Genomic DNA, 57,671 nt, shown 5'->3' with positions numbered 1-57,671 from the left:
CTGCAGCCCAATTAGCGGATGAGGCCGGGCTGGACGTATTCGGCGTCGGTGAGCACCACAGGTTGGACTTCGCTGTCTCTTCGCCGGCGGTGGTCATGGCTGCAATCGCGCAAGTAACGCGGCGAATTCGTTTGTTTAGCGCGACCACGGTACTGAGCACAGCTGATCCGGTCCAGGTATTCGAAGACTTTGCCACATTGGATTTGCTTTCCAGCGGCCGTGCCGAGATCATTGCCGGTCGAGGTGCGTTCGTCGAGTCTTTTCCGTTATTCGGGTATGATCTGAATGACTATGAAGGCCTGTTCAGCGAAAAGATCGGGCTGCTTCTGAAACTGGGAGCAGAAGAGCGGGTTAACTGGAACGGGCATCATCGATCGGCTCTGTCAAATGCGGAGATTGCGCCTCGCCCTTTGCAGCAGCGGATGCCTGTTTGGATCGGGGTCGGAGGAACGCCGGAAAGCGCTGCACGCGCCGGGACATTGGGAACGGGAATGACAATAGCGATGCTCGGCGGCGATCCGGCCCGGTTCAAGCCGCTCGTCGACATATACAAGAAGGCGGGCGCTGAAGCGGGGCATAGCCCTGCGGAACTCAAAATTGCAGTCGCCAGCCACGGATATTTGGCGAGTACCACCGAGCAGGCTGCCGCCGAATTCTATCCTTATTACATGAACTACTTCGGCAAACTCATGCGCGAACGGGGACGCGAATTCCAGCTTTCCCGCAATGATCTGCTGCAAATGGCGGGCCCGAATCACGCTTTAGCGGTGGGCAGTCCGCAGCAGATCATCGAAAAGATCCTTTACCAGCATGAGCTATTCGGACATCACCGGTTCACCGCCCAGATTGATATCGGCGGGCAGCCGCTCTCCAAGGTGGCGGCGGCGATTGATCTGCTGGCAGCCGAGGTAGCGCCGGTGGTCCGACGCGAGATCCGAAAGGGACGATCACACGGTTAATAGAGCAAATTACTATGAAAGAAGCCAACCGTTATAGAAACGGATTAGGCTTCTTTTTTATCATGTCGAAGTTTGCCGACAAAAGATGAAATTGCTGTTGACAATTGAAAGCGCTCCCCATAAGATAGATATCAAATAGATCTATCATAGATCTAAGATAGATCTAACAGTAATGGAGTTCCTCCCGATTGTCATAAATCGCAATGCTACAGCAATGCGAAAGGGGATGTCTTAACGATGACAGACCAGCGAGTATATGCGACTTATCTTATTGAGACGCCATACCCTTTGGAAAAGGCCGCTGAAGTGATGGCCGGCGAGCAATCGACCGGCACCTTTATCGCAGTTCCCGGGGAAACGCCGGAGCTGAAAGCGCGCCATGCCGCGCAAGTTGTCAGTATAGAAGAATTGGACGCTGTGGATTCACCCTCGCTGCCGGGCGTTTACCTAGCGCCTGGGATGGTCAAGCCGGTGTATCGCAGAGCACGCGTAAAGCTCTCTTTTCCGCTCCATAACTTCGGTCCTTCGCTGCCGAATCTACTGTCCACAGTTGCAGGCAATTTATATGAGCTGCGAGAGTTTTCCGGACTGCGGCTCGTGGACCTTGAACTGCCTGAGGCTTTTGCCGCCCGCTATAAGGGTCCCAAGTTCGGCATTGAAGGCACACGCAAACTGGCAGGCGTCTATAACCGGCCGCTGATCGGCACAATCGTCAAACCGAGCATCGGATTGCCGCCGGCCGACTACGGTCCTCTGGTAAGAGATCTGGCGGACGCCGGTCTCGACTTCATCAAGGACGACGAGCTGTGCGCCAACCCGCCGGCCGCGCCTTTCGAGCAGCGTGTGCGGGTTGTGATGGAAGAGATTGAAAGAGCGGCGGACCGCTCAGGCAAGAAGTTGATGTATGCGTTTAACATTACCGGCGAGATCGATGAAATGAAACGAAATCACGATACCGTGCTGAACGCAGGCGGAACTTGTGTGATGGTCAGCGTAAACAGTATCGGATTGCCCGGAGTCGCTTATCTTCGCGAGTATACTGAATTGCCGATTCATGGACACCGCAATCAATGGGGAGCTATGACCCGGTCTCCGCTGCTTGGTATGAGCTTCACCGCTTACCAGAAGCTGTATCGCATGGCCGGGGTAGACCATCTGCACACCAACGGACTGGACAGCAAATTTACGGAAAGCAATGAATCCGTAACGCAATCCATTAAGGATTGCCTCACTCCTATGTTAGGCGGATATACCGTTATGCCGGTCATTTCCTCGGCGCAATGGGCAGGAAGCGCCATTCCTACGTACAAGGCGGTTCGTTCCCTGGATGTGATCCATTTAGCCGGCGGAGGCATTTTGGCCCATCCGGGCGGCAGCGCTCAAGGCGTTCGCAGTATGCAGCAAGGCTGGGAAGCTGCGGTGCAAGGCATCGATTTGAACAGTTATGCCGAGTCACGCCCGGAGCTTCAAGAAGCGATTCGCGTTTTCGGCAACAAGTAATCTAGGCGGGAGGACACCACAGAATGGAAGATAATCAGCTTCTTCTCGCCTTTTACGGCGATGACTTTACAGGATCGACCGATGCGATGGAAGCATTGACCCTCAGCGGTTATCGAACGGTGCTGTTCCTGGAAGCGCCTACGCCGGACATGCTGCAGCGGTTTGACGGGATTCGGTGCGTCGGTGTCGCCGGCACCAGCCGGGCCAAAGCGCCTGCCGAGCTGCGAAAGGAGCTGGCTCCGGTGATGGAACGCCTATCAAGCATCGGAGCGCCGATTGTCCACTACAAAGTATGTTCGACGTTCGATTCTTCGCCTGAATTCGGCAGCATCGGCGAAGCCATCCGGGTATCCCGCCCCTTCTTTAAGGGCCAGGAGACGGTGCCGCTTCTTGTCGGAGCTCCTGCACTGGGAAGATACACTGTGTTCGGCCAGCATTTCGCCCGTATGGATGGGCAGGTCTATCGCTTGGACCGTCACCCGGTGATGTCCCGTCATCCGGTTACACCGATGGCCGAAGCGGATCTGCGGCTGCATCTGAACAAGCAGCTGGGTGAAGAGGTTGCCTTAATGAGTATTATTGAGCTCGAAGGTAAACCGGAGTCGGTGGCCGATCGTTTCCGGCAGAAGCTGAATGACAAGCCATCGGTGCTCCTGTTCGATGTGCTGGATCAAGATAGACTTGCGGTTAGCGGCCAATTAATCTGGGAAACTGCAGCTGAATGCCCTCAATTTGTTGTGGGCTCGTCCGGTGTGGAATATGCGTTAACGGCATTTTGGGAAAAGGCAGAGACTTCTCCGGTACAAATTGCGCGTACAACGGGCATCGAGCCGGCCAACCGCATCTTAGCCGTATCCGGCAGCGCGTCACCGGTGAGCCAGCGGCAAATCGAAACGGCGATTGCACAGGGATTCCATGGCATCCGCATTCCGGTCGAGTCTCTTGTGAATGCAGACTGCCTGCCCGAACAGATGCTGGAGCAAGCCATCCGCTTACTGAATGAAGGCGAAAGCGTCGTTCTCTATACGGCGTTGGGACCTGACGACGAAGCGATTGCGGCGACAAGGTCGGCATTTGCAGCCAAAGGCTTTGACGGCTCCCGGTCCGGTGAATTTATCGGCCGGCAGCTGGGACGCTGGACGAAGTACATCATGCGGGAAGCGGATCTGCGAAGAGTGGTGATCGCGGGCGGGGATACCTCGGGGTTCGTGACCAGCGAAATGGGCATTTACGGGTTGGAAATGCTTCTGCCCATTTCGCCTGGCGCACCTCTATGCAAGGTATACTCCGACGAAAGAAGCATGGATGGCATCGAGCTTGCCTTAAAGGGCGGACAATTCGGCAGTCCCGATTATTTCGCCAGAGTACGGGACGCTGCATCGGAATGATGTGCAATCGAGAGAGAAGGGGATTGGAACGTGAACGAATCTAAAGTTTCGGGGTCGGCGCCTTTGCTGAAAGATATTGCCTACGAGCAGATAAAGGAACGGATTCTCGACGAGAGGTTCGAGCCGGGGCGATTCTTATCGGAACGCGAACTGATCGAGCTGCTGGACATGAGCAAAACCCCGATCAAATCAGCGCTTACCCGTCTTGAAGCCGAAGGATTCGTTACGGTCTTCTCCAAGCAAGGGATCATCATCAACGATCTGGCGATCAATCGCATCATTGACATCTACGACCTCAGGACCGCGCTTGAAACGTTTAATGTCGGGCAAGTGCTCGGCCGGTTAACGGAGGAACAAACGGCACTGCTTCAAGAAAATCTTGATGAAACGGCCGAGGTCGTGAAGCGGCTGGATGTGAAGGCTTTCGCGAAAGCGGATCATGCTTTTCATTTATTGATCTGCAAGTTCACCGGCAACCAGGAAATCTATCGCGTTCTGCTGAACTACCAGGATCATTTGCTGCGAATTACCCTGAGACACCTGCGGAAAGACCCTCGCAGAATGCAAGTATTCCTGCAGGATCACATCGAGTTTTTTAATCTTTTGAAGCAAGGCAGCAAGGAATGCATTGAGAGGATGCGGCAGCATCTTCAACAGGCGAAGACCAAGCTCTTTATATAGAGACTCAGCTTGAAAAGACAGATGGGAGAGGAACAACAAGTGAAAGCCGTTTATGTAGAGGATGCCTACAAAGTCATCGTCAAGGATGTAGAGATACCGGAACTGAAAGCGAATGACGTGTTGATCAAGGTCAAAATTGCCGGTATTTGCGGATCGGATCTCCATACTTACAAAGGACTCCATCCTTTCCGGAAGCCGCCGGTCATTATCGGCCATGAGATTTCCGGTGAAGTCGTTAAAGTGGGGCAATCCGTCACCCGGTTTCAGCCTGGCGATCGGGTAACCGTAGAACCGCAAACCGGATGCGGCAGCTGCGAATACTGCTTGTCCGGAAAGGTCAATTACTGTGAAAAACGCGGTGCTCCCGGTATCGGCGGGTGGTTCGGCACAATGGCCGAGTATTTCGCCACGCCCGAACAAACGGTATTCAAATTACCGGACGGAATGGACTTCGAGCAGGGAGCTTTGGTTGAGCCTTTTGCGGTCGGCGTTCATGCTGTACGCAAAGCCGGCATTCAAGTCGGGGACAAAGTCGCAATTCTAGGCGCCGGACCAATCGGCCTGCTTGCGATGGCGGCGGCTAAAGCAGCGGGCGCAACGACTCTGCTGGTTACTGATGTAATGGATTATGCGCTGGAAAGCGCCCTGAAGATGGGTGCGACTCACACCCTGAACATCATGAACAAGCCGGATTGGACAGAGGAAGCCAATGCGCTGATCGGCGGAACATTCGATAAGGTGCTCGTAGCTGCGGGGGTTCCCGGCATTATCGATCAATCTCTTAAACTGCTGCGTAAGGGCGGACGTATTGTTACAATCGCTATGTTCCACGGCGATCAGACATTCGATATTCACAACCTGCAAAATCAGGAGAAAGAGATTGTAGGCTGCATGACCTATAACCGCGAAGACACAATCACCGCCATTGATCTGATTGCTGCGGGAGCAGTGAAAGAAGACATCATCATTACCCATAGACTTCCGTACGAGCAAGCGGCTGAAGGCTTCCGGCTCGTAGACAAGAAAGAAGATTCTTCGCTTAAGGTCCTCGTCACGTTTGAATAACCTGTCCACTGAGGATGGTTCCGGCTTCAAGCCGCTGCGCTGAGAAGCCGGCCAGGCCTTTGGGAGATAAATGAGCACACAACCAATTAGGAGGCTTTATCTATGTTTAAGAAAATTACCGGTGTAGTCATGACTGCATTGCTTGCTGTAAGCGTTGCCGCGTGTGGAAGCAGTAAACCAGACAACGGTTCTTCCGCAGCACCTGGCGGTTCCGCTGCGTCCGGCGGAACGGGCAAGAACGTAACTTTGCGTCTCGGCCATATTACAGGCGAATCCGATGCTTGGCACAAAGGCGCATTGAAATTCGCTGAATTAGTGAAAGAGAAGTCCAACGGCAGCGTTACGGTTGAAGTGTATCCGAGTTCCACGCTTGGTAACGACCGCGACATGATTGAAGGCATGCAGATGGGTTCCGTTGATTTTGCACTCGTAGCCGGCGTTCTATCCAACTTCTATGAGCCTTACTCGATTCTGGAGCTCCCTTACTTGTTCCGTGACAAAGACCATCTGGAAAAAGTGCTCTACGGTGATGTAGGTACGAAGTTGAAAAAAGATCTGCTGGATAACGCACAGGTTCGCGGCCTTGAGTTCTGGGTCAGAGGTCCTCGCGAATTGACGGCTAACAAAAAAATCGAAAAAGTCGAAGACCTGAAAGGTTTAAAAATCCGTGTACCTGAAATTCCCGCTTCCATTGCCGCATGGAAAGCGATGGGCGCTTCCCCGACGCCGATGGCGTTCGGCGAAGTTTATTCATCCCTGCAAACCGGCGTAATCGACGCACAAGAAAATCCATTTGCTCTAATCGCCAGCAATAAAATCCAAGAAGTTCAATCACACCTGATGCTTACCAATCATGTATACGGTTACGTGTTGTTGACGATGAGCGATATGACGTATCAAAAGCTCTCCCCGGATCAACAGAAGGCGGTAGAGGAAGCAGCTAAAGAGGCAACTCAATTCGAAAATGATCTGGTAGCTAAAAACGAAGAAGAATTGCTGAAGACGCTTAAGGATTCCGGCATGGAAGTTGTAGAACTGGATACTGCGCCATTTGCCGAGAAAGCAAAAACGGTTCATGCCGAATTTGCCAAGAAATACGGCCAGGAGCTGTATGACAGCATCATAAATACAAAATAAGCAAAGAATGTAATGGAAGGCCGGTGCTCGCGGGACTGTCTTCATGCGGACACCGGCCTTCCTGTTTTACCAACCGGGACGTAATTTACGTCGCCAGAGGAGGATAACCGGCATGCAGCCAGTTATGAAAGGAATAGACTTCTTGAACAAGTTGGTGGGCATCTTGGTAGGCCTGATGTTAGGCGCGATGTCTATTCTGATTGTCGTTCAAGTAATCTGCAGATTCGTACTAGAGAACCCGCTGACTTGGTCTGAGGAAGCTGCAAGATATTTGATGGTATACACAGTGTTTCTGGGCGCTCCTCTAGCTCTGCGCAATCACAGAATGATCGCAATCGAGGTCCTGCTTGAGACAGTGAAACCGAAGGTGCGCAAGTTTCTGAGAGTTTTGGTTATGCTGATCTCCATTGTATTTTTCATTCTTTTACTCGTAAAAGGTATGGATATGCTTGAAATCGTAAAAAGGCAGCATTCGCCGAGTCTCGGCCTTGAAATGGATTATGCCTATATGGCCATTCCAATCGGCGCCGCACTGATGATTGTCAACGCTATCGCCGTCATTATTGACTTTCTGACTAAAGATGATATTGAAACATCTGAAGTTGCGGAAGCACTGAAAGCGGGGGAACAGCTGTAATGGGTATCATACTTTTCGGAGTTCTCCTATTGTTGTTTGCACTTGGGGTGCCTATTGCAATCTCGATGGGCCTCGCAGCAGCTGTTGCGATTTGGTGGGATGGCGGAACACCGCTCATCGTATTAGTGCAGCGTTCTTTCACTTCGCTCGATTCATTCCCGCTTATGTCGATTCCGTTCTTCGTCCTGGCAGGTATACTCATGGAGTACGGCGGCATTTCCAAGAGACTCGTTGCATTTGCCAATGCGCTGACCGGTCACTTTTCCGGCGGATTGGCAATCGTTACGGTCGTTACATCGATGTTCTTCGCGGCGATCTCGGGATCCAGCGCAGCAACGACTGCAGCCTTGGGCAGTATCTTGATTCCGGCCATGATCGCCCGCGGCTATCATCGCAATTTTGCCGGTGCGGTTCAATCAGCTTCCGGCGAACTCGGTGTTATCATTCCGCCTAGTATTCCGCTCATCCTGTACGGGATATCAACGGAAACGTCGATCGGCGATCTGTTTATGGCGGGCTTCATACCTGGCGTATTAATCGGATTATCTTTGATCATTACGGTGTTTATCATCGCTAAGAAGCGCGGCTATGCCAAAGAAACACGCAAATCCGGAGCAGAATTGTGGAAGACATTCAAGGACTCTTTCTTTGCACTGCTTATGCCGATTATCATTCTAGGCGGGATCTACGGAGGTTTCTTCACACCTACTGAAGCAGCCGGAGTAGCGGTGGCTTACGCCATTATCGTCGGCATGCTGATCTATCGGGAAATCAAAATTACGCAAATCATGAATATTTTGACCTCATCCGTTGTCACAACCTCGGCCATCATGTTCATCCTTGCCAGTGCCGGTTTGTTCGGTTGGATCTTAACGCGTGAAGGCATCCCGCAGGATGTTGCAAACTTCTTCATGGGCATATCCGACAACCCGATGGTGTTCCTGCTTCTCGTCAATTTGTTCTTGCTGGTTGTAGGGATGTTCATGGAAACCAATGCTTCGATCATTATTTTGGCGCCGCTGCTTGTGCCTGTTGCGGTAGCTCTAGGAATCGATCCGGTTCACTTCGGGATCATTATGATCGTCAACCTGGCGCTGGGTATGTGTACGCCGCCGCTCGGGATCAATTTGTTCATCTCGTCTTCACTTGCGAAAATCAACCTGCTGCAGATCACAAGAGGGATGTTACCTTTTTATCTGGTACTCCTGCTTACCTTATTGCTCATCACTTATATCCCGCAAATCACTATGTTTCTTCCGAACCTTCTAAAATAAGAGACTTTGTTCTGCTACGGATGGCCGCGATGCGGCCTTTCCGTTTGTCGGGGCCCATCACAGAACGGAGGAAAAATAAAATATGCCTAATATAGAGACCGTTCGGAAAGAGCTGCAGCATACCGGAAAGTATATGATGGAATACGAGCTTGCTTGGGGAAATGCCGGAAATATCAGCGCCCGCACGGAAGGGGATCGCTATCTTATTACCGCAAGCGGCACATTTCTAGGTGAACTGGACGATGAAGATCTGATTGAATGCGATCTGGACGGCAAGTCGTATGGCTCGGCAGCTCGGAAACCTTCCAAGGAAACGCCGATGCATAAAGCTGTTTACGAGAACCGGCCGGAAATCGGTGCCGTTTTGCATGCATCCCCGTTTTACAGCACGTTGGTTGCCAGCTCCAAGATCGAAATCCCAACGAACTGGTTCGTTGAGACGATGTATTATCTCGAAAAGGTAGAACGAGTGCCGTACTATCATCCGGGCAGCGAGGCGCTTGGCGAAGGTGTGCGCGAGAAAGCGAAATCGGCAAACATCCTGCTGCTTGAAAATCACGGCGTTCTCGTATACGATACTTCCATCAAAGAAGCGCGTATGGCACTGCAAACATTAGAAATGGCCTGTAAAATGCTAATCGTATCGAAGTCTGCCAATATCCCTATTTCTGGTCTATCCGTGGAAAAGGAACGTGATTTTCTTGATAGAGCCGGCTACAAACCGAGAAGAAATTGGAACATATAAGTTATACTTCTTATAAGAGAGACAAATCCTGATAGCACGCTTTACGCGAGGAGGACCTATGGAACAGCAGGCTTGGTTGGCGTTGGCCGTCTTTTTGTTCACCTACGGAATGATTATTGCGGAAAAGGTTCACCGTACGATCTTGGCGATGCTGGGCGCGCTGTTGGTCGTTATATTGGGTATTGTTGATGTGGAATCGGCCGTCGAGCATCATATCGATTTCAACACGCTGGGACTGTTGATCGGGATGATGATCATCGTGAATGTCATCGCGAAAACAGGCCTTTTCAGTTACATAGCCGTTGCAGCTGCCAAAAGAGCCAAAGGCGAGCCGGTGAGGATCATGGTTTCATTGGCGGTCATCACTGCAGTCGTCTCGGCATTCCTGGACAATGTGACCACGGTGCTGCTAATCGTTCCCATAACGTTCAGCCTTGCCCGTCAGTTAAAGGTACAGCCTTTTCCCTTTTTATTTACGCAAATTGTGGCTTCCAACATAGGCGGAACAGCGACACTCATCGGAGATCCGCCGAACATTATGATCGGCAGCGCAGTGAAAGAGCTGACGTTTATGGCTTTCATCAACAATTTGACTCCCATTGTAATTGTGGTCATGGCTGCCCATATTCCGTTTTTCATTTTGCTGTTTCGCAAAAAGCTGCAAACAAACGAGGAAAATAAGCGGGGCATCATGGAAATGGAGCAGAGCGGTTTAATTACCGACCGTCCGCTGCTTATCCGCTGCTTGGTTATTTTGGCATTGACCATCGCAGGCTTTTTCCTGCATCAGGTGCTGCATGTCGAGTCCTCTGTCGTTGCTCTTACAGGCGCGTTCCTGCTCTTGCTGCTCTCAGGCGAGCATACAATGGAGGAAGCGTTGACCCGAGTAGAGTGGACCACCATTTTCTTCTTCATAGGTCTGTTTACACTTGTGGGAGCATTGGTGGATACCGGTATTATCCGAGATTTAGCGGTCCAAGCGATCGATCTGACAGGCGGAAACCTTGTCGCAACTTCGATGCTTATTCTCTGGATGAGCGCTATCGCCTCCGCATTCATGGACAACATCCCTTTTGTGGCGACGATGATTCCTCTGATTCAGGAAATGGGCAACATGGGCGTGAGCAACCTGGAGCCGCTATGGTGGAGTCTCGCTCTCGGAGCTTGTCTGGGAGGCAACGGAACGCTGATCGGCGCGAGTGCGAATCTGGTCACAGCCGGCCTGTCCGCCAAAGAGGGATACCCGATTACGTTCGTTAAGTTCCTCAAGTACGGGTTTCCGTTAATGCTCATATCCATCGTCCTGTCGAGCATCTATATCTATTTAAGGTATCTGATGTGATTAATTGTTAATGTATTTGGTTAAGTCGGTCTGATAGACCGGCTTTTTTCTTTATAAGCATAATGCAATACCGAAGAGGGAAAAATGTTCGAAGCGAATGCCAATTATCGGAAAGTGGTGTGAATATGAGCAAGATGTACGCAAAAGAAACCCGGTGTTTTAAAATATTGCGAGTTTTCCCGACAGATGTGAATAATCATGAAACGTTGTTCGGCGGTAAACTCATGTCTGATATCGACAATATCGCTTCCATATCGGCTACCAAACTATGCCGCGTAACCGCGGTTACGGCTTCTACGGACTCCGTGGATTTCCTGCAGCCGATCAGGCCCACCGATGCCGTAGCATTGGAATCCTATGTGACGAGAACGGGTACGACTTCCATGGAGGTCTTCGTCAAAGTGATCAAGGAAGATTTATTAAGCGGGGAACGGAAAATCGCAGCAACCTCCTTTCTTACCTTTGTCGGGCTGGATGAACAAAATAAGCCGGTCCCCGTGCCCGAAATCGTGCCAGAGAGCGAAGAGGAGAAGGTATTATACGAAACCGCTGAATATCGTAAGCAATTGAGAAAAAGCCGCAGGGAAGAAAGCAAGAAATTTGCCGATCATCTGGTAAAGAGCTATCCTTGGGAGTAAGACGCAGGTTCGAAAATCTTAGAAGAATGCGAATGTGCATTCTTCTTTTTTGTGCATAAAAATTCGCAAAAATGAAAGTCTCTCAGTATCCATTTTTTCTGCATTTTTTATAGAAATAGAGTGTACATATATTATGAAGTCTATTTTGAGGAGGCTGGCGGTATATGATCTATGCTCAACCCGGGCAAGACGGATCAAAAGTCACATTCAAGAAGAGGTATGAGAACTTCATCGGAGGCGAGTGGGTTGCACCCGTTAAGGGCGAGTATTTTGAAAACGTTTCACCGGTAAACAATCGTATTTTTTGCGAGATCCCCCGGTCTACGGCCGAAGATATCGAGCGGGCTCTAGATGCGGCTCATGCTGCCAAAGACGCCTGGGGACGCACCTCACCCGCTGAACGCGCAGTCATACTGAACAAAATCGCCGATCGCATGGAAGCGAATTTGGAAATGCTTGCGGTTGCCGAAACTTGGGACAACGGGAAGCCGGTTCGAGAGACGATGGCTGCAGACCTTCCGCTTGCGATCGACCACTTCCGTTACTTTGCCGGCACGGTGCGCGCGCAAGAGGGATCGCTCAGCCAGATAGACGACAATACGGTCGCCTATCATTTTCACGAGCCGCTCGGTGTGGTAGGACAGATCATACCTTGGAATTTCCCATTGCTTATGGCCACTTGGAAGCTCGCCCCGGCGTTGGCCGCAGGCAATGCGGTTGTGCTGAAACCGGCTGAACAAACGCCGTCTTCCATCTTGGTGTTGGCTGAACTGATCCAAGACCTGCTTCCTCCCGGGGTGTTGAATATCGTGAACGGCTTCGGACTGGAAGCCGGAAAGCCGCTTGCCTCAAGCAGTCGCATCTCGAAAATCGCCTTTACCGGGGAAACGACGACCGGCCGTCTGATCATGCAGTATGCTTCACAGAACTTGATACCGGTGACACTGGAGCTGGGCGGTAAATCGCCGAACATTTTCTTTGAAGATGTTATCGCGAAAGATGATGCCTTCTTTAATAAAGCCATTGAGGGATTCGTGCTGTTTGCCCTGAATCAAGGGGAAGTGTGCACCTGTCCGTCCCGCGCGTTGATTCAGGAATCTATCTATGATTCTTTCATGGAAAGAGCTTTGAAAAGGGTTGCTTCGATTAAACAAGGAAATCCGCTGGATACGGATACGATGATCGGAGCGCAAGCTTCCACGGAGCAAATGGAAAAAATCATGAGCTATATCAGCATAGGCAAGCAAGAAGGCGCGGAGTGCCTGATCGGCGGGGAAAGGACTGCGCTTCAAGGCGAACTTTCCGAGGGTTACTACATTCAGCCGACTGTTCTCAAAGGACATAACAAAATGAGGATTTTCCAGGAAGAAATTTTCGGCCCCGTTGTCGCTGTTACCACGTTCAGGGATCAGGAAGAGGCGCTTGCCATCGCCAATGATACTCTGTACGGACTGGGGGCCGGTGTATGGTCGCGTGATATGAACACAGCATACCGTATGGGACGCGGTATCCAAGCCGGACGTGTATGGACCAACTGCTATCATGCTTACCCTGCGCATGCAGCCTTCGGAGGATACAAAAACTCAGGGATAGGCCGCGAAAACCACAAAATGATGCTCTCCCACTATCAGCAAACCAAAAATCTGCTCGTCAGCTACAGCCCTGACGCGCTGGGATTCTTCTAAGAGGCGGATTCCCATGACATCTGATGTCCACAAAGTACTGGCTACGGATGCTGCTCTGGAGCTGATCAACCTGCTTGAGGAGAAGCACGGCCCGGTCATGTTTCATCAGTCGGGCGGCTGCTGCGACGGCAGCTCTCCGATGTGTTATCCGCTGGGCGAGTTTATGACAGGGGACAGCGATGTATTGCTCGGAGAAATTGGCGGAGCTCCTTTCTATATGAGCAAGGCGCAATACGAGTACTGGAAGTATACGCAGCTTATTATTGATGTCGTACCCGGCAGGGGCGGCATGTTCTCGCTGGAAGGACCGGAAGGCCGCCGGTTTCTCACACGCTCGCGTATGCTTACGGATGAAGAAATAAAAATATTGAATATTTAATGGGCAAAAGAAAAACCCTTCCCGGTCAGCGCGCCTGAAGCTGCGGCTGTCGAGAGGGGCTTTTCATTGTTTAATGATGTTTAGAAATTAGTTGAGCTTCGTGATCCGACCTTCAGTTTTAGCCGTAATCGAGGTATTTGCGAATTTCGTTTTCAGATACTCAATGGTAGCATCCAGATCAACAGGACCCGCTACACGGTTCGTGCCTTTGATCAGAACTTTGTAATCATCGCCGCCCGCTGCCATAAAGTCGTTTACGACAATGGTATAAGATTCATCGTCTTTGACCGGCGTGCCGTCGGCCTTCTTGATTTCCACAATTCTTTGGCCGGCAGGCTTACTGTCGTCATAGCTGTAAGTGAAGCCGGAAACCTGGCCGATTTTGGTTCTGGAAGTTGCCCATTGCTGGTTGAGCATTTCTTTAATTTGGGCCCCGGTAAGCGTCATTTTGATGAGCACATTACCGAAAGGCTGAATGCTGAACATGCTGCCATAAGTGACATTGCCTTCCGGCATGTCGTTGCGGATACCGCCGGAATTCATGAACGCGAAATCCGTTTTCATCGTCTCACGCATGCCGTCGGCAATCAGATTACCCAAAGCTGATTCGCCGGCAGGTGTAGCTGTGCGCGTGATTGCGGCATCTGTCTTGCCGACAGGTGCCTCCATCACAGCCTTATTTTGATCAGCGTACATTTTTACCATTTGCGTAATTTCAGCGTCCGGCGTGACACCTTCACGCTTTACGTCGACAACCTCGCTTTTCACGCTAACCACATCATGGGTGGCGCGATCAATGACCAGATCCACATCGGAGAAGGCAGTGCCGTAAGAGAAGGCCTCGATAACCAGCTTGCCGTCAATCTTTTTGTTCAAACCGCCATGATTGTGTCCTGCAAAGATAACATCTACTTCGTCGTCTACATTATTTGCGAGATCAATGGCTTCGCCCGTTGGAGCCTCGTTACTTCCTTCAAACGGGTCATGGGCCAGAACAACAATCGTTTCAATACCTTTTTCTTTCAGTTCAGCAACGGCTTTGTTAACCGCCGGAGCCTGCTCGGTAAAGGTAAGTCCCTTGATGCCGGCCGGGCTGACGATCGATGGTGTGCTGTTGGTGATTACACCGATGAAGCCGACCTTTACGCCGCCCACTTCTTGAATAACGTAAGGATCAAGGAACGTTTTGCCGCTCTCATCCACTAAGTTAGCCACTACATAAGGGAATTTAGCCCCTCCGAATTCCTTGCCGGTTTTTGGGTTTTTGCCTCCAAATATCAAACGTTTTGCTTCTACAGTGCCTTTATCAAATTCGTGGTTACCGAGCGTGCCTACATCAAAGCCCAGGCGGTTGAGGAAATCAATCGTCGGCTCATCCTGCAATAAAGCGGATACCGGAGCGCTTGCGCCGACTGCGTCGCCTGCATGAACGAGAAGGGTATTCTTGTTCGTTGCTTCGTGCTGTTTCAAATACGTGGCAAGATAATCGGCACCGCCGAACGTGGTCACTTTGCCGGCAGCATCCTTGACTGTTCTAACATAATCCAGCTGGCCGTGGAAATCGTTGATGCCCAAAAGTTGTACGGAGACATCGGTAATCAGCGTGTGCACAACTTTAGCGGCTTCGGCACGGGAGCTTACGCCCAGCGGTCTAAACTTACCGTCGGCACCGTTCATTACACCGCGGTCGGCAACCAGGTTAACGGATGCCTTAGCCCAAGCGCTGACAGTACCTTTGTCGCTGAAATCGGCTTCGGTACTTGTTTGAACTTTCTTGCCTGCTTTCACGTTCAGGGCATTATGGGCCATGATCGCCATTTCTTGACGAGTGATGGTTTTCGTCGGTGCGAACTGGCCTGGAGCCACGCCGTTCACCAAACCGTGCTCGGCAGCAGCAGCAACCGCTTCAGCGTACCAAGCGTTTGCAGGAACATCCTTGAAGCCGGAGTCCTTCGTGGAAGTCAATTGCAGTGCATTAACCAGAAGCTTAGCGAATTCAGCCCGCGTAATGTTGGCTGCAGGATCGAACTTGGTGTCCGTTTTGCCTGCAACGATCTGCTTGGCGACAAGCTCGCTGATCGCTGCATATGCCCAGTGTGTAGCCGGCACATCTGCAAATCCTTTAGGAGGCTCTGCAGGCTGCTGTGGCTGCTGAGGTGCAGCGGATTTGGTCAGATCAAGCGAGAAGATGCCGAAGCCTTTGTCGTCCATCTTGTCGAGATATTTAATGTTGTTGGTCGTCTTAGCATACTCTGCAGCTTTAGGTGAAGAGGTGAAAGTTACGTTCACATTGCCGTTAATCGGTGCGATTGACCAGTTGTTATCGATGGACGGATTAATTTCCTTATTGGTGGAAATGTAGTCCATCAGCACTTGACGGTTCTCGTCCGGAGAATCGATCACATATTTGCTTCCGAGTACTCCCGGGAAGTTACCGCCGCCTGCTGCACGATAGTTATTGGTAACAACGATGAATTCCTGGTTCAAATCAATCGGTTTGCCGTTGTACTGCAAGTTAATGATTCGGCTTGAATTCGCATCGTTAACCTTACCGTCCGGCAAGTATTTGGCCGGTTTCGTAACATCGACTTGGTAGGTGACACCGTCGATCACGTCGAAGTTAAATACTTGGAAGGATGGGTTAAGCAGCGCTTGCTCTTCCGTTTTATTCGGATCAATTTGATTGAACTTTCCTGCAGTCATTTCCAGCCATTCCTTGACAACAGAACCTTTAACCAGAATAGCCTTCAAGGTATTGTCATACAAATACAGGTCACCGGCGCTTTTAATCGCCAGAGGGCCTGTCTTGATCTCCGTAAATTCGTCCGGACCGTTGCGGCCTGCTTTGAAAGGCGCGCCTACGGAAAGGATCGGAGTATCTTTGTATTGCGGCAGATTAGCTTTAACATACTTCTCTACATACGACTTCTGAGCATTGGTTACGATTTGAATGGACGGATCGTCCTGTACCAATGCGAAATAGCTGTGAATCGGAGCGGTTGTTGTTCCGATCGGGCTGTTTGCATATTTGATGGTCGCTTCATGCTCGGCTTTAACCGCCGCTACTACTGCCGCATCCTCTTCATACAAAGATTTTTTGGCGGCTGAATCATAGATCGGTTTCGTAGAAGATTGAGAGGAGGCGAGTTTCCATTTGCCATCTACTTTCTCCAGCGTCAGATCGATAATGCCAACGTTGTTTCCGCCGTAGCCCGCTTGAACGGCAGGGACACCGTTAATCGTGCCTTTAACGTTGTCGACACCGGGAAGGACTTTGCCGTCCTTGTCTTTAAACAATACGTCAAGTGTCTTATCATTGCCGGTAGGGAATACCTTGTGGGTATGAGAGAAAGTGATCGCATCGATGCCGGCTACCTTGCTGAGAGGAAGCACAGCGTCTTCAGCGCTAGCATTCGCTTGAGCGGCGCCGTTAAAGCCCGTATGTGCAAGCGCAATAACGATATCCGCGCCTTCCGCTCTCATTTTAGGAACGAATTTCTCAGCTGTTGCGACAATGTCTTTAGTGATGACTTTGCCGTCGAGCCAGCTTTTGTCCCATTGGGTAATTTGAGGAGGAACAAAGCCGATAACACCGATTTTCAGCGTTTGCTCGGCACCGGACTCGTCCGTCACCTTCTTGCTGATGATTTCGTAAGGATCAAACCGGTTTTTGTCGTTATCAGGATTGCTGTCTTTGTCGTCAATGTACACGTTTGCGGTTACATAAGGGAATTTAGCACCTTTAAGAGCCTGGTCAAGAAAATCAAGTCCATAATTGAATTCATGGTTACCCAGCGTTGCAGCATCATAACCCAGTGGGTTCATAGCTTTATACACCGGATGAATTTCATCGGCTTTAAGCCGATCAATGTTAGCTTTGTACGTTCCGAGAGGTGTGCCTTGGATCAAGTCGCCGTTATCCACTAGGAAAGTATTTGTTGCTTCTGCCCGCGCAGCTTTGATAGCATTCGCCGTGCGTGCGAAGCCGACTGTGGGAGCGGCCGCATCCTTGTAATAATCGTACGACATAAGATTCGTATGGATGTCCGTCGTTTCCATGATGCGAAGCTTGACAGTGGAGCCGGGATCGGCCGCCGCAGCGAACATGCCGTTGAAAGGCAGAACAAGAAGACCCAATGTCAGTGACGAGACAATGAGCTTGCTTACAGATTTCTTATTCCCTAGCTTCATACTAAATTTCATCCTCCCAGAATTTTGGAATAAGTACATATCTATGATAAAACAGAAGTGTCATCGGCGTATATAGAATTTTTGGTATATTATACTTAATGACATAAATTATGTAATGGTAAAATAATGAAAGAGTGAGGCGGGCTGCTAGGATCTATTTGGGGGGTGCGCGTGTGGAACAGCTCACGCAGGAATTGTTCGAGCGGATGGGAATGCTCTTGATTCTCATGTTTATAATGACACGCATACCGCTGTTTCGAAACATATTGGATCAGGCGATCAATGTCCGTACCAGCTTCTCTTTTGCGGTATTGTTTGGAGTTGTAGGAATCGCGGGAACCTATGCCGGAGTAGTTGTAAGTCCGAGCCGGATGGATTCCTCTTTTTGGGTCGCTTCTCTCGCTCCGGATGAAGTCATGGCCCACTCTGCGCTCATCGGCGTTGTGATGGCCGGGTTGCTCGGAGGCGCCTTCGTGGGCGCGGGCGCCGGACTCATCACGGGCTTTCACGCTTATATGCTGCATGGTCTTTCCGATATTTCATATGCCGTTTCCACACCGTTAATCGGGATACTTGCAGGATTGGTCGCCCGGTTTTTTTATGAGGAACGAGTGATCGCCCCTATCAAGGCTATGTTTATAGGCGTGTTCGCTCCTATTTTACAAATGGGAATTCTACTTGTATTCACAACATCCTCCCCGACCTCTATCAATCTTGTTAATCAGGTTGGCGTACCGATGGTTATCACCAATAGCATCGGAATTGCAATATTCGTAGCTATGATTCGGGTTGCCTTAAGAGAGGAAGAACGGACGGCGGCGTTGGAAATCCAGCGGGCGCTCACCATTGCCGAGATGGTTCTCCCGCATCTGAAGGAAGGCTTGAGCTATCGAACGGCGGATGCCACGGCCTCCATTCTTATTCGAGAGCTGCAGGCTGACGCCGTGGGTGTCACGGACACGGAAAGAATTCTCGCTCATGCAGGCATCGGAACTTATAGACACGTTCCGGGAGAACCGCTCGTTACGGATTTATCCAAAAAAAGCGATCCGAACGGGCAAAATTCAAATTGCCACCCGCAGGGAACAGATTCAGCCTAACCATGAGGCATTGGGAGCGGCAATTATCGTACCGTTCAATCAATCCGGCAGGACGGCAGGCCTGATCAAGCTCTATTTCCGCAGCCCCAAGCAGATCCGGAAGGTGGAGGAGGAGTTTGCGCAGGGCTTCAGCAAGCTGATCTCAAGTCAATTAACGATCGCCGTTGCGGAGAAGCTGGAAGCTCTGATGAAGGACGCCGAGCTCCGGGTGCTGCAGGCGCAGATCAACCCTCATTTTTTGTTTAACACATTAAATGCCATAGTCACCTTAATCCGCATCGATCCGGATCACGGACGACTGCTGACTGTGAAGCTGGGACAATTCATGAGGATGAGCCTGAAAATGACGCAGTCGCCGCTTATCCCCTTGTATCAGGAAATGGAACATCTGAACACCTATATATCGATCATACAGACCCGTTTTTCCGATCAGCTGACTGTGGAATGTTCATTAGACTCCAATCTCGAGACCGTGCAAATTCCGCCTTCTACGCTGCAGCCGCTCGTGGAGAACAGCATCCAGCACGGGTTGAAGCAGAAATTAACCGGAGGCTGGGTGCGTATTCAATTGAAACGGGCAGAGCATTCGGTGGAAATTACAGTCGAGGATAACGGGACGGGCATTCCCTCCGAATATTTAGGTAAACTGGGCACGGTTCCGATGAAAGAGAGCTCAGGCACAGGTCTCGGGGTACATAATGTGAATCAGCGGCTCATCAGTCTTCTTGGCTCAGAAGCTTCGCTTACATTCGTGAACCGAAATGAAGGCGGTACGAAGGTCGCGTTTGCGATACCATTCGATAACGGGGGGAATTTTAAATGAAGCTTCGTGTCTTGATCGCGGAAGACGAACGGCTGGCAAGAGAAGAGCTCATTTATTTGCTCTCCAAGGAGCCGGACATTGTGGTGCTGCCTCCTGCGGCGAGCGGATTAGAGGCATTGGAGCTTGCGCTCCAGCATAAGCCGGATGCGATTTTCCTCGATGTCCAGATGCCGGAGATGGATGGTATTCAGGCGGCCCGCCGGCTGCACGAGATCCATCCGCGGCCGTTTATCGTTTTTACAACGGCATATGACCAGTACGCGCTGGAGGCTTTTCAGCTGGAGGCGGTGGATTACTTGCTGAAACCTTACGAAGAAGAGCGGCTCCATCAGACCTTGATTCGCATCCGGGGAAGGAAGACGGAGGCGGCCAAAGGACATTCGGCTAAATCGACCGTGGACGTTCCCGCTTTGAAAAGGAGCAAGCTGCTCATTGATGACGGCGGGCGAACGGTCGTGCTGGAGCCGGAATTTTTCCTCTATGCGGTCAAGGAGGAGAAGGTCACCCGGATCTTCATGGCCGACGGCCGCTCATATGGAACGAGGCAGACTCTTCAGGAGCTGGAGGAAAGACTGGGCGCCGCATTCTTCCGCCCGCATCGCAGCTATTTGGTGAATCTGGATTACATCAATGAGCTGGAGCCATGGTTCAACGGCGCGTACAACGCAGTCTGAAGGACAGCAGCCGCACCAAAATCCCCGTGTCCCGTATTGCGGCTCGCGATATGATCCGGTTATTGCAAGGACAATGATGTGCTCATAACATAAAAACATTTCAGGACTCTTTTTATGTATTTAAGGATACGAATCCGACATTTTGCACACAAAACCGCAGGAATGGGGTAAGGAAAAATTATAATTATTAAAAGCGCTTACATTTTACGTTGTAAGTTAGCGCCATTCCATATGACGGAGGGATCGTTTGTGCAAAAGAACCCGCAGACATATAGCGACATTGCCCGCTCGGAGCTTTTCCGCAAGCTGATGGACAGGAAAAAACGGTTTATCGTTCCACTCACTCTGTTCTTCCTGGCTTTTTACTTTACTCTGCCGGTCCTCACGGCTTTCTCGAACGCCTTGAACCAACCCGCTTTCGGGTCGGTTTCATGGGGCTGGGTTTTCGCGTTTGCCCAGTTCATCATGACATGGGTACTCTGCTACCTATATACGAAGAAAGCAAAAGAATTCGATTTGACTTGCGAGCAGATTAAGGAGCAGCTTACGCAAACAGAAAAGGGGCGGAATATTTCATGAGCACCGCATTCCTGCTTTTCCTCGTCATCGTTCTCGGTACACTCGTTATCACCTACTATGCTTCGAAAAAAACAAAAACGACTCATGAATTTTACGCAGCGGGAGGCGGGTTGACCGGTTGGCAGAACGGACTCGCCATAGCCGGGGACTACATGTCCGCCGCTTCATTCCTGGGTATCGCCGGGATGATCGCCTTGTTCGGCTTTGACGGCTTTTTCTACAGCATCGGATTTCTGGTGGCCTATCTCGTTGTGCTGTATCTGATTGCCGAGCCTCTCCGCAACCTGGGAAAATACACGATGGCCGACATGATCGCCGCCCGTTTCGATAACAAAAGGATTCGCGGTGTGGCAGCCATGAATTCAATCGTCATATCCATCTTCTATATGATTGCGCAGCTGGTAGGCGCAGGCGCCTTGATTTCGCTGCTTATTCCAAGCCTTGACTATACATCTTCCGTACTGATCGTCGGTGTTCTCATGACCGTCTATGTGGTGTTCGGCGGAATGACGGCAACGAGCTGGGTGCAAATCATCAAATGTGTGCTTCTTATCGCAGGTACGCTGATCATTTCACTGATCGTTTTTGCGAAGTTCGATTTCAACATCGGAACGATGTTCAGTGAAATGAAGAACGCAACCCCGCTGAAAGAAGCTTTCTTAAATCCGGGCAATAAGTTCACCAACGGACTCGATATGATTTCGTTAAATATGGCCCTGGTACTCGGCACGGCGGGACTGCCGCATATTCTGATCCGGTTTTTCACGGTTAAAGATGCGCCGACTGCAAGGCAATCCGTCGTGGTCGCGACATGGATCATCGGAATTTTCTACGTCATGACGCTGTTCCTCGGCTTCGGAGCCGCCGCTTTCGTAGGCGAGGCTGCAATCGTCAAAGCCAATGCCGCCGGCAATATGGCCGCGCCGCTACTTGCCCAATCTCTTGGCGGGGAATTCCTGTTCGCCTTTATTTCGGCGGTCGCATTCGCTACGATCCTTGCAGTGGTAGCGGGCTTGGTGCTTTCTGCCGCATCCGCATTCGCTCACGATTTCTATGGTCATATTCTCCGCAAAGGGAAAGCGCAGGAGCGGGAGCAGGTACGCATGGCCAAAATCGCTTCCGTTGGCGTCGCCATCATTTCAATCCTGCTGGCGTTGTTCGCTCAGAAGCTAAATGTGGCATTCCTTGTAGCCCTAGCCTTCGCCGTAGCGGCGAGCGCGAATCTGCCGGTGCTTCTGTTCACCGTGTTCTGGAAACGGTTCAATACATCCGGTGCCGTGACAGGAATGCTGGTCGGCTTGCTCAGTGCGCTTTTCCTTGTCGCCATCAGCCCGAACGTCTGGAATCCCGTAGCGGGCAAGGCGATACTCGTAGGGGAACCGCTGATCGCGCTCACGAATCCGGGAATCATATCCATTCCCCTCGGGTTCTTGGGAGCGTTCATCGGAACGTATTTATCTTCCAAGCAGGATCATGCCAAGTATGATGAAATTATGGTCAAAGCCAACACCGGTATTCGCGAGCTGGCACAATAGTTACAATGAGAATGACAAAACGGAGTGCAAACTGGCAGCAGTTTGCACTCCGTTTTATATTTATTTCGTGTCCCATAACGCGGACCAATTAAATGTGAGTTTATCTTTGTACGCTTATCAGACAACGTGAAATTTACTCAGGTAATTTTCTTTGTCTAAATCCTGGTCCATCGTTTCCTTTAATTTCATTAGAAACTCCTGCGGGTGCTCGGTGTTGTCGAAATAACGGATCATCCGGTTGTAGAATCTTCTAGGAAAAGCGAGATAGGAAAAAAATATACTCCACTCTTCGGGGACGATCGGTGCGGTGATTCGGGAGAGGTACGCAGTAAGGAATGTGTTCACAACAGCCGGATTCCATCGATAGGGGCTTGCGTGATATTGCAGCAATTGCGCCATGTCCATTACCCGTTCCGCGTACACCATCGTTTCAAAGTCGATGAACCAAATTCTGTTCCGGCTGTCGGTCAATATATTTTTATGATGCAATCCGCCGTGGCAGAGAACAGCAGCGTCAGGTGAAGTATGGATCAGCCGCTGCGGCGAGACCTTCTGCAAATGCATCAATGCCAAATAACAGCGGTAATTCAGAAAATCCAATATCATTTTTTCCATCGGGGTATTCAAAGGCCGCTGCTTCCATTGCCGGATTTTGGCGAGAGCCGCGGATAACATGTCCTTCCGTTTTCCCCATTCATATCGGTGACTTTCCTTAGGAGGGATCACTCCCTTGGCGGCATGATGGAAATCAGCCAGCGCCCGGCCGATATTTTGTAAATAAGGATAGCTTTCTTTGGGAACTTCGGGGTAATCGACCCATCTCTCCATAAAGAAAGCCTTATTTTCATGATAGATGAGATAGGTCCCTTCTGTAGTAAGTACAAACGCCGGTGTTCGTTCAAAGCCGTTATGCCTCACATGTTCCAAGAAATCCGCCACTAAGGGGAGATCGGGAAGTTCCTCCGCGTTTTTAAACCCAAAGGAACCGTAGGGTGTTCTGATTTTATATATGGCACGGACTTTCTCCAGCGATTGCACCGGCAGCCCATAGTGCCTCATTATGAGGGATCGGACGACTTCCGGCCCTTCGGTTACTTCAGCACGTACCATAGCGGTGACCCTGCGCGAGCTGACTCGTGTTCAGATATGCCTCAAAAGAAGCGAGCAAAGCCATGTATGGGGGATTCGGGTTCAAATCCGGCTTCATTTGGCGGAGAAGTGTCAGCGCCGTATCTCGACCGTATCCGAATCTTTGCATAAAAAGGGCAGTCAGAATAAACCCCAGCCGATTAATCCCCGCCGTATCATGAACGTAAATTACATTTCCGGTATCCAGCAGCCCGTTCATAAGTCGCGTTACAGAAATGACCCATTGTAAAGAAGGAGGCACCGGATCCAAAATCGGGGTCCATAAAAGTAAACGTCCTGTGAAATCAAAAGGAGGATGATCTTGTACGGTGCGGAGATTGACAACGGTGTTAACATTTAGTGCAATAAATCGCCATCCTTGTTGATCCAATTTTCCGCCTGCATACAGTCGATTCGGAATGACAGGGACAATAATCATGATCCGGACACCCCATTTCTAGGCCGTGGTTTATTCCATGTTATGTGGAGCACGGCCGTCCGGTTCAGTGATATAGCCTTGTTCGATTAAGTAACGGATGATCATGGATACAGCCTCTTCAGATGACAACTTGTCAGATTCGATTGTAATCTCCGGATTGCAGGATTCCTCGTAATAATGAATGGTGTCGGGGTATCTTTCGTATTTCATTTTATCGTCTCTCTGCAGACGAACATTAAGAGGGCATTTTAGATAAATTTCAACAAACGAAGGAATGTGAGTGCGAGCCTGTTTTCTCATTTCGTCAAATCTGCCCACCGAAGCAATCAGCACATTCACGTTATACTTGTACAGCAATTTTGCTATATAAATAAGATTGGTGCACTTTTGTTTTTGCCTGGTCGTCCAATCCGGGCTCAGATCTTTAGTCATGGAACGCGGAAGCTCATCGCTGTCTAAACGTTCAACCGGATATCCCATAGATTCGAGTTGCTTGGACACCAATCTGCTAATCGTCGTCTTGCCCGAGTTAGGAAGTCCGGTAAACCACAAAACCATCCCTTGGGTCATTTGCTTGCAGCTCCTTCCAGCATCTGATTCAGTATACTCAGGCGGAAGGAGAGGGAAGTGGACGGGTTACCCGTACCTGTGCAAACATGGGGCAATGCATCCTCCTTTTATGAAATAAATGCCCGCTCCTTGAGCAGATCAAGGATAAGCTGTAAGGCTTTCTGGGTCGTCACCCGGTTCGTTTGCAGCTTGAGATCCGGATTTTTGGGCTCCTCATAAAAATGAAAATAGGTTTTGTGGCTCTCATATTTGCCGGCGGTGTCTCTTTGCATCCGTTCTTCTAACGGGCATTCCAAATAGATTTCCAAATAGCGTGAAACCTCCCGTCTCAGTAACTCCCTCCAGCTGTTATACCTTCCTACGGAAGAAATGAGCACGTAATATCCGTTGTCAAAAAGCAGCTTGGAAAGGAAAGTTAGATTCTCGTTTTTCAGCTTCTGTTTTTCCTCCCAAGTTTGCGCCTCAGGCTTAATGATGCCATTAGGCAAAGTGTCGCTGTCCAATCGTATTACTTTGTACTGCCGTTGATTTAAGTCATCGTAAAGAAGCTTGCTTAATGTTGTTTTCCCTGATTTGGAATGACCGGTTAACCAAATGATCAGCCCGTGACTCATAAGAAAAACTCCTTTCCATAGAACCCTACAAAGGATACGTGCTGAGAAACCGCTCTTTTGCGTATTCCTGTTCGATCAGTTTCTTTAACTTTTTATCGTGCTTATCGGAAGACGCCTCATTGTCAAAATGCTTGTTCATGGCATTGTAGAGTCTTCTTGGAAATGCCAGATAGGAGAGAAAGTAACGGACTTCCGCCTTTGAAATGGGGGTTCCGTGATGCCTTTGGTAGCTGTTCAACAGCCGATGAACGACGGCTGAGTCCCATTCAAACGGGTAACCGTAGTAATGAATGAGTTGAGCTACATCCAGCATGCGCTCCGCGTAAACGAGCGATTCAAAATCGATAAACCAGATATTATTCCGGGAATCAACAAGTATATTCTCGTGGTGGGGACTGCCGTGGCATAAAGCCGGTATGACGGTTTGGGGATGAGCAGGAACGTCTTTAATATAAGAGTAAGCCAACCAACAGCGATAAGTTAAAAAACGGAGCGCTTGCTTATCGAAATCGGTAACGAGTGTCCCTTTTTGCAGCCAATTGTGCAGCTTAATATTGCCATCAAGCAGAAATGCGTGTCGTTTTCCATAGCCGTTTCTTGTACTGTTCGACCCTATGATGATTCGTTGCGAGGCGCGGTGAAAGCTTGCCAGCGCTTTGCCTAACAAGTCTTCATTATTTTTCCCGGCGGGAAGTTCGTCTCCTTCGATCCATTGATCCAGATAATAACTTTCCCCTTCAAAACTGACTTTTGTTTCTCCAGTCACCGTCGGAACCAGTTGAGGAATGAAAGGAAATCCATTCTGCCGGATCACCCGTAAGCAGCGAACAACAAAGTCAAGATCAGGAAGCTCTTCTGCGTTTTTGAAAGAATAAATGCCTTTGTCCATTAGGATCTTCAATATTCCACGTATCTTTTTGATTGAATGAACGGTTAGACCGTAGTGCTTAAAAATCATGTCTTTAACCTGATGTTTTTTTAATGCGACTTTTTGACTCCTGCACTCCGGCTCACTCATCTCATATGCTCCCGTCAATGTGAATAGAGAATGAATTAAATTAGCATATGTCTCCCTAGGCGAAAATGTTTTGCGCTTTATGAATTCCGCCGCGGCACAGTTGGCAATAATGGAAAGGACAAAATGGCATAGAAATTGGAGTGACGCACTTGGCAGAGCAGCTGCTTACCAACCAGACGTTTACCATAAAGTTGAACGGTGAGGACTTACCGGTACAGCAAGGACAAAGTATCCTCCAAGCCGCCGACGCAAACGGCAGTTACATTCCGCATATCTGCTACCACAAGCAGCTTGGGGCCATTCAGAGCTGCGACACTTGTATGGTTGAGGCGGATGGTCAGATCGTCCGCTCATGCGCGACCGAAGCTCGTCCCGGCATGCAGGTGAGCAGCCTGTCGGACCGGGCGAGAGCGGCACAATACGAGGCCATGCAGCGCATTTTAACGAACCACGAACTGTACTGCACCGTCTGTGATAACAACAACGGGAATTGTAAAGTGCACAATACCGCAGAGTATTTTGAAATCGAGCATCAAAAATATGAGTTCGTGCCGAAGCCCTACCCGGCGGACAATACGAATCCTTTCTACCGTTACGAACCGGACCAATGCATCCTTTGCGGGCGCTGTGTCGAAGCGTGCCAGGACGTTCAGGTGAACGAGACGCTAACGATTGATTGGTCGATGGAAAGACCGCGTGTCCTGTGGGACGGCGGCAGGCCGATTGACGAGTCCTCGTGCGTATCCTGCGGACATTGCATTAACGTCTGCCCTTGCAATGCATTGATGGAGAAGTCGATGCTCGGGGAAGCGGGCTTCCTGACCGCGATTCCGAATGATGTACTGCTGCCGATGATCGATTTGACCAAGGCGGTGGAGCCGGGATACAAAGAGATCTTCGCGATTTCGGAAGTGGAAGCGGCGATGCGGCAGACTCGGATCAACCGCACCAAGACCGTATGTACTTATTGCGGTGTAGGCTGCTCGTTCGAAGTGTGGACCAAGGATCGGAAGATCCTAAGGATCCAGCCGACCGAACATGCGCCGGTAAATGGAATTTCTACCTGCATCAAAGGGAAATTCGGCTGGGATTTCGTCAACGACGACGAGCGACTGAAGACCCCGCTCATCCGTCAGGGCGACAAGTTTGTGGAAGCGACCTGGGAGGAAGCTCTCAGTCTCGTCGCCAGCAAGCTCGGACAAATCAAAGAAGAACACGGTCCCGAGGCCATCGGTTATATCGCTTCGTCCAAGGCCAGCAATGAGGACAACTTTATTTTCCAAAAATTCGCCCGTGCCGTGATGGGATCCAACAATGTCGATAACTGCTCGCGCTATTGCCAATCACCTGCCACCGCCGGCTTGCTTCGTACGGTCGGAATCGGCGGCGATGCGGGAACGATTCGCGACATCGCTGCGAGCGATTTGGTCATGGTAATCGGCGCGAACCCTGAGGAATCTCATCCGGTGCTGGCGACACGCGTGAAGCGTGCGCACAAGCTGCATGGCCAGAAGCTGATTGTTATGGATATCCGCAAGCATCCTTTGGCCGAGCGTGCGGACGTGTTCATTCGCCCGGTGCCTGGCAGCGACATGATTTGGCTGATGGCCGTGACGAAATATATTATCGAGCAAGGCTGGCATGACCGGAAGTTCATCGACGAGCGCGTGAACGGATTCGATGAATATGTGAAGTCGCTTGATCGATATACCTTGGAGTATGCTGCCGACAAGTCGGGCGTGACCAGGGAGCAGCTGATCAAGCTCGCCGAAATGATCCATGAAGCCGGCTCTGTGTGCATCCTGTGGGCGATGGGCGTCACCCAGCATATTCATGGGACAGATACGAGCACGGCGATCTCCAATCTTCTGCTGATCACCGGTAACTACGGCCGTACCGGAACGGGAGCTTATCCTCTTCGTGGACATAACAACGTGCAAGGGGCATGCGATTTCGGCACAATGCCTGCTTGGTTCCCGGGGTATGAAGCAGTCCAGGACGAGAGTGTCCGCGCCCGGTATGAGAGGGCATGGGGAGTGTCGCTGCCTGCGGAACCGGGCCTTAACAACCACCAGATGGTGGAAGCGATCCACGACGGCAAGCTCAAGGCGATGTATCTGTTCGGCGAGGAAATGGCGCTGGTGGACTCCAACTCCAACCACGTCGAACATGCTTTCGAGAAGCTCGATTTCTTCGTGGTGCAGGACATTTTCTTCACCCGGACCGCCCGCTACGCGGATGTGGTCTTGCCGGCAGCGCCGAGTCTCGAGAAGGATGGAACATTCACGAATACGGAGCGCCGTATTCAGCGGTTCTACAAGGTATTCGAGCCGATCGGCCAGTCGAAGCCGGACTGGGAGATCATTCAACTGGTAGCCAACCGTCTGGGTGCGGACTGGAATTACACCCATCCCTCAGAGCTCATGGCGGAGGCTGCGAGCCTTGCGCCGATATTCGCGGGAGTAAGCTATGAACGTCTGGAGCAATGGGAAAGCTTGGTCTGGCCGGTCGCAGAGAATGGACAAGACACGCCTCTCCTTTACACCGAGCGTTTCGGGTTCGCGGACGGCAAAGCGAAGCTCGTGCCGGTCGAATGGAGAGAACCTTACCATCCCGGCAAGGAATATGATCTGCATTTGAACAACGGGCGTCTGCTCGAGCATTTCCACGAGGGCAACATGACGTACAGGTCGCCGGGGATCACGCACAAAGTACCGTCCGAATGGCTTGAAGTTTCTCCCGAGCTTGCTGAGGAACGCGGCTTGAAAACCGGTGCTGTGGTACGGCTCACTTCACCTTACGGCAACGTTAAAGTGCGTGTGGAAATTACGGATCGCGTTCACGGCAACGAGCTGTATCTAACGATGAACACGAGGGATGAAGAATCCGCGGTCAACCGTTTGACCAGCAGCTATCACGACTACATTACGCACACCCCTAACTACAAGGAAATGGACGTCAAGATGGAAATTCTGTCCCATGACGGTGAAGCGCCGCTGTCCCGCCATAACCCGCGGTTCGGTGATCCCATTTCACAAATCGGTGTCCGGGTAGAAGATAAGTGGAAAAGGGAAGATTACGTGCCGATTCCTGAAGCTATTCAAGGAGGGGACAACAATGGCCAGGCCCATCTCTGAAATAGAATTTACAGCGCACGATCCTGCGGTGTTGGAGGCGCAAGCTCTCGGAGAAATTCTGAGCGCAGTCGCCCAGCATAAAAAGCCGCTTATTCAGTTTATGGATATCGTCCATGAACTTCACAAATTCGGAATACTGGATGCGCTCGAAGCGCTCCTGAAAAACCGCCACCAGGTTGGTGTTATCGGGATTGCCCAGCTGAACGATTCGGGCATGCAGCACATCCTCAAGAACGTCATCTTGGCGACTCAGTTCTTAGGGAAAGTCGAACCGACAAGCCTGGACAACATGCTCAAAGGGGTTCTATCCGGAATGGAGCGGGCGGGCGGTCAGGTTGCCGATAGTAACAACAAGCCGGTCGGTATGTTCGGAATGATTAGAGCGATGGGGGACGAAGACGTACGGTCGGCCCTGGGGTTTATGCTCAACTTTCTGACGGGAATGGGCTCGCAAATCAAGCAAAACAACGCGCAAGCCCAGAACTCGCAAGGTCAGAAGGACGGGTCCGGAACTCACGGAACTCAGCATCAGCACGTGCATTGAGAATGGAAGGGTGCAGCTCATGCAGAAGAAGATAACTTGGACCGTTGACGGTTTAACCGACGAGGAATCCAGTAAAAAAATCGGTCACGCGCTGCAGGAGGTATGGGGAATCGTCTCTGTGGATGATTTCCATTTTCCGAGGAGCGAAGTGACGTTCACCTACGACGATGTTGCCGCAGCGCCGCGTGACTTTCGCGAATCGCTGAAGGAACATGGATTTGATACGAACGGGGGAAGCCTGATGACAAAGGTATGTGAAATTTGCGGTGTTGTTGAAGGCGAGGAAGAGGCGGAAGAAGCGTCCGATACGATGAGCCGCAGCATCCTTCACGTCTGCGACTCATGCCGGAGCAATTGGGCTCGTACGGAAGAGTAACCTGCCGGCCAAGCAGCCTGCATAGCGGTGGTTCGTATCTGCAACAGATATGTTTCGCCGCTATGCAGGATTTTTCTATTGCATAAAGGCCACGGCTGTGTAAAAATGTAAACGACTGACTAGTCAGTTTTAATTAACACACATGTCCGGAGGGAATCATGGCCAACAAGATTTATCTGTATGTCAAAGCATTGTCCGATTTGGGATCAAGAATGGAAATGATTGTACTTGGCGCACTCATCTTCGCCACAACCCAAAGTGTCGGATGGCTGTCCGCTTCGCTTGCGGTTTCCGTGCTTGGCGGAATGTTCTCCAGTCTGGTATCCGGCGTGGTGGCCGATCAGTACGACCGCAGGAAAATCATGATAGTCACCGACATACTGAGGGCCGGATTGATCCTGCTGCTGATCCCGTTTCCGGAGCCGGTCATGATTCTTGTCGTCCGATTTTTCATGGGCGTGTCCGGCAGTTTTTTCGAAGTCAGTTACAACGCAGAAGTGCCTCAAATATATGGAAAGCAGAACCTGCTCCGCACCAATGCCATTATTTCCAGGCTTGGCGCTGTGACCATGGTTTTCGGTTTCCTGGGCGGAGGATATCTTCAGCACTTGTTCGGTTATGAATCGGTCGTGCTGCTGGACTCGTTCTCTTTCCTCTTATCGATGCTGGTGCTGCTCAAGTTGCGTTGGGATCCTCACCGGAACTACAAAGAGAAAAGTTCCGGGCTGGCGATCCCTGCTCCTTGGCATCGCCTGCGCAAACAGCTTGACGACTTGCGGGAAGTCAAACAATACTTATGGGTTCGTCCCGCTCTGCTTCTTGTTTTCATGGTTTATGTCATCGATACATTCGGGTCCGGTTCGCATAATTTAGGTGTCCCCCTGCTCGCTGCCGAGATTGATGCAGACCGGCAGGCGCTGTTTTATGGCCTTATCTGGGCAGTGTGGGGGAGCGGCAATGTTCTGACGACTTATCTGCTCCCGCATATTGCTTGGCTCAGGGGCAATTTATACCGAGTGTATTTGTTATCCACCCCGTTTATGTCACTGGGATTCATAGCGATATTTCTCACGACGGAGCTTCCGTGGGTACTGACTGCAGCCTTCGTGACAGGTGTCTTCGACGCTTGCTCGGTGACGACCGCAACGACCCTTTTTCAAAAAAGCGACAATTGGATCCGAGGCAGGGTATTCGGCGTGTCTTTGTTTTTGAACAGAATAGGGTTCTTTTTCGGATTCATTGCCGCTCCGCTAGTCATGCAGATGTTGTCTCTTTCCCATATGGTGATGCTGTTCCATGGCATAGTCATAGCCATTGCCTCAGCTGCGGTTGTTATTTATCAACTCCAGTCAGGAAGCCCTAAATTTATGGATAGGAGTGTGAATCATGGATCGTTTAACGCAAATGATTAAGCAATTGTCGGAAGCGGATGGAGTACCAGGATTTGAAAAGGAAGTTAGACAGTTAATGGAGAGCATGCTGCAGCCGGTGTCGCAGGAGCTTCTGCACGATCGGCTCGGAAGTGTCGTCGGCAAAAAAACGGGATCGGCGGAAGGTCCGCGTGTGCTCGTGGCGGGTCATCTGGACGAAGTTGGCTTTATCGTATCGAACATTACGCCCAAAGGTTTTATACGATTTCATCAGTTAGGCGGCTGGTGGCCGCACAGCATTCTTTCGCAAAAAGTGAGAATCAAGACGCGTGAAGGCGACATTATCGGCATTATCGGCGCGAAAGCGCCCCATGTCCTTCAGCCGGACGACCGCAAAAAGGTGATGGAGCTCAAGGAGATGTTTATCGATGTCGGCGCTTCAAGCGCTGAAGAGGCGGAACAGATGGGCATCTACCCTGGGGATCCCATTGTGCCCGTGGCCGATTTCTTCACGATGAAGGGCGACCAGCTTTGGGCCGGCAAGGCTTTGGATAACCGGGCGGGCTGCGCGCTCAGCATTGAAGTGCTGAACCGGCTGCAGAACGACAATCATCCGAATGTCGTCTATGCCGGCGCAACCGTTCAAGAGGAAGTGGGCATTCGCGGAGCGAAGACGCTTGCCGCGCTGGTGCAGCCGGATATCGCGATCGCGGTCGATGTCTGTGTCTCCATGGACACGCCGGGCATCGAATCCGATCTATCGACCGCAAGTATGGACAAAGGTCCTGTCGTGACGTTGACCGACGCCTACCTGGTGCCGCACGTCGGCCTCCGCAACCTCATTTTGGATATCGCGAAGGAACTGCAGATTCCTATTCAAGTCGACGTGGCTCCCGGGGGCGGTACGGACGCTGGAAGCTTTCACACAAGCGGCATCGGCTGCCCTTCCATTGCACTCTGTTTCGCGACAAGGTATATTCATAGTCATAATGCGATCATGTCGCGGAAAGATTTTGAGCAGATGGCTTTATTGGTTACGGAACTCATTAAGCGTTTGGATGCCGCGCAGGTCAAACGTTTGCTTCAGTAGCGCCGTAGCAAGGGCCGGAGGGGAGCGGGCAATGTCACCCAAAGTATCGGATTCGTATAAAGAGGAGAAAAGGGCGGCTATTCTGGAGGGGGCCTTGCATTGTTTTACCGAGAAAGGTTACCAGGCCACAACGGTCGACGATATCGTACGCCACCTCGGCATGAGTAAAGGTGCGATTTACAATTACTTTTCCAGCAAAGAAGACATGTACATTCAGATGGCCGACGCGCGCATGAACACGATGGTCGACACGTTGACCGAGCAATTCAAACTGGTTCCGAGCGCTGCCGAAAAGCTTCGTCATTTATTCGCGAGATTTCATAGACAGTCGCTCGACGAGCTGCGCAAATGGCTGACTTTTCATATGGAGTTCTCCATCTATGCCGGGCGCCGGCCGGACTTGGCCGATTTCTTGTCTGAGTATATGGGCAAAGCGCTGGCACTGATCCAGAAAATCATGGAGGAAGGCAAACAAAGCGGCGAATTTCGGTCCGATCTGGACGCGAAGTCGGCCTCATACCTTTTCTGGGCGGTACGCGACGGTCTTGCACTTCACTTTATGATCGACGGCGAAGAAGCGGAGTACAAGTCCATCCTGAAGGACATGGAGACGATGGTGTTCCGCAACATTATGAAGCAGTAACGAGAAAAACCCACCGACCCTTTGCGGGCGGTGGGTTTTGGTTTGGTTACAACACCTTGGAAAGGAACAACTTCGTTCTTTCGTTCTGCGGATGATCGAACAACCGGTCCGGCGTGCCTTCCTCAACAATAGCCCCTTGATCCATAAAGATGACGCGGTCGCCAACCTCACGTGCGAATCCCATTTCATGCGTGACAACGACCATGGTCATGCCCTCGGAGGCTAATTGCTTCATGACGGCTAAAACCTCGCCGACCATCTCCGGATCGAGTGCCGATGTCGGTTCGTCGAACAGCATGATTTTCGGCTCCATTGCGAGCGCTCTTGCTATCGCTACCCGTTGCGCCTGCCCGCCGGACAAGGAGGCGGGATAGGCGTCCGCTTTATCTGTAACTCCGACTTTCCCGAGCAGCTCCATTGCTTTTGACGCGGCCTTTTCCTTGGATTGCTTACGCACCTGAATCGGAGCCAGCATGATGTTGTCCAGCACCTTCAGGTGGGGGAAAAGATTAAACTGCTGAAAAACCATACCGATTTCCGTGCGCACTTGGTTGATATCGGTATCTTTGGCTTTCAGGGATTTGTCATCGATAACAATGTCGCCGCTTTCAAAATTCTCCAGCAGGTTCAAGCACCGAAGCAGCGTTGATTTCCCTGACCCGGAAGGGCCAATGACGACTACCACTTCCCGAGGCTGAATTTCCAAGCTGATGTCCCGCAGCACATGCAGCTTGCCGAAGTGTTTGTTCACCTCATTCATTCTGATCAAAGCGCTCATGACGTCTGCAACCTCCGCTCGACGTAGTTCAGCAGCTTGCTGAAAGAGTAGGTCAGGACCAAGTAAATGAAGGCGGCAGTCAAATACGGCTCCCACACCGCGAGGTACTGTCCTTTAAATGCATCGGTCCAATACATCAGTTCTTGAGCGGCGATGATAGAAACCAACGAGGAATCTTTAATGAGAACAATAAACTCGTTGCCGAACGGGGGAATCATTCGTTTGATCGCTTGCGGCAGAATAATGAATCGCATCGTTTGAAAATGTGTCATGCCTAATGACCGGGCCGCCTCGGTCTGGCCTTTATCGATGGACTGGACACCCGCCCGATAGATTTCAGCGGTATAGGCCGCAGAATTCAAAGATAACGCTACAATGGCGGCGATCATGGCGTCTGTTTTACCGAGGATGACATAAACGATTCCGAAATGTACCAGTAGAATCTGAACAAGAAGGGGCGTTCCCCTGAAGAAATGAATATAGCCGCTCGCAAGGTATCTTGCCGCGAAGTTGGCCGATAGCTTCCCCCATGCCACAACAAGTCCGAGTGCTGATCCAATCACGATGGATGCGGCGGATATGGCGATGGTAACAAGTGCTCCTCTGAGAAGTAATGGCAAATAATCCGCGATGATTTCAAAACGAAAATCCATGGGGGACGCCCCTTCAGCAATTTAATTATTGTTGTTCTAGAAGTTTTGCCGTATCGGCATCTTTATTGAACCACTTTTTGTAAAGTTCGGCATACGTGCCGTTTTCCAATACTGTCTTAATTGCCGGATCCAGCTTAACTTTCAATTCGCTTCCTTTCGGGAGCATGATGCCGTAATACTCGGAACCGAAATTTTCAACATCGATGATGGAGACGAACTTCTTATCCGGGTTGTTGCGCACATATTCGGTAACAACCGCCATGTCGGCTACCACAGCATCGACGCCGCCTTGTTCGAGCTCCATGATCGCAACGGCGTTGCTGTCAAATTTTTTGATGTTTGCATTATCTTTGCTCGTAAGTTCCATCATGAGGATATCGGCTGTCGTAAGGCCTTGAACGCCGACTTTCTTGTCTTTCAGGTCCAAAGCGCTTTTGATCGGACTGCCTTCTTTGGTGAGGATCATGTTGGTGGATTCAAAATACGGTCTGGAGAAATCGTTTGTCTTTAGTCGGTCATCCGAGATGGTCACGCTTGAAATTGCGGCATCGTAATCTATACCTTTTTCTAGTGAAACGAGCAGCGTGTCCCAACCGACGTTCTTCAACTCATACTTCAGACCTGCTTCTTTCATTACCGCTTCCAAGAAATCGGCGTCAAACCCGGTAATCTTGTCTTTATCCATGAATTCCATCGGAGCGTACTGGGCATCCGTGGCGAATAAATACGTCTTATCGCCGCTGCCCTCGTTACTGGCGCCGCATCCCGCGAGCAGGCTAACCGTCAATACTGCGCAAAGCGCAAACCACAACCCCTTTTTCATCCTAACAACACTCCTTGTTTTTAATAGACATATTAAAATGGAAGAATTAACAATCAGTGTAGCAATAAATCGACAATCAGACAATAAATAGGTAGAATGAAAATCATTGTACTGGAAAAGGTAGGGTTGATAGTGATCGTTCACGGTATTTTGCTAGCTTTCGGCCTCATTCTCCCGCTCGGGGTTCAGAACATTTTCGTATTCAATCAAGGGGTGCTGGGGCGGCGTTACATGAATGCTGTTCCTGCCGCTTTCACCGCATCCGTCTGCGATACGCTGCTTATTATGGCATCTGTGTACGGGGTTTCAGTGGCCGTGCTCGCTTTCGATTGGGTGAGGTACATTTTAATAGTCGCAGGGGTTTTGTTTCTATTGTATGTGGGGTGGTCCGTGTGGAAGAACAGCGCCGCTGCCGAAAGGGCCGACTTGAGGGAAACGTTCCCGGCCGGCAAGCAAGTCGCTTTCGCGGCGATGGTCTCCCTGTTGAATCCTCATGCGATTCTCGACACGGTGGGAGTGATCGGCACAAGCTCGCTTCGTTATGAGGGCACCGAACGGCTGGCGTTCGCTTTAACTTGCGTCGCCGTCTCTTGGGTCTGGTTCTTCTCACTGGCTTTTGCGGGAAGAATGGCGGGCAGGCTTGATCAGTCCGGACGCGGGCTCACTTTGATGAACCGGGCTTCGGCGTTACTGATTTGGGGATCCGCCGCCTACCTTCTCTATTCGTTAACGGACTAAGTGCTTCCTTTATTTTGTAGCCGGCAAGCTGTCCTCCGGCGGTTTGAATCGGTCTTTGCTGAAGAAAAAATAGAACATGACGGCGATCAGCGTATAGACGACAGCAGTGACCGTAAAAGCATACGCATATCCGTAATAGGAGCCGTAGCGGGCGACCAGCCCGGTACTTACAGGTGCCGCCAAAAACCACCCCAGGTTAAAAACAGCTTCCCCGGTGCTTGATGCCAGACCGCGGAGGGAGCGGTGCACCAGGTTCATTTTGATGGAGTTCCAGAACGGAGTGGCTGCATTCATCAGCGCTTGCCTGAAAAGATAACCGGCGGACGCGAGATAGAAATTCATGCTGTAAGCCGTTATCAGCATAAAAGGGATGGAGCTGAGCTGGAGAACCATCAAGGACTTCGTTTCACCCAGCCTGCGGACGATCAGCGGACCGATCAGATAAGCGATCGCCGTTGCTCCTTGTCCTAAGGATACAATAATTCCGATGGCCGTCGTCGAAGAGTGGAAGCGGTCGGCAAAGTACACGTTCAAATAAGGAACCAGCATGCCGCCGGCTATCGAAGACATCAATCCCAGGACGGCAAACAGAAAAATAACCTGCATCGATGATTTATGGTTCTTCCACACCGTGCGCCAAGCAAACTCGGTTCGCGAGGTTTCTTTCTCTTTCCCCGCTGATTCGAATAACAGGACTGGTACGCTCCCCAATGCGGCTATGCCGATTCCGAGCAATAAGGTTATCCGCAAGCTCAGCACCTCGCTCAAGCCGCCCCACAAATGGAACATATCACTCAGAAGACCGCCTAACACACTGCCGATCACACTGGCACCCATCACAAGCGCCAAGTTGAAGCTGAACAGGTGGACCCGCTGATCGGGCGACGAATTTTCCGTCATGAAAGGCAAAAGGGGAACCGATACGAAAGCGAAAGACAAGCCGGTCATGAAGGCCGATACCAGCAGGCCGTGTTCAGCCGTGATCACGGATCGGGCAATCAAAGCGGCAACAACAAGAAAAATGCCGATCGAAACGATCCGCTTAGATCCGAACTTATCATTCATAAGCCCTGCCGGTACGAGAATAATCGCAGCGGCAAGCGTAGTCATCGCCACGATGTCGCCGACCATGGTCTGGCTGTAACCGAGCGCTTTTATGTACAAATTATAATCCAATGTAAAAATGCCCAGGCCGGTATTCCACAAAAAGTTAAACCAAAGAAACAACCGGATATTCCGGCTATATCCGCTCAGCTGGTGCTTCCATTCCTGTATAAAGCGCGTCATAGGCTACCGTTCCTTGTTGGCATGAATTGGTGTAATACTAGCGTAGCCGATTTTCGCTTAGGATGCCATGAAAAAGAACGCCGTTACATTTCCCCTTTTATGATAAACTTAATTGTAACCGTTTTCCTTTTGTTTCCTACTCTTATTGAGGGAGGCAAGTCTCGTGATGAGTGAATTGCAAGTCGGAACCACTGAATTAACGCCTAGTTACCGGGTTGATCTGCGAAACCCGACCAATGAGAGTCTTGATGAATTCATTAACGCCAATGTTGTGTCCGACTGGTCGCAGCTGACATGGAAGACCGTTGGAAAGCCGTATGAAGTGAAGTCTGTGGCGAGCTCAAAGCGGGAATGGGAACACCAGCACGGCGAAATGTCGGTCAAAGAGTCTTGGGAGTTTTTTAACCGTTCCTTTCATGAATGGTTTGTTAAGGATGTTCCGGCAGAGCTTTCGTCTTCCAAAAGAGAGCTGATGAAATATCTCTCCCGGTTTCAGCTCGGTGAAGTGAAGAAAGCGCTTGGTGAGACGGTTCGGTTGTCACTATGGAATTACGCTCATCGCATCGAAGACGGCATATGGGATCCGAGAGGCAAGCGCGCGCTTTTTGAAGGGCTGGACGTTCGGAAGCCTCGCATTCTTTTTCTCGGTGCGGCTGAAGGATATGAAGCGATGCAATTACACGCCATGTACCCTGAAGGGGAAGTCGTGATGGTGGATTATGATGACTTCTGCCGCACGGACCGCTTCGGACTTTTTCCCGACAGTTATCCTTTTCTGGGCACGAATCCCGCTTCCGGACTTCCAAAGGTGTGGCACAAAAATGAGATGAACATTGAGTATGTGATCAGTGATATACGGGATCTGCCTTTCGGCAAAGAGTTTGACATTGTCCTTAGCGTAGGTCTGCTCGAGCATTTCCCGGACGATTTCAAAGCAGAAGCTATGGACTGGCATAGAAAGTTTCTCAAGCCGGGCGGCTATGTCGTCATGACCACACCGAGGCTGCAGCTAAAATCGCGATTGTTCTACACGATCATGGCCGATGTAATGAACCATACCTATAGAGAGCTGATGGACATCAGACAAATGGGTTTATATGTTTACGAGGCGGGCTTCGACATTCTGCGGCATGGTTACATCAAGGTGCACAACGGGATTGTGGCTCAGCCCAGATAAATCAATTGGGAGGGAGGGAACCGTATGAAAATATTAATCCTTGGCGGTACGCGATTTATCGGTAAAACGATTGCTGAAACCGCGGTGGCGCACGGCCATGAGGTCACGCTTTTTAATCGCGGCAGTCGTCCGGACTTGTTTCCGGAGCTGGAGCAGCTCGTTGGAGACCGTGATGGGGGGCTCGATGCGCTTAAAGGGCGGACATGGGATGCTGTCGTCGACACGTGCGGTTACGTTCCCAGAATTGTGGAGCAGTCTGTCGAGCTGCTTAAGAATCAAGTCGGACATTATACCTTCATCTCAACAATAGACGTATATGACCATACGGTACCGGGAGAGATTGACGAAACGCATCCCGTCAAGGTGTGGGAAGATGAAAGCGTTGAAGACGTACAAGTCGCTTACGGTCCGATGAAAGCGCGCTGCGAGCAAATCGTACGGGATCATTTTCCGGGTAAAAGCTTGATCTCCAGATGCGGCCTGGTTGCTGGTCCTGGAGATCATACCGATCGGGTGACCTATTGGCCGTACCGCATCGCCCGTGGCGGGGAGGTTCTAGCGCCGGGCAATCCGGAGGCACCTGTCCAATTTATCGATGTGCGCGATTTGGCGGAGTGGATCTTGCGAATGGTGGAGCAAAGGCAGGACGGAACTTTCACCGCCACAGGCCCGGCAGCTCCCATTACGGTGCGCGGATTTCTTGAGCATTGCTTAGCTGCGATTCATAGTGATGCCCGTCTGACATGGGTGGATGATGAGTTTCTTCTCACTCATAAGGTGGGGCCTTGGATCGAAATGCCGTTGTGGATTCCAGAGCAAGAGGATTTAGGTTCCTTATTCTCGATTAACATAAGCAAGACATTAGAGATGGGCCTGAGTCATCGTCCGCTGAACGAAACGATCCTGGACATTTTGGAATGGCACCGTTCACGGTCCGACGATAATATGCTGAAAGCGGGATTAGCTGCAGAGAGAGAAGCTGAGCTGCTCAAACAATTCTCCAGCCGAATAGAAAAATAAGTCTCAAATCTCTTCTAGGGCTGCCGACGAATGCGTCGGCGGTCCTTTTTTGTTTCGCAGAGTCGCGCATTGTGTAAAAAAATGCTTTTTTGGCTTTAACAAACTTCTCAACACGCTGGGTAAGCAGGAGGGTTTTTCCGGGACTTTAGCGGCTAAAACCTGCGCAGACCGTTAAATTTACGGCGTCGGCCATGTCGTTTGTCCTGATTTAGTTTAAGCTCTCTTAACATTTACTTTGATAGAACGAAAACAATCTATTGATAAATTGATTAAGCAGTTCATCAGAGAGAGGATGGTAGATTGATGAAAAAAGCGCGGAAACAGCTTGTCATGTCCTTATTATCATGCAGTCTGGTGGCAATGAACTTTATGGGTACGTCCCAAACGTTCGCTGCCGACACTGTCCAGCCGATCAGCCTTTCAGTCAAGGATCAGGAAATCTTGAAAGGGACGCGCGTGATCAAAGGAGTCACGAATAACAAAGCGGACCAGTTGACACTGTCCATTGACGGTAACCCCGTTGCTGCCGAACAATTTCAGAACGTACAGCCGGAGCTTCTTGTCGATGTGAATGGATTTGATTCAGGTTACAAGAACGGAATTATGATCGGGGATCAAGTCGTGAAGGTAATCGACGGCAAGGTGACGAACTTCGAGACGGTTCGCGTACCGATTCCCGAGTCGCTTTTACATACAGGAGCAAATACCATTTCCCTTCATTCGGGCAACAGCACAGCGCCTAACTCCACGACGGGCAACAACGATGATTTTTCCGTGGAAAACGTTCGACTGGTGCTCGGGGATGGAACGGTATTGCCGGTTGAAGACGTGAAAGTAAAGATGGGCGACGGCTCACAGGTTACGCTGAGTCCGACGGGCCGTGTCTCTCTTGGAGACGGTCTACCTGCGAATGACCTGATGGCCAAAGAGATGGCGGATTTCCTGTTTACCCTTCCGGAGATCAATTTTGCCGCCAAACAGTATACGTGGGATACGACCAAGACTGCGGACGGCAAGCATACGGTCACTTTGAGCGCCAAAGGACCGGACGGAGAAAAGCAGGCCATATCTAACGTAGTCGTGGATAACACCGCGCCCGTATTCGAGTCTATTTCTCCTATTGACGGAAAAGAGTATAAGGGCAACATCGACTTTCATGCAAACGCCAGTGACGCTACAACAGGGATCGACAAGCTGGAAGCAAAGCTGGACGGTGAGGCCATTAAGCTGCCGGCATCAATCGCCGGTCTGGACATGAAACCGGGGACACATCAGTTTTCCGTGAACGCAACGGACAAAGCCGGAAACAAGCAGACAGCTGAAGCTGCTTTCGTCGTGCTGGAGGAACACCCTTACAAGCCTACCCAACCTACCCCTGTCGACGGTGAGGAGCGGGCATCGCAAAATCCGAAGCTGAGTGTGCTTGTCAGCGACCCCACGAAGGATCCTCTCGATGTCACCTTTTTGCAAGGGTACCGGACAGACTTGAAGGAAAGAGCCTCCAATAAGGCATTCGTAAACACCACAGACCGCGAGCCTCCGCTTGAAATGGAAGCTGCGGGAGAGAAGGAATTTGCCGACGATCAGTACGCATCTGTAGAAGCCAAGGACGGTAAATATCTCACGACGAACTCCAAAGACAAGTTCCCTTACCATCGTTTCGACTTGAAGCTGGAGCAGGATCTGTCGGACATTGAGGACGTGGAAGTGATGTGGGAAGGACACTCGCTGCCTCACCGCCAGGTCACCTTGTATACTTGGAACTTCAATACGAAGCAATGGGTTGCGGGCGCGAGGGGTATGGGGGATAAAGACTTTACTCTGAAAGCTAAAGTGAACGTAGAAGACATGGTGCGGGACAACGTGGTTCATGTCCTTGTACAGGACTTGATTCCTTCTCCGGACGCATACGATTTTACATTTGCCTGGATTACGGATACGCAATATTACTCCGAAAAATACCCTCATATCTATGATTCTATGAATCAATATATCGTAGATAACCGCGACAAACTTAAAATCGATTACACCATTCATACCGGCGATATCGTGGATAGCTGGGATTCTCCGCAGCAGTGGGCTAACGCGGACAAGAGCATGAAAATCCTGGACGATGCCAAAATGCCCTACGGCGTCGTATCCGGCAACCATGACGTCAACTTTGAAAAAGCCGATTATGCGGAATATTACAAGTATTTCGGACGCGACCGTTTTGTTAACCAGCCGACCTACGGCGGGGATTTAGAAAACAACCGCGATCATTATGATCTGGTTTCTTCCAATGGCAATGATTTTATCTTCTTATACTTGGGTTGGTCCATCGATCAGCAAACGATAGATTGGGCGAACGACGTATTGAAGAAATACCCGAACCGCAATGCGATTGTTGCCACCCATATGTATATTTCGCCGAACGGAAAGTACTCGGGACAAGGGCAAGAGATGTGGGACAAAGTCGTCGCGAACAATCAAAATGTGTTTATGGTCGTCTGCGGTCATCATCACGGCGTGGCTTATAACGTGAAGCATGCCCCGGACGGTAGGACAGTCATTGAGATGTTATACGATTATCAATCGGGACCGGAAGGCGGCTCGGGTTATTTGCGCCTGCTGCATTTTGATACCGAACACCAGCAATTGATCGTTAACACGTATTCACCGTACAAGAACGATTACAATTTCTATGAGGACTCGAGCAAAGACGAATTCACCCTCCCTTTGAAGCTTAAACCGGTTGAGAAGCAGGTAGCCACCGATTATATTGCGGTGAATCTCTACGGCAAAAAAGTGATCGACAAGCAGTCCGCTGTGAAAAGCGATACTTTAGCGAAAGCGCATTGGAAAGGGTTGGGCAAAGACGGGACGTTCTTCTGGTACGTGCGTTTGGCGGATCAGTATGGCGGGCGTCAAGTCTCGGATATTTGGGGATTCACGACCAAAGCTGAAGCAGAATGAAAAGCGGAAGAAGTTGCTTAACGTTAGCCACCTTTGTTTGTTTTGTGCTTCTCCAGTTGGTGTCTGTATGCATGGATTGGGTGCCGGCCGCGAGTGCACATTTTGCAACGGTGGGGCATTCCGATATTGAAATTCGAGACAATACCGTGAGCTATACTCTTGAGCTTGATGCTCAAGAAGTCGGACAGTGGCTGGACCTGAATTCCGGTGAACGGGTTTTCGTAATTGAACCTAAGGCCGCTCAGGAGAAGGCGACTGAGAACGGAGACGCCGGCTTCTCTGAGCTCGAGTCATTGGTCTCCCGCTTCTTATCTGTGACAAACAACAATGTGCCGGCCAAACCCGAGTTGTTGGATTTCAGTCCCATGAAGCGGGGAGACAACGAATTTATTCGCATGCTTATAGACTTCCGGTTCGACCAGCCGATCGAAGATTACAAGATTCAATACAGCTTCTTTTTCGACGACATGGATCCGAAGCATCAGAACTTTGCTCAGTTGCGTGTGAATGATAAAGTCTCGGACTACGTCTTTCAACAATCGAACAGGACTACATCGGGAAGTGCCTTGCAGGCTGACAAGCACGTCCAAGGCTCGGATTGGTCTGGGACCCTGCGGACATATACTTTAATGGGGATGAAGCATATTTGGGAGGGCTACGATCACCTGTTGTTCCTGATCGGGTTGGTTATTTTAAAGCAAAGAAAATCTGATTACCTCAAAATGTTAACGGCGTTCACATTAGGGCACAGTATAACTCTGGCACTCTCGGCTCTTGATATTTTCACGATATCGTTAAAGATTATAGAGCCGTTAATAGCGCTAAGTATTGTTTATATTGCGGTGGAGAATATTTGGCTGAAGCGTCCATACCGGAGATGGGCCATTGCACTTGGGTTCGGATTGGTCCACGGCTTCGGCTTTGCCGATATTTTGCGAGGAGCGCTGGGCGGCGACTTCGTTCTGTCGCTTTTGTCATTTAATCTTGGGGTCGAAATCGGACAGGTGGCTGTTCTGGCTTTGCTGCTGCCTTTGCTTTGGCTGCTTGGAAAGGCGAGAAGTTATCCGGCATGGATGCGAGGGTTGTCCGGCGCAATCGGGTGCCTGGGGCTGTTCTGGTTTATTGAACGTATAGTGTAAAAAACGCAGGCTGCCCAAGAGGCAGCCTGCGCCGTCAAGCACCCACTAAGAACGCAATCACGGGATCCGAAATCAAGTCCCGATCACGGTAAGTCGTGTGTATGACATCATCTTTTGAGCTGATAATTCCATTTTGCAGCATGACAGCCTTGAAGCCCCTCTCCAACGCGCCGTTGTAGGTGAACAGGACACATTGCTCTGCCGCGAAGCCCGCGATGATTGCCAATTCGACTCCGTTGCCGTTCAAGATTTGCTCCAGCTCCGTATGCCAGAAAGCATTCGAAAATTCTTTTTTGACTACAATATCCTTGGCATCAACCTCAATCTGCGGAATGAACAATCCGGCTGTGACGCATCCGCGTCTTCCACGTCTTGAATATGTATGACGCAGTGATCTTTGGAACGAAGCAGGTCCGCCATGTAATTGATGTAAATGCACGCTCTGGGGACTTTGAATTGTTCCATTTTGTCCTCCTCCCGGACTAGTATGTGGAGCGTAAACTCCCCATTCAACGGTATTCGATATAAGGTAAAAAATTCCTTTTGCAATCCAGGTGACAAAAGTCACTGGAAGAAAATTACTCTTCTCACTAATAGCGACAGGAGTTTCCCGCTAAGATAAACATATGCATTCCAGGATACGGGGAGGAATAAATATGTTTATTAAAATCGCTCGTCTGGCTGGGAAGCTGCCGATCCGGCATATGCTCTTCAAGTCGGAACAAAAATGGTTGTACCAAATGGCAGGTGTCGGGTTTGTCCTCGGAATATTCAGTTTTGCCTGTTTGCTGTTGCAGAAGTCGGGACTCGCATTTTCACCGGAACTTCGCTAGATAAACCCAGCTCGATTTGCACGGCATTCGGGGTGTTTTTAACGACCACTGCGCTGTTAATACCGCTAACCGGAGTTAGCAAGAAAGCGAATATACGTTTCCAGCGGCTGTTATTGATAGCCGTGTATTATGGCTACGCCGTTGAAGTCATTCAAGTCTTCCGCGGTCTTGACCCCCGCTTCGGAACCGGCAACTTCTATACGAATATCTTGCCGGGGATTGTGTACGGGTGCTGTTCTTCGGCGTTATCCTCATGTACATCTGGCTTATGCTGCAATTTTTCACCGCACGTTCGTACCAGATCAATCCGCTGCTTGTCCTTGGCATCCGCTACGGTCTGCTGGCATCTATGTTAGGGTTTGCCTCAGGCCTCTGGATGGCTGTGGTTCAAAGCCGGTATTTCGGCGAGCACGGTAATATTCTGGATGTGCATTTTCTAGGTTTTCATGGGCTCCAGGCCGCGCCTGTTCTCGCACTTTTATTGGGTAAATGTACGGCCGCCGTCGTCAGGCGTCATCGTTTACTGCATGCGGCCGGACTGCTATGGTTCGCATTAGCGGCTTACGCTTTCGTACCGACTTACCTGGGTCGTTCGTTGTTCACTTGGTCCGATCCTTGGGTGCTGCCGGTATATGTTCTATTAGCGGTATGGGCTGCGGTGGCGATTGGGGTGTTGGTCATGTTTATGAGACGCCGAACAGCTTTGCCGGAAAAGACATCGCTGGCCGCCACTGCCTCGTGAAAATCACAACAGCTTTAGAAGCGAAGCCAGGCCGCAAGCGGCCTGGTTTTTTGTTTGCGCTGAGAAAAGTCACATGCTAAAAATGAGCCTGTGCTGCGGTGTCTTTTTGCTATAAAAGGTGAAATAATAAAGAGAAAACTTGTTTCTAGGAGGATACTATGGATTCTTTTAAAGCGTTAGTCGTTGATAAAGTGAACGGTGAAGTTGTTGCGTCCAGCCGGGTGATGAAAGTGGAAGATTTGCCTGAAGGACAACTGCTCATTAAAGTCTCATACTCGAGCATCAATTATAAGGATGCCCTAGCTTTTTCGACGAACGGCAATATCGTGAAAAATTATCCTTTTGTACCCGGGATTGATTTGGCCGGTGTCGTGGTGTCCAGCAGCGATGATCAGTTTCAGGAAGGCGATGAAATCGTTGTTACGGGGTATAAGTTAGGAGTAAGCCATTTCGGCGGGTTTAGCAGCTTCGCGCGGGTGCCGGCGGAATGGGCTGTAAAGCTGCCTGACAATTTAACGTTGAAAGAGGCTATGATTTTTGGGACCGCAGGGTTCACAGCAGCGTTGTCGGTATTGGAGCTGCAAGAAGCCGGCGTTCTTCCGGAAAGCGGGCCGGTGCTGGTCACCGGTGCAACAGGAGGAGTGGGAAGCGTAGCTTTGGCGATCCTGGCTCGACTGGGATACGAAGCGGTTGCCAGCACGGGTAAGGCAGAGATGACAGACTATTTACTTGGGTTGGGTGCAAAAAGGGTGATTTCGAGGGATGAGCTTCTGTCCGGTGAGATTCCTGCGTTGGGTAAACAACTGTGGGCGGGGGCGGTCGATTGTGTCGGCGGTAAAACATTGTCCTCCATATTGCCGACCCTGCAATATGGAGGAGCAGTTGCCGCGAGCGGCCTAACCGGAGGAACAGAGCTTGCGGCAACCGTATTTCCGTTTATTCTTCGCGGCATTCGTCTGATCGGAATCGATTCGGTGTTTGCCGGCATGAATAGACGGAAGCAAGTCTGGCAGCTGTTGTCCTCCGATTACAAACCTGCGATGCTTGACCGCATGAGTGAGGAGATAGAGCTGGAACAAGTGCCCGAGTATGTACCTGTCATCCTGAAGGGACAATCCCGCGGCAGAGTGGTCGTTAAGCTGTAGAAATATTAACTTACTTAACTTTCTCGGGTTCCTTGTATTCGACGCCCTTCGTATCGACGGTCATTTTCTTGATGGCCATCGGGTTTTTAGGACGGTCTTGCGCGCCGGTAGGCTGGTTAACGATTTCATCAACGGTTTCCATACCGTCAGTGACCTTGCCGAAGCCTGCATATTTCGCGTCCAAATGAGGCGAATCCGCAACCATGATGAAGAACTGGGAACCGGCTGAATTCGGGTCTTGCGTACGCGCCATGGAGAGAACGCCTCTTGTATGTTTCAGGTCGTTCTTGAAGCGGTTGCCGCTGAATTCTCCGGGAATGCTGTATCCGGGTCCGCCCATGCCGGTTCCTTCAGGATCGCCGCCCTGGACCATAAAGCCCGGAATGACGCGGTGAAAGATTGTGCCGTCATAGAAGCCCTTCTTCGCGAGCGAGATGAAGTTGTTCACCGTATTCGGCGCGATTTCCGGGTAAAGCTCAACAGTGATCTTTTTTCCGTTGTCCATTTCAATTGTTACCATAGGATTATCCTCCTTGTGTAATGGGTCTTCGCTGGCAGCAGGAGCTTCGCTTGAGGCCGGTGCCGTGCTTTCGCCGGCGGCAGGAGCTTCACTTGAGGCCGTTGCGCCGTTTCCGTTCGGCGTAGTTTCCCGCTTTCCGCAGCCTGTTGCGACAACCGCTACAGCCAAAATAAAAACCAATAAAACCGATAACTTGCGCCTGGCGTTCATTTTGTTCTCCTCCCTGTGCTTGTCCCGTGTATTTTAGCATACGGGATGGCGGAAAATCCAATGAGTGGGAGCAATTCAACCCGTGCTTTTGTGCAAGCTGTCTTATGTAACGACCGTATGGAACACGGTCGGAAAAGCGAAGCCATCCCGGGGGATTTCAAAGCAGTTAGGAGCCAGATTGATTTCTTGTTAGAAAATACAGAAACCATACAGCGTGGTTTTGTTCGTCGGCCGATGCGCGCCTGAAATAGTCTTTTATAAATGGGACAGTACTTTTTTGAGCAATATCCAAGTAGAAATCCACGGTTTCCTGTTCGTCCTTAATCGCAAAGTTAAGTCCTGCGCGGTAGTCTGAAGGACATTGTTCCACGATATGAGGTGTCGGCTGCCTGCCGCTTAAAGATTTGTAAATTTGTGAGAACACTTTAAGGTGCCGGAGTTCATCTTTGCGAATTTCAACAATCCGATTTCTTTCTTCTTCATTAGGAGCCATTCTCGCCAACTGCTCATAGCAGGCAGCAGCACTATATTGACCGTTGACCGCTTTTTCAATATCTTTAATTAGACTGGCGTCGGCTGGGAAGCGGAAATAAAAGTTGTAATCATACATTTGATCATTTCCCTCCTAAATATCACTTCTCCCTAATTTATTTTGTAATTACGCTTAGGTGTATGTCCCCCTTTCAATAGAAAAAGAGATGACAGGTAAGTCATCTCTCCATACAAACTTTATTTCTGAATGAGCACCAGAGTACCCGTCTTTATCTGGTCATACAGCCACCGGATCTCCTTATTGTGCAGTCGAATACAGCCATTCGAAACGTATTTGCCGATGGATTTCTCATTGTTGTTGCCATGGATTCCATAAGCATACGACGTTTTGCCGTTCCGCGTAACTTCCAGTCCGAGCCAGCGGTCCCCGAGTGGATTTCTAGGATCGCCGCCTTTAATTTTCTCTTTGTAATAAGGCCGGTTCTTCACTTTCTCATGAATGGCGAACAATCCCTCCGGCGTGTAAGAGGGTTTCCTTCCTGAAGCCACGCGGAACGATTTACTCAACTTTCCGCCCTCATAGAAGAACAGCTTGTTCATGCTTTTATCGATGATGATAAATTGCTCGTATTTCGCATACTTCTTGGCAAGCTGAACGGTCTCCGCATGTGCAACAAGTCCGAATGGAATGAAAAATAGGCACAACAGAGTAACTATATAACGGTAAAAACGCATTCCTCTCATCTAGTTTCCCTCCCCCTGACTGACAATATATGCAGCCATAAGGGGGGATATGGAGGGTTTAGAGGAAATTAAGGAAAACCAGGCTTATCTTTTTCTCATCTCAAAGAATTCGCACTCTGTTCTTGAATGATAAGCGAGCTCGCTGACTCCTGATTGGGCGACAACGATTTGATCGTCGAATCGGATAATGATACCGCCGGAATCCACAATCTGGTCGTCTTTAAAGACTCGCAGAGGGATATGATGCTCCATAGCCTCTTGGAAATCGCGGTCGATGAGTAATTTGCGGTTTTGTGCCATGCTTTGCTCACTCCTTAATGTCCTATATTACAACATTAAGGGCATGGATTTCTATTTCATGATACCGGAATTTGAGCTTTCACTTTCGAAATGATACCGCTTATTCGGGTCTCAAGCGCGTGAATTTTTTGCTGCTGCTGTACAATCTGGCGGGAAAGGAATACGAGTGTTTCCAGAGAGTCGAATGTGCGCTTGGCGTCGGTCTTTTTTATGGCATATTTGAAATTGGTCCAGACTGGGGACAGGCCTTTCCTTGGGAGGCTTGCCGCGCTTCTTTGTGCTGTGATTTGCACTTTAAGCGGATCGATTGCCGCCAATGCGTCGCGCAGCGTTTTAATTGTACGGGCTGTCGAATCTTTTGCTGTTTTTAAGGCAGTTTCCTTTGCATCAATGTCCTGCCGTGCCAGTTGTACCGCCAATTTCATAACATCGGCTTGGGCGCTGAGCGCAGCGGTCAGATTTTTGTTTTTCAACTTTCTCGATGCAGAGATCTGTTTGTTGAGAGCAGTGTAACCGGCGAACAGCGGTTTGTACCGCTCCCGTGTCTGCTTCACTTCGGTGTCCAGCTTCTTCAGCTTATCGGCATCGATTTCTTTAATCTGCTTACGTACGGCAATCAGCGCCTGTTCGTTCTGATAATGAAGAGCTTTAATTTTCCCTTCCCAATTTCGGTCTTCCTCCTGGTAAATGCCAAGAGCGTTATACAGGCTGCTCATCACTGCGGCCGTTTTGCCGTCTGCGGACGCCGCCGTTTTGTCGAAAGCGGCTTTAATCGGCGCGGTTAACTCCACCGTGGCGGCGCTCATCGCTGCAGGGATGGAGGTCAGGCAGACCAGGGCGGCCAATACGGTGAATATTACTTTCGAAACTCGGTTCATTTTACATTCCTCCTTTAATTGTAGACAGCAAAAAAGCACCTGCAAGAAAGGCGGTATCGGCCTTTGCTTACGGGTGCTTCCGTCGTAAGAGCTGCATATTTGATTTCTGTTCATCCAATATAACCGAGTCCGGCAGAGGGTGTCAAGAGACGCGTTTCAGTGAATACTGGTCATTGTACGGGCCATCCCCACAGAAAATAGGAGCATGCAGATATGACAATTTCGAAATGGATACGTAACGTCGTTCATGGCTCGCAATTCGTGATGAATGTGTCTCTGATCTCGGTTATGATCATTCTCCTGTTCCTCATGCTGAAGGAAGTCGGGTCGGTTGCGTATCTCGCATGGACGGGAACTGCAGATGTGCATGAAGTATTGATTGAAGTGGTAAACTTTTTTCTATACTTCGCTTTTATTTCGATGATTTTAGTGTATTTCAAAGAAAATTACCATTTCCCGCTCCAGAATCTACTCTACATAGGTATGACCGCCACGCTTCGCTTTATCATAATCAATCGGGACAATGCGATGCAGAACGTGCTGCTCGCCATCGTTATCGTATTGCTGCTCATCGGGTATGTCATCATCAGTCCAAAGCATAGAGGAAACGCATAACAAGGAAATCACTGCGGCTCTGTCAAAACAACACCGGCTGCTCTTCGATGCATTCCTTCACGTCGTTCTTCACATTCCCGACCAAAGGAGACACCGGATAAGCCTTCATCTCATCGGCGGAGTACGGGGTGAGCAGGCCGGTGAGCGCATCCACATCATTATGATCCCGGTTCAGCCACAACGCTTCGTCCTCGGGACGCAAGATTACCGGCATGCGGTCGTGAATATCCTCCATCAGGCTGTTCGGCCTGGTCGTAATAATCGTACACGTGCTTAATTTGCCGCCATCCGGGCTTGTCCAAGTGTCATAAAGAGCGGCCATGGAGAAAATGGAGCCGTCCTTCATCGTAATCCGCATCGGCTGTTTTTTGCCCCCGTGCTGCTTCCACTCATAAAATCCGTCCGCCGGTACAATCGCTCTTTTGCGCTGAATCAAATTTTTAAAAGATGCCTTCTCCAGAAGCGTTTCCGAGCGGGCATTGATCATTTTGCTGCCGATCTTGTCGTCAGAAGCCCAGGAGGGCACCAAACCCCAGCGAAGCTGGCCGATCCGGTTGTTCTGACCGTCATGAACGATGGCCGTTACATTCTGCATCGGAGCTACATTGTAACGCGGTGTATGGTAGCGGTTCGTGGGCATGTCGCTCATGTACCGCAGCATTAATTCTTCAATGGAAACTACGATCGTATATCTTCCGCACATCATCGTTCCCCCCTTTTCTAAGTATAAGCCCAGTTTCAACAAACACAATGTTGGGAAAAAATAAACGTGGATAATCGAACTGATGTTCGTATATAATAGACATCACGCACATATGTTCGCATATAATATTATGCACCCTAGAAGGGCAATTTTATCCAAGAGGCAGGGGAAACCGCATGAAGCCTCCGATGCTGAACAAAGAAGAGCTGCGAATGGTGAAGGAAGCGATTCTAATCCCTGTTATGCTCGATTACATTCAACGCGACATTCATACGGCTCACTCGGCGGGATTTAAGCTGGATTTGGTTTTAATTCGAGGCTTGCAGAAAGTGCAGGACGACATTATTAACGAACATTATTTGTTGAAAAAGGAGCTGCGGGAGCGCGGGATCAAAGTGCTTCCGGAGAAGCAGACGAGAACGGGAATAGAGGCCGATTACTTGTGCCGGGGTTATCAGCATCATATTACGCTGCTCTGGGGGACGGTCCGGACGGAAGCTCTGAAAAAAGCAAGCCGGTACACAGGGGTGCAGCTGACAGATGGGTGATCGAGATGGCAAAAGGTGCTGACAGAGTCATTATGCTCGCGGACTGCCAGAGCTTTTACGCGTCCGTGGAGAAGGCGGCAAATCCGCAATATGCCGACAAACCGCTCGTTGTAGCCGGAGATCCGGAGCGGCGAAGCGGCATTATACTGGCGGCATGCCCCCTCGCCAAGCAATTCGGCGTCACGACCGCCGAGACGCTGCGCGAAGCGCTGGCCAAGTGTCCCGATCTGGTCGTGATCAAGCCCGAATGCAGCTGTATATCGATACTTCGATCCAGATTACGGATATTTTGCGCACATACAGCGATCTGGTGGAGCCTTATTCCATCGATGAGCAATTTATCGACATTACCGGCAGTCTGAAGTTGTTCGGAACGCCCACGGAAATTGCGCAAGCCATACAGGATGACGTCCGCAACGCTACGGGCATTTACACCCGTCTGGGCATCAGCTACTCCAAGGTAACGGCGAAGATGGCGTGTGACCTGTGGGCGAAAAAGAACAAGGACGGTCTGTTCGTGCTTCGGAAGGAAGACCTGCCGACGACGCTTTGGCCGCAGCCGATTAACAAGATGTTCATGGTCGGAAGCCGGATGACCGCTCATTTTACCTCAATGGGACTGCCCACCATCGGGCACCTCGCCCAAACTCCGCTTGCTGAACTGAAGCGGATGATGAAGAAGAAGTTCAACAAAAACTGCGATATCGATGCAGAACTCTATTGGCGCATGGCGAACGGAATCGATGACAGCCCGGTCAGTCCGTATACGCATGAAGAAGCGCCGAAGAGCGTCGGGCACCAGATGACGCTGCCGAGGGATTACAGAACGCTGGATGAGATTAAGGTGATTCTGCTGGAGCTGACTGAGCTGGTGTGCCAACGCTGCCGGAGCATGGGCTACATGGGCTTTGTCATATCGGTCGGGTGCCAAGGCGCGGACTTCGAGCGTCCGACCGGGTTTTACCGGCAGATGAAGATGCCCGAGCCGACGAATGTGACGAACCAGGTGTACCATGCCGCGGTTGAGCTGTTCAAGCAGCACTGGCAGAAGCTCCCCGTGCGTAAAGTCGGGGTCAGCCTGTCGCAGCTCTCTAATGAAGAAGAATATCAATTATCGCTGTTCGACGAACGGGAGCGGTTCCGCTTGTTGGAGAAGACGACGGATGCTTTGAAGCAGAAGTATGGCAGTACCGCGATCATGAGAGCTGTCTCGGTTACAGAGATGGGGCAGGCCAAGGACAGGGCAGGCAAGATCGGAGGACACTACAAATGAGGAAAAAGCTTGAAGGCAATGGACTGTGGGAATCAAGCCGGATGATGCTGCCGGAGCATAAGGAACGGATTTTGGAGGTCAATCATGAATTGGTCCGCAAGGAGCAGCCGATTCTGGATCCGTATAAATGGGAAGAGATCAACGAGCGTCTAAGCGACGCTTACCGGAACGGGGAGGCGGTGCGGCTGGTGCTGTGGGATCCGTTCGAGAACCGCAGCATCACCGGCATGATCACCAAGCTGGATGTATTGGCTTACCGGATTCTCATCGCCGGACAGTGGGTGAAGCTGTCCGGCATTCTGGAAGTGGAATTTGCATAAAGAGCACGATAAAGCAAAAAGGCCGACATGTGTCGACCTTTTTGCTTAGGCTACTTTAAAATCCAATCAATTCTAATATTTTTTCAAAACATCATGATGGCCGATAGCCAGTAAAATTAAAGTGTCGGAATTTTGTTCATAAATAATTCGAATATCTTTATTCACATAAGCTTCCCCAAAATTTGTGCCCTTAATACGATGAATCTGTAGCGAAGGGTGTTTCGGATTATCGGTTAGAAACTTAATGGCCTTTCTTCCCTGCTTTTGTTCGATTTCCGTTAAGGCAAAGAAATCATCCTTGAACGGGGTCGTCAGAATCATTGTCGGCATCTTTTCCACCCAACTCTTTAAGGAGATCCGCTTGGTTCTGGATCAGCTGAAATTTCCCGGTTTCCAATGCTTCTTTGCTTTTTCGCATTTTTTCTTGCCATTTATCCGTCCAAAAATATTCCTGGCTCTTATCGTGCCAAGAGACAGGCTTTAAAAAGATGCCGCCATCACGTTCTTCAATACTAATAAAGTCACCCTCATGTAAATCGAATTCCTTAGATACTTCTGCTAAACTAATCAACATTCTTTTTTGAACTTTTTGAATTATCAAGTCACTCATATCTATAGACTCCTAATACAACTCTATTCTATAAATTAAAAATACAGTTAAACTGTAATTACAGCATAGCAGAAAAGAAATCACCAGTCAACGTTTTCAGACTTCCTCACAGCGGAATTACAATATATGGTATGATTTAAGGTGTCTCTACTAGTGGAAAGCGGGGAACCGATCATGCTCGCTCTGCTTCGTTCTAATCCGATGTATTTGCGTTATTGGGTGGCGTCATGGCTTTCGGAGCTTGGCGACTGGTTTCGGAATATGGCCTTGATGTATATGGTATTAACGCTCTCAAACAACTCCTCGTTCGCCGTATCCGTTATCCTGTTTTGCGAGTTTGCGCCAATTTTTATCTTCGGACCGTTAATCGGCGTGTTGGCAGACAGGTGGAACCGCAAAAAAACGATTCTCGCCGCTAACCTTCTGCGGATCGGATTTGTCATTTTGCTGATCGGCGGGTATATGATGGAGTCTCTGCTCGTGCTCTATATCGGCGCCTTTCTCTGTTCGCTGGGGACGCTGCTGTTTCGCTCTCCTGCGCCCGCATTTATGATGCAATTTGTGCCCAAGGATGATTTGAAAACAGCGGCATCTTTGCGCCAGATTACGTTCAGCACGATGCTGATGCTCGGTCCCGCGCTCGGCACTTTGGTGTATATGCAGCTTGGGGCTTCAGTGACTCTGCTCGTTAACGTTGTGCTCCTGCTCGGTAATGTTCTTATCATCAGTTCCATCCGAGTCCCGGGTGCGGACGCCGAGCAACAAACGCGCACAGGAATACAAGGCATCCGGGACGATTTTAAGGAGGGCTTTCGCTACGTTATACATAACCCTGTCTCCCGGATTGTTATGCTTTCGTGTATATTTTTCGGCTTAGGCGCCGGGATCATCCAAGTGCTGCAGGTGTTTGTAGTAACGGACTTTTTAGGAATGGCGAAAGAGGTGCTCTCAATCATCCTCTTGATCGAGGGTGTGGCGATGCTTGCAGCCACCTTCTTCATACACAAATTGAAATGGCCGCACGACCGGTTTCTGTCTGTCGGAATGCTTTGCATGGGCATAGGCTTTACGGCAATGGTCGTGTATCCTGCGCTGTGGGCGTTATGCGTCGGAGTCATCGTTTACAGTGCCGGCCAAGTTGGAATCAACGTCGGCCTGTCCACATTAATGCAGACCAAGGTGGATTATGCGTATCAAGGAAGGGCAGGCACTGCGATCAATACAGTCTTCATGGGCTGTATGGTCATCTCACTAATCAGTGCCGGTTGGCTTCACGAGTTGTTGGGCCTTCGTGCAGTCTTCGCCGGCGGGGGCATTGTCGCGGCCTGCGGCGGACTGCTTTGCGGGTATTTGTTTCACAAGGAGGACGCATTCTTGCGGAGCAGCCAGGTGCCGGTTTCCAACGCGCAAAGCGGCTAAGCCGCCTTACGGCCTGTCGCGCAAATGCCGCGGCAAACATAACGGTGAAGCACACCCTAGGTTCGGCGAATATGTCGCCATGCCAGGGGTTTTTATGTTTTTGGACTCATTAAGGCAGTTAAGGACATGTGATATAATTGAGCGAAAACAGCACTTTTACCGCATTAAACAAATAGAGAGGAACGAACCCTTTTGAAGACGTTGGTCATAGCGGAAAAACCGGATATGGGCCGCAACATTGCCGCCGTCATCGAACCGAAAGCGGTCAACAAACGGTCGTTTTTGGAGGGCGATAATTATATCATTACCTGGCCATCGGCCATCTGATCGGATTGGCTGAACCCGACCTCTATGACGAGAAATACAAGAAATGGAGATTCGGCGACCTGCCCATTATTCCGGATACATTCAAACTCCTTCCCAACCCGAGAACAAAAGACCAGCTTCATGTAATTAAAGAATTAGCCGCCCGCAGCGGCATGCTTGTGAATGCCTGCGACGCCGGGCGCGAAGGGCAGCATATCTTTTCGCTCATTCGGGAGCATCTGCATTTGCAGCAGCCGGTCAAGCGGCTCTGGATTTCCGATCTGACTGCAGAGACGATACGCAAAGGATTCGACCAGCTAAAAGATAACACCGAATATGACAACCTGACGCGGGCCGCCCGCGCACGCAGCGAGGCCGATTGGCTGATCGGAATGAATGGCTCGCGCGCTTTCACAACCAAGCATAACGAGCTGCTGTCCGTCGGACGCGTGCAGACGCCGGTGCTTGCGCTAATCTATGATCGGCAGAAGCAGATCGAAGCGTTCGATTCGCTGAAATTTTACGACGTGACAGGTTTATTTTCACAAGAATCCACAGCTTATAAGGGCATCTGGCAGGGTGAGCGGATTACCGATCCGGACAAAGCGGAAGCGATCGCAGCGAAAATAAAGGACAAGCCTGGCACACTCCTCAGCTACGAGGTTAAAGAGACGAAGGAGTATCCTTTTAAGCTGTATGACTTGACGCTGCTGCAGCGGGAAGCGAACGGCAAATTCGGCTTTTCCGCCAAGAAGACGCTTGATACGGCTCAGGCACTGTACGAAAAACATAAAGTCATTTCCTATCCGCGGACCAACTCCAACTATGTGAATGAGCAGAACATTCCGGAAATGCATCGGATTCTGGACAACATGCGCGGTTCCAGCGACTACGGCGATTACGTCCAGTCCGCGAACAAGAAGCTGGTCCACACGAACAACAAAAATATTTGTAACCCGGCTAAAGTGGAAGACCACCATGCGATTATGCCGACGATGAAAAAGCCGCAGGGGCTGAGCCCGGATGAACGCAAGCTGTATGACCTGATTGTCCGGCGGTTTTTGTCCCAATTCTATCCGGCTGCTGAGTATAAGGTTCACACGGTGATGACAGAGGTGGAGCGGGAAACCTTCAAAACAACGGTTAAGCAGCTGCTCTCGCTAGGTTGGAAGACCATCTATGCAGCTGATGCTCCTAAGTCCTCCAGGCAGAACGGCAAAGAAGAAGGCTCCGCATCGCAGGATCGGGAGGACGAGGAAGAAGAAACGGACGCGCCATTCGAGCTGAATCCACAGCTTCCGGTATTCTGCACGGGCGCCGAGGTCAAAGCGAAAGAAACACAGCCTCCGAAACATTTTACTGAGGGAACCCTGTTGAAAGCGATGGAGAGCGCGGGCAAACAAATCGAAGATGATGAGCTGCGCGATGCCATGAAGGATTCCGGACTCGGAACGCCTGCCACACGGGCCGCTACGATCGAACGGCTGAAGCAGGTCGGTTATGTGGACATGCAGGGCAAGAAAATCATGATTACGCAAAAGGACGAACGGCTATCGAGCTCATTCGCGGAGCCGGAGTGGAGCTGCTCACTTCACCTGAGATGACCGGGCATTGGGAGCGGCGTTTAACGGAGATATCCCGCGGACAAGCTTCTGCCGAAGCGTTCATGGGCAATGTCAAGAAATTCACCATTCAAATCATAGATAAAGTCGGCCACCAGCGCCCGGCGACTAGGAACGCATTCGCGAAGAGCGAACCTGCACCCAAAGAGGCGGTCGGCAAGAGGAAGTCCACCGCCGGCAATAAAACCGGCTCGAGCGCTGCGGCGAGTTCCACACGCGCTAAGACCTCTGCCGCAACTGCCGAACCGGGGACGATTGCCGCTTGTCCGCGGGCCGGCTGCGGCGGCCATATTTTCATGGGCCGCAAAGGTTACGGATGCAGCAACTACCGGTCAGGATGCGGCTTTGTCATCTGGAAGGAAAGCTTAGGCCGCACTCTAACCGATACGATGGTAAGAAGCCTAATCGAGAAGGGTAAAACCGCAAAGCTGAAATTCGGCAAAGGTGAAGGCGAGGCTTTCGACGCTTACATTGTGCTGAAAGACAAAGATACAGGCGAGTTGGCGTTAGATAGAATTTAAGAAGAGGCGAATCTGTTCTCGCAGATTTGCCCTTTACTT

At 50.4% G+C, this 57,671-nt stretch carries 56 protein-coding genes and 2 pseudogenes (1 of these 58 only partly in view); 38 read left to right on the top strand and 20 right to left on the bottom strand.

Translation table 11 applies throughout. The annotated features are described in order from the left end of the window. The 13 genes from SD71_RS03020 to SD71_RS02960 all read left to right on the top strand — a co-directional run. Window positions 1-959 carry the 3' portion of an LLM class flavin-dependent oxidoreductase gene (locus SD71_RS03020; RefSeq protein ID WP_041059240.1) on the top strand. 130 nt of this gene lie to the left of the window's left edge, so 959 of the gene's 1,089 nt are visible here — the last part of the coding sequence; the start codon falls outside the window, past its left edge; it ends in the stop codon at window positions 957-959. Between the two features lie 237 nt (window positions 960-1,196). Next, window positions 1,197-2,459 (top strand): ribulose-bisphosphate carboxylase large subunit family protein, encoded by a 1,263-nt coding sequence (locus SD71_RS03015; RefSeq protein WP_041059238.1) that lies wholly within the window; start codon window positions 1,197-1,199, stop codon window positions 2,457-2,459. A gap of 23 nt (window positions 2,460-2,482) precedes the next feature. Then, window positions 2,483-3,847 carry a four-carbon acid sugar kinase family protein gene (locus SD71_RS03010; protein ID WP_041059237.1) on the top strand — a complete coding sequence of 455 codons (1,365 nt, stop codon included), beginning with the start codon at window positions 2,483-2,485 and terminating at the stop codon, window positions 3,845-3,847. A 30-nt stretch (window positions 3,848-3,877) separates the two neighbouring features. Continuing rightward, complete coding sequence (locus SD71_RS03005; protein ID WP_041059235.1) at window positions 3,878-4,528, top strand: GntR family transcriptional regulator; 651 nt, start codon at window positions 3,878-3,880, stop codon at window positions 4,526-4,528. Window positions 4,529-4,537: 9 nt separating this feature from the next. Next, window positions 4,538-5,593, top strand: a complete 1,056-nt coding sequence (locus SD71_RS03000; RefSeq protein ID WP_235426964.1) for a zinc-dependent alcohol dehydrogenase — start codon at window positions 4,538-4,540, stop codon at window positions 5,591-5,593. Window positions 5,594-5,695: 102 nt separating this feature from the next. After that, window positions 5,696-6,730, top strand: coding sequence for a TRAP transporter substrate-binding protein (locus SD71_RS02995; protein ID WP_041059230.1), 1,035 nt, complete (start codon window positions 5,696-5,698; stop codon window positions 6,728-6,730). A 112-nt stretch (window positions 6,731-6,842) separates the two neighbouring features. Next, window positions 6,843-7,367 carry a TRAP transporter small permease gene (locus SD71_RS02990; RefSeq protein WP_041059227.1) on the top strand — a complete coding sequence of 175 codons (525 nt, stop codon included), beginning with the start codon at window positions 6,843-6,845 and terminating at the stop codon, window positions 7,365-7,367. Then, window positions 7,367-8,641 carry a TRAP transporter large permease gene (locus SD71_RS02985; protein WP_041059223.1) on the top strand — a complete coding sequence of 425 codons (1,275 nt, stop codon included), beginning with the start codon at window positions 7,367-7,369 and terminating at the stop codon, window positions 8,639-8,641. Before SD71_RS02990 ends, SD71_RS02985 begins: the two co-directional genes overlap by 1 nt. Before the next feature lie 82 nt (window positions 8,642-8,723). After that, the gene (locus SD71_RS02980) at window positions 8,724-9,386 is read left to right on the top strand and encodes a class II aldolase/adducin family protein (protein WP_041059220.1); all 663 of its coding nucleotides are present in this window, start codon (window positions 8,724-8,726) and stop codon (window positions 9,384-9,386) included. A gap of 58 nt (window positions 9,387-9,444) precedes the next feature. Then, a complete protein-coding gene (locus SD71_RS02975; RefSeq protein ID WP_041059218.1) occupies window positions 9,445-10,728 on the top strand; it encodes an ArsB/NhaD family transporter in 1,284 nt (427 codons plus the stop codon). Window positions 10,729-10,853: 125 nt separating this feature from the next. Continuing rightward, window positions 10,854-11,366: an acyl-CoA thioesterase gene (locus SD71_RS02970; protein ID WP_041059215.1), complete on the top strand. Its 513-nt coding sequence runs from the start codon at window positions 10,854-10,856 to the stop codon at window positions 11,364-11,366. A 164-nt stretch (window positions 11,367-11,530) separates the two neighbouring features. Next, window positions 11,531-13,051, top strand: coding sequence for an aldehyde dehydrogenase (gene adh, locus SD71_RS02965; RefSeq protein WP_041059213.1), 1,521 nt, complete (start codon window positions 11,531-11,533; stop codon window positions 13,049-13,051). 13 nt (window positions 13,052-13,064) lie between these two features. Continuing rightward, entirely contained in the window at window positions 13,065-13,430 is a 366-nt protein-coding gene (locus tag SD71_RS02960; RefSeq protein ID WP_041059209.1) for a DUF779 domain-containing protein, read from the top strand. 87 nt (window positions 13,431-13,517) lie between these two features. Here SD71_RS02960 and SD71_RS22820 read toward each other — a convergent pair whose 3' ends face one another. After that, window positions 13,518-17,621 (bottom strand): bifunctional 2',3'-cyclic-nucleotide 2'-phosphodiesterase/3'-nucleotidase, encoded by a 4,104-nt coding sequence (locus tag SD71_RS22820; RefSeq protein WP_082034005.1) that lies wholly within the window; start codon window positions 17,619-17,621, stop codon window positions 13,518-13,520. 173 nt (window positions 17,622-17,794) lie between these two features. On the opposite strand from SD71_RS22820, the gene SD71_RS25780 reads away from it, so the two are divergent. The 5 genes from SD71_RS25780 to SD71_RS02930 all read left to right on the top strand — a co-directional run bounded on the left by SD71_RS25780 (window position 17,795) and on the right by SD71_RS02930 (window position 22,332). Then, entirely contained in the window at window positions 17,795-18,721 is a 927-nt protein-coding gene (locus SD71_RS25780; RefSeq protein ID WP_326998684.1) for a LytS/YhcK type 5TM receptor domain-containing protein, read from the top strand. 187 nt (window positions 18,722-18,908) lie between these two features. Then, window positions 18,909-19,544, top strand: a complete 636-nt coding sequence (locus tag SD71_RS25775) for a sensor histidine kinase (protein ID WP_326998691.1) — start codon at window positions 18,909-18,911, stop codon at window positions 19,542-19,544. Then, complete coding sequence (locus tag SD71_RS02940) at window positions 19,541-20,218, top strand: LytR/AlgR family response regulator transcription factor (protein ID WP_326998683.1); 678 nt, start codon at window positions 19,541-19,543, stop codon at window positions 20,216-20,218. The genes SD71_RS25775 and SD71_RS02940 overlap by 4 nt, the downstream gene beginning before the upstream one ends. 249 nt (window positions 20,219-20,467) lie before the next feature. Continuing rightward, a complete protein-coding gene (locus SD71_RS02935) occupies window positions 20,468-20,797 on the top strand; it encodes a DUF485 domain-containing protein (protein ID WP_041059206.1) in 330 nt (109 codons plus the stop codon). After that, a complete protein-coding gene (locus SD71_RS02930) occupies window positions 20,794-22,332 on the top strand; it encodes a solute symporter family protein (protein ID WP_041059201.1) in 1,539 nt (512 codons plus the stop codon). Before SD71_RS02935 ends, SD71_RS02930 begins: the two co-directional genes overlap by 4 nt. Before the next feature lie 117 nt (window positions 22,333-22,449). Here the strand turns inward: SD71_RS02930 and SD71_RS02925 are convergent, their stop codons facing one another. The 5 genes from SD71_RS02925 to SD71_RS02905 all read right to left on the bottom strand — a co-directional run bounded on the left by SD71_RS02925 (window position 22,450) and on the right by SD71_RS02905 (window position 26,101). Next, a complete protein-coding gene (locus tag SD71_RS02925; protein ID WP_041059198.1) occupies window positions 22,450-23,442 on the bottom strand; it encodes a phosphotransferase in 993 nt (330 codons plus the stop codon). Next, window positions 23,429-23,899: a protein-tyrosine phosphatase family protein gene (locus SD71_RS02920; RefSeq protein ID WP_041059195.1), complete on the bottom strand. Its 471-nt coding sequence runs from the start codon at window positions 23,897-23,899 to the stop codon at window positions 23,429-23,431. The genes SD71_RS02925 and SD71_RS02920 overlap by 14 nt, the downstream gene beginning before the upstream one ends. A gap of 30 nt (window positions 23,900-23,929) precedes the next feature. Then, window positions 23,930-24,469 (bottom strand): adenylyl-sulfate kinase, encoded by a 540-nt coding sequence (locus tag SD71_RS02915; RefSeq protein ID WP_041059191.1) that lies wholly within the window; start codon window positions 24,467-24,469, stop codon window positions 23,930-23,932. A gap of 107 nt (window positions 24,470-24,576) precedes the next feature. Beyond that, window positions 24,577-25,083 (bottom strand): adenylyl-sulfate kinase, encoded by a 507-nt coding sequence (locus SD71_RS02910; protein ID WP_041059188.1) that lies wholly within the window; start codon window positions 25,081-25,083, stop codon window positions 24,577-24,579. Window positions 25,084-25,108: 25 nt separating this feature from the next. Beyond that, complete coding sequence (locus SD71_RS02905) at window positions 25,109-26,101, bottom strand: phosphotransferase (protein WP_041059184.1); 993 nt, start codon at window positions 26,099-26,101, stop codon at window positions 25,109-25,111. Window positions 26,102-26,250: 149 nt separating this feature from the next. Between SD71_RS02905 and fdhF the strand changes: the two genes are divergently transcribed. From fdhF to SD71_RS02875, 6 genes are all read left to right on the top strand, one after another. Continuing rightward, the gene (fdhF, locus tag SD71_RS02900) at window positions 26,251-29,238 is read left to right on the top strand and encodes a formate dehydrogenase subunit alpha (protein ID WP_235426963.1); all 2,988 of its coding nucleotides are present in this window, start codon (window positions 26,251-26,253) and stop codon (window positions 29,236-29,238) included. After that, window positions 29,219-29,782 carry a DUF1641 domain-containing protein gene (locus tag SD71_RS02895; RefSeq protein WP_041059181.1) on the top strand — a complete coding sequence of 188 codons (564 nt, stop codon included), beginning with the start codon at window positions 29,219-29,221 and terminating at the stop codon, window positions 29,780-29,782. Before fdhF ends, SD71_RS02895 begins: the two co-directional genes overlap by 20 nt. A gap of 19 nt (window positions 29,783-29,801) precedes the next feature. After that, window positions 29,802-30,158, top strand: a complete 357-nt coding sequence (locus tag SD71_RS02890; RefSeq protein WP_041059179.1) for a heavy-metal-associated domain-containing protein — start codon at window positions 29,802-29,804, stop codon at window positions 30,156-30,158. A gap of 158 nt (window positions 30,159-30,316) precedes the next feature. Then, window positions 30,317-31,570 (top strand): MFS transporter, encoded by a 1,254-nt coding sequence (locus SD71_RS02885; RefSeq protein WP_052475882.1) that lies wholly within the window; start codon window positions 30,317-30,319, stop codon window positions 31,568-31,570. After that, a complete protein-coding gene (locus SD71_RS02880; RefSeq protein ID WP_041059176.1) occupies window positions 31,545-32,618 on the top strand; it encodes a M42 family metallopeptidase in 1,074 nt (357 codons plus the stop codon). The genes SD71_RS02885 and SD71_RS02880 overlap by 26 nt, the downstream gene beginning before the upstream one ends. 31 nt (window positions 32,619-32,649) lie before the next feature. Continuing rightward, window positions 32,650-33,261: a TetR/AcrR family transcriptional regulator gene (locus tag SD71_RS02875; RefSeq protein ID WP_041059174.1), complete on the top strand. Its 612-nt coding sequence runs from the start codon at window positions 32,650-32,652 to the stop codon at window positions 33,259-33,261. 46 nt (window positions 33,262-33,307) lie between these two features. On the opposite strand, the gene SD71_RS02870 is transcribed toward SD71_RS02875, so the two are convergent. The 3 genes from SD71_RS02870 to SD71_RS02860 are packed head-to-tail and all read right to left on the bottom strand — an operon-like array spanning window position 33,308 to window position 35,515. Continuing rightward, complete coding sequence (locus SD71_RS02870) at window positions 33,308-34,039, bottom strand: amino acid ABC transporter ATP-binding protein (RefSeq protein WP_407637508.1); 732 nt, start codon at window positions 34,037-34,039, stop codon at window positions 33,308-33,310. Next, window positions 34,036-34,692, bottom strand: coding sequence for an amino acid ABC transporter permease (locus tag SD71_RS02865; protein WP_041059172.1), 657 nt, complete (start codon window positions 34,690-34,692; stop codon window positions 34,036-34,038). Before SD71_RS02865 ends, SD71_RS02870 begins: the two co-directional genes overlap by 4 nt. Window positions 34,693-34,717: 25 nt before the next feature. Further along, window positions 34,718-35,515 carry a basic amino acid ABC transporter substrate-binding protein gene (locus SD71_RS02860; protein WP_041059170.1) on the bottom strand — a complete coding sequence of 266 codons (798 nt, stop codon included), beginning with the start codon at window positions 35,513-35,515 and terminating at the stop codon, window positions 34,718-34,720. 96 nt (window positions 35,516-35,611) lie between these two features. Here SD71_RS02860 and SD71_RS02855 point away from each other — a divergent pair, with 96 nt between their 5' ends. Then, window positions 35,612-36,253, top strand: coding sequence for a LysE/ArgO family amino acid transporter (locus SD71_RS02855; RefSeq protein ID WP_052475881.1), 642 nt, complete (start codon window positions 35,612-35,614; stop codon window positions 36,251-36,253). A 9-nt stretch (window positions 36,254-36,262) separates the two neighbouring features. On the opposite strand, the gene SD71_RS02850 is transcribed toward SD71_RS02855, so the two are convergent. Beyond that, window positions 36,263-37,540 (bottom strand): MFS transporter, encoded by a 1,278-nt coding sequence (locus SD71_RS02850; RefSeq protein ID WP_041059167.1) that lies wholly within the window; start codon window positions 37,538-37,540, stop codon window positions 36,263-36,265. A gap of 166 nt (window positions 37,541-37,706) precedes the next feature. Here SD71_RS02850 and SD71_RS02845 point away from each other — a divergent pair, with 166 nt between their 5' ends. The 4 genes from SD71_RS02845 to SD71_RS21880 all read left to right on the top strand — a co-directional run bounded on the left by SD71_RS02845 (window position 37,707) and on the right by SD71_RS21880 (window position 43,831). Beyond that, window positions 37,707-38,717 carry a class I SAM-dependent methyltransferase gene (locus SD71_RS02845; protein ID WP_041059164.1) on the top strand — a complete coding sequence of 337 codons (1,011 nt, stop codon included), beginning with the start codon at window positions 37,707-37,709 and terminating at the stop codon, window positions 38,715-38,717. Between the two features lie 24 nt (window positions 38,718-38,741). Continuing rightward, window positions 38,742-39,737: an NAD-dependent epimerase/dehydratase family protein gene (locus SD71_RS02840; protein ID WP_041059161.1), complete on the top strand. Its 996-nt coding sequence runs from the start codon at window positions 38,742-38,744 to the stop codon at window positions 39,735-39,737. Window positions 39,738-40,040: 303 nt separating this feature from the next. Continuing rightward, window positions 40,041-42,692: a metallophosphoesterase gene (locus tag SD71_RS02835; protein ID WP_052475880.1), complete on the top strand. Its 2,652-nt coding sequence runs from the start codon at window positions 40,041-40,043 to the stop codon at window positions 42,690-42,692. Between the two features lie 71 nt (window positions 42,693-42,763). Next, entirely contained in the window at window positions 42,764-43,831 is a 1,068-nt protein-coding gene (locus tag SD71_RS21880) for a HupE/UreJ family protein (RefSeq protein ID WP_052475879.1), read from the top strand. A gap of 34 nt (window positions 43,832-43,865) precedes the next feature. Here the strand turns inward: SD71_RS21880 and SD71_RS02825 are convergent, their stop codons facing one another. Then, complete coding sequence (locus SD71_RS02825) at window positions 43,866-44,171, bottom strand: cysteine hydrolase family protein (protein WP_235426962.1); 306 nt, start codon at window positions 44,169-44,171, stop codon at window positions 43,866-43,868. After that, window positions 44,129-44,296, bottom strand: a complete 168-nt coding sequence (locus SD71_RS24635) for a hypothetical protein (RefSeq protein WP_235426961.1) — start codon at window positions 44,294-44,296, stop codon at window positions 44,129-44,131. The genes SD71_RS02825 and SD71_RS24635 overlap by 43 nt, the downstream gene beginning before the upstream one ends. 191 nt (window positions 44,297-44,487) lie before the next feature. On the opposite strand from SD71_RS24635, the gene SD71_RS23835 reads away from it, so the two are divergent. From SD71_RS23835 to SD71_RS02815, 3 genes are all read left to right on the top strand, one after another. Further along, window positions 44,488-44,664: a hypothetical protein gene (locus SD71_RS23835; RefSeq protein WP_161793322.1), complete on the top strand. Its 177-nt coding sequence runs from the start codon at window positions 44,488-44,490 to the stop codon at window positions 44,662-44,664. Window positions 44,665-44,917: 253 nt separating this feature from the next. Continuing rightward, window positions 44,918-45,406: a hypothetical protein gene (locus tag SD71_RS02820; RefSeq protein ID WP_152619314.1), complete on the top strand. Its 489-nt coding sequence runs from the start codon at window positions 44,918-44,920 to the stop codon at window positions 45,404-45,406. A 158-nt stretch (window positions 45,407-45,564) separates the two neighbouring features. Continuing rightward, window positions 45,565-46,551, top strand: coding sequence for an oxidoreductase (locus SD71_RS02815; protein WP_041059155.1), 987 nt, complete (start codon window positions 45,565-45,567; stop codon window positions 46,549-46,551). Window positions 46,552-46,561: 10 nt separating this feature from the next. Here SD71_RS02815 and SD71_RS02810 read toward each other — a convergent pair whose 3' ends face one another. The 5 genes from SD71_RS02810 to SD71_RS02790 all read right to left on the bottom strand — a co-directional run bounded on the left by SD71_RS02810 (window position 46,562) and on the right by SD71_RS02790 (window position 49,695). Then, window positions 46,562-47,281: a peptidylprolyl isomerase gene (locus SD71_RS02810; RefSeq protein WP_041059152.1), complete on the bottom strand. Its 720-nt coding sequence runs from the start codon at window positions 47,279-47,281 to the stop codon at window positions 46,562-46,564. A gap of 166 nt (window positions 47,282-47,447) precedes the next feature. Then, on the bottom strand, window positions 47,448-47,891 hold the full coding sequence (locus tag SD71_RS02805) for a ferritin-like domain-containing protein (protein WP_052475878.1): 444 nt from the start codon (window positions 47,889-47,891) through the stop codon (window positions 47,448-47,450). A 119-nt stretch (window positions 47,892-48,010) separates the two neighbouring features. Then, a complete protein-coding gene (locus SD71_RS02800) occupies window positions 48,011-48,517 on the bottom strand; it encodes a L,D-transpeptidase (protein WP_041059149.1) in 507 nt (168 codons plus the stop codon). 84 nt (window positions 48,518-48,601) lie between these two features. Then, on the bottom strand, window positions 48,602-48,817 hold the full coding sequence (locus tag SD71_RS02795; RefSeq protein WP_041059146.1) for a hypothetical protein: 216 nt from the start codon (window positions 48,815-48,817) through the stop codon (window positions 48,602-48,604). Window positions 48,818-48,873: 56 nt separating this feature from the next. Next, window positions 48,874-49,695, bottom strand: coding sequence for a hypothetical protein (locus SD71_RS02790; protein WP_041059143.1), 822 nt, complete (start codon window positions 49,693-49,695; stop codon window positions 48,874-48,876). Window positions 49,696-49,908: 213 nt separating this feature from the next. Between SD71_RS02790 and SD71_RS02785 the strand changes: the two genes are divergently transcribed. Then, on the top strand, window positions 49,909-50,310 hold the full coding sequence (locus SD71_RS02785; protein ID WP_041059140.1) for a phosphate-starvation-inducible protein PsiE: 402 nt from the start codon (window positions 49,909-49,911) through the stop codon (window positions 50,308-50,310). 22 nt (window positions 50,311-50,332) lie between these two features. Here the strand turns inward: SD71_RS02785 and SD71_RS02780 are convergent, their stop codons facing one another. After that, window positions 50,333-51,013 (bottom strand): SOS response-associated peptidase, encoded by a 681-nt coding sequence (locus SD71_RS02780; protein ID WP_041059137.1) that lies wholly within the window; start codon window positions 51,011-51,013, stop codon window positions 50,333-50,335. 176 nt (window positions 51,014-51,189) lie between these two features. Between SD71_RS02780 and SD71_RS02775 the strand changes: the two genes are divergently transcribed. From SD71_RS02775 to SD71_RS02765, 3 genes and pseudogenes are all read left to right on the top strand, one after another. Beyond that, a complete protein-coding gene (locus SD71_RS02775; protein ID WP_041059134.1) occupies window positions 51,190-51,561 on the top strand; it encodes a hypothetical protein in 372 nt (123 codons plus the stop codon). Window positions 51,562-51,566: 5 nt separating this feature from the next. Continuing rightward, window positions 51,567-52,834: pseudogene (locus SD71_RS02770) on the top strand (DNA polymerase IV). Then, entirely contained in the window at window positions 52,831-53,154 is a 324-nt protein-coding gene (locus SD71_RS02765) for a YolD-like family protein (protein ID WP_041059131.1), read from the top strand. Before SD71_RS02770 ends, SD71_RS02765 begins: the two are co-directional and overlap by 4 nt. A 72-nt stretch (window positions 53,155-53,226) precedes the next feature. Here the strand turns inward: SD71_RS02765 and SD71_RS02760 are convergent, their stop codons facing one another. Further along, entirely contained in the window at window positions 53,227-53,484 is a 258-nt protein-coding gene (locus SD71_RS02760) for a type II toxin-antitoxin system RelE/ParE family toxin (protein ID WP_041059129.1), read from the bottom strand. Beyond that, window positions 53,447-53,764: an AbrB/MazE/SpoVT family DNA-binding domain-containing protein gene (locus tag SD71_RS02755; RefSeq protein WP_041059128.1), complete on the bottom strand. Its 318-nt coding sequence runs from the start codon at window positions 53,762-53,764 to the stop codon at window positions 53,447-53,449. The genes SD71_RS02760 and SD71_RS02755 overlap by 38 nt, the downstream gene beginning before the upstream one ends. A 153-nt stretch (window positions 53,765-53,917) precedes the next feature. Here SD71_RS02755 and SD71_RS02750 point away from each other — a divergent pair, with 153 nt between their 5' ends. Further along, on the top strand, window positions 53,918-55,183 hold the full coding sequence (locus tag SD71_RS02750; protein WP_041059126.1) for an MFS transporter: 1,266 nt from the start codon (window positions 53,918-53,920) through the stop codon (window positions 55,181-55,183). A gap of 192 nt (window positions 55,184-55,375) precedes the next feature. After that, a pseudogene (locus tag SD71_RS02745) lies at window positions 55,376-57,632 on the top strand (DNA topoisomerase 3). Window positions 57,633-57,671: the final 39 nt, after the last annotated feature.

Source organism: Cohnella kolymensis, from assembly GCF_000829465.1.
GTDB lineage: Bacteria > Bacillota > Bacilli > Paenibacillales > Paenibacillaceae > Cohnella > Cohnella kolymensis.
This window is presented reverse-complemented; position numbering and strand designations above follow the sequence as displayed.

Coding starts and splice junctions, on each gene's coding strand:
- SD71_RS03015 (WP_041059238.1), top strand. CDS start 1,197: ATGACAGACCAGCGAGTATATGCGACTTATCTTATTGAGACGCCATAC.
- SD71_RS03010 (WP_041059237.1), top strand. CDS start 2,483: ATGGAAGATAATCAGCTTCTTCTCGCCTTTTACGGCGATGACTTTACA.
- SD71_RS02995 (WP_041059230.1), top strand. CDS start 5,696: ATGTTTAAGAAAATTACCGGTGTAGTCATGACTGCATTGCTTGCTGTA.
- SD71_RS02990 (WP_041059227.1), top strand. CDS start 6,843: ATGCAGCCAGTTATGAAAGGAATAGACTTCTTGAACAAGTTGGTGGGC.
- SD71_RS02985 (WP_041059223.1), top strand. CDS start 7,367: ATGGGTATCATACTTTTCGGAGTTCTCCTATTGTTGTTTGCACTTGGG.
- SD71_RS02980 (WP_041059220.1), top strand. CDS start 8,724: ATGCCTAATATAGAGACCGTTCGGAAAGAGCTGCAGCATACCGGAAAG.
- SD71_RS02975 (WP_041059218.1), top strand. CDS start 9,445: ATGGAACAGCAGGCTTGGTTGGCGTTGGCCGTCTTTTTGTTCACCTAC.
- SD71_RS02970 (WP_041059215.1), top strand. CDS start 10,854: ATGAGCAAGATGTACGCAAAAGAAACCCGGTGTTTTAAAATATTGCGA.
- adh (WP_041059213.1), top strand. CDS start 11,531: ATGATCTATGCTCAACCCGGGCAAGACGGATCAAAAGTCACATTCAAG.
- SD71_RS02960 (WP_041059209.1), top strand. CDS start 13,065: ATGACATCTGATGTCCACAAAGTACTGGCTACGGATGCTGCTCTGGAG.
- SD71_RS22820 (WP_082034005.1), bottom strand. CDS start 17,621: ATGAAGCTAGGGAATAAGAAATCTGTAAGCAAGCTCATTGTCTCGTCA.
- SD71_RS25775 (WP_326998691.1), top strand. CDS start 18,909: ATGAAGGACGCCGAGCTCCGGGTGCTGCAGGCGCAGATCAACCCTCAT.
- SD71_RS02940 (WP_326998683.1), top strand. CDS start 19,541: ATGAAGCTTCGTGTCTTGATCGCGGAAGACGAACGGCTGGCAAGAGAA.
- SD71_RS02930 (WP_041059201.1), top strand. CDS start 20,794: ATGAGCACCGCATTCCTGCTTTTCCTCGTCATCGTTCTCGGTACACTC.
- SD71_RS02925 (WP_041059198.1), bottom strand. CDS start 23,442: ATGGTACGTGCTGAAGTAACCGAAGGGCCGGAAGTCGTCCGATCCCTC.
- SD71_RS02920 (WP_041059195.1), bottom strand. CDS start 23,899: ATGATTATTGTCCCTGTCATTCCGAATCGACTGTATGCAGGCGGAAAA.
- SD71_RS02915 (WP_041059191.1), bottom strand. CDS start 24,469: ATGACCCAAGGGATGGTTTTGTGGTTTACCGGACTTCCTAACTCGGGC.
- SD71_RS02910 (WP_041059188.1), bottom strand. CDS start 25,083: ATGAGTCACGGGCTGATCATTTGGTTAACCGGTCATTCCAAATCAGGG.
- SD71_RS02905 (WP_041059184.1), bottom strand. CDS start 26,101: ATGAGTGAGCCGGAGTGCAGGAGTCAAAAAGTCGCATTAAAAAAACAT.
- SD71_RS02895 (WP_041059181.1), top strand. CDS start 29,219: ATGGCCAGGCCCATCTCTGAAATAGAATTTACAGCGCACGATCCTGCG.
- SD71_RS02890 (WP_041059179.1), top strand. CDS start 29,802: ATGCAGAAGAAGATAACTTGGACCGTTGACGGTTTAACCGACGAGGAA.
- SD71_RS02885 (WP_052475882.1), top strand. CDS start 30,317: ATGGCCAACAAGATTTATCTGTATGTCAAAGCATTGTCCGATTTGGGA.
- SD71_RS02880 (WP_041059176.1), top strand. CDS start 31,545: ATGGATCGTTTAACGCAAATGATTAAGCAATTGTCGGAAGCGGATGGA.
- SD71_RS02875 (WP_041059174.1), top strand. CDS start 32,650: ATGTCACCCAAAGTATCGGATTCGTATAAAGAGGAGAAAAGGGCGGCT.
- SD71_RS02870 (WP_407637508.1), bottom strand. CDS start 34,039: ATGAGCGCTTTGATCAGAATGAATGAGGTGAACAAACACTTCGGCAAG.
- SD71_RS02865 (WP_041059172.1), bottom strand. CDS start 34,692: ATGGATTTTCGTTTTGAAATCATCGCGGATTATTTGCCATTACTTCTC.
- SD71_RS02860 (WP_041059170.1), bottom strand. CDS start 35,515: ATGAAAAAGGGGTTGTGGTTTGCGCTTTGCGCAGTATTGACGGTTAGC.
- SD71_RS02855 (WP_052475881.1), top strand. CDS start 35,612: ATGAAAATCATTGTACTGGAAAAGGTAGGGTTGATAGTGATCGTTCAC.
- SD71_RS02850 (WP_041059167.1), bottom strand. CDS start 37,540: ATGACGCGCTTTATACAGGAATGGAAGCACCAGCTGAGCGGATATAGC.
- SD71_RS02845 (WP_041059164.1), top strand. CDS start 37,707: ATGAGTGAATTGCAAGTCGGAACCACTGAATTAACGCCTAGTTACCGG.
- SD71_RS02840 (WP_041059161.1), top strand. CDS start 38,742: ATGAAAATATTAATCCTTGGCGGTACGCGATTTATCGGTAAAACGATT.
- SD71_RS02835 (WP_052475880.1), top strand. CDS start 40,041: ATGAAAAAAGCGCGGAAACAGCTTGTCATGTCCTTATTATCATGCAGT.
- SD71_RS21880 (WP_052475879.1), top strand. CDS start 42,764: ATGGATTGGGTGCCGGCCGCGAGTGCACATTTTGCAACGGTGGGGCAT.
- SD71_RS24635 (WP_235426961.1), bottom strand. CDS start 44,296: ATGGAACAATTCAAAGTCCCCAGAGCGTGCATTTACATCAATTACATG.
- SD71_RS23835 (WP_161793322.1), top strand. CDS start 44,488: ATGTTTATTAAAATCGCTCGTCTGGCTGGGAAGCTGCCGATCCGGCAT.
- SD71_RS02820 (WP_152619314.1), top strand. CDS start 44,918: ATGTACATCTGGCTTATGCTGCAATTTTTCACCGCACGTTCGTACCAG.
- SD71_RS02815 (WP_041059155.1), top strand. CDS start 45,565: ATGGATTCTTTTAAAGCGTTAGTCGTTGATAAAGTGAACGGTGAAGTT.
- SD71_RS02810 (WP_041059152.1), bottom strand. CDS start 47,281: ATGAACGCCAGGCGCAAGTTATCGGTTTTATTGGTTTTTATTTTGGCT.
- SD71_RS02805 (WP_052475878.1), bottom strand. CDS start 47,891: ATGTATGATTACAACTTTTATTTCCGCTTCCCAGCCGACGCCAGTCTA.
- SD71_RS02800 (WP_041059149.1), bottom strand. CDS start 48,517: ATGAGAGGAATGCGTTTTTACCGTTATATAGTTACTCTGTTGTGCCTA.
- SD71_RS02795 (WP_041059146.1), bottom strand. CDS start 48,817: ATGGCACAAAACCGCAAATTACTCATCGACCGCGATTTCCAAGAGGCT.
- SD71_RS02790 (WP_041059143.1), bottom strand. CDS start 49,695: ATGAACCGAGTTTCGAAAGTAATATTCACCGTATTGGCCGCCCTGGTC.
- SD71_RS02785 (WP_041059140.1), top strand. CDS start 49,909: ATGACAATTTCGAAATGGATACGTAACGTCGTTCATGGCTCGCAATTC.
- SD71_RS02780 (WP_041059137.1), bottom strand. CDS start 51,013: ATGTGCGGAAGATATACGATCGTAGTTTCCATTGAAGAATTAATGCTG.
- SD71_RS02775 (WP_041059134.1), top strand. CDS start 51,190: ATGAAGCCTCCGATGCTGAACAAAGAAGAGCTGCGAATGGTGAAGGAA.
- SD71_RS02765 (WP_041059131.1), top strand. CDS start 52,831: ATGAGGAAAAAGCTTGAAGGCAATGGACTGTGGGAATCAAGCCGGATG.
- SD71_RS02760 (WP_041059129.1), bottom strand. CDS start 53,484: ATGCCGACAATGATTCTGACGACCCCGTTCAAGGATGATTTCTTTGCC.
- SD71_RS02755 (WP_041059128.1), bottom strand. CDS start 53,764: ATGAGTGACTTGATAATTCAAAAAGTTCAAAAAAGAATGTTGATTAGT.